General features: G+C 43.9%; 52 protein-coding genes and 2 pseudogenes (1 of these 54 running past the window's edge). 33 read left to right on the forward strand and 21 right to left on the reverse strand.

Annotated features, from left to right (window positions below; genetic code table 11):
- The 8 genes and pseudogenes from BM021_RS16560 to hslU form a co-directional block, all read left to right on the forward strand.
- Window positions 1-99: pseudogene (locus BM021_RS16560) on the forward strand (methane monooxygenase/ammonia monooxygenase subunit C); the annotation flags it as partial.
- A 157-nt stretch (window positions 100-256) separates the two neighbouring features.
- On the forward strand, window positions 257-694 hold the full coding sequence (locus BM021_RS04735) for a PGPGW domain-containing protein (protein ID WP_090719412.1): 438 nt from the start codon (window positions 257-259) through the stop codon (window positions 692-694).
- Window positions 695-1,159: 465 nt separating this feature from the next.
- Window positions 1,160-1,345, forward strand: coding sequence for an N-acetyltransferase (locus BM021_RS16000; protein ID WP_256207771.1), 186 nt, complete (start codon window positions 1,160-1,162; stop codon window positions 1,343-1,345).
- Window positions 1,342-2,190, forward strand: coding sequence for a diaminopimelate epimerase (dapF, locus tag BM021_RS04745; RefSeq protein ID WP_090719415.1), 849 nt, complete (start codon window positions 1,342-1,344; stop codon window positions 2,188-2,190). The genes BM021_RS16000 and dapF overlap by 4 nt, the downstream gene beginning before the upstream one ends.
- Window positions 2,187-2,897 carry a DUF484 family protein gene (locus tag BM021_RS04750; protein ID WP_371116123.1) on the forward strand — a complete coding sequence of 237 codons (711 nt, stop codon included), beginning with the start codon at window positions 2,187-2,189 and terminating at the stop codon, window positions 2,895-2,897. Before dapF ends, BM021_RS04750 begins: the two co-directional genes overlap by 4 nt.
- Window positions 2,881-3,774: a tyrosine recombinase XerC gene (gene xerC / locus BM021_RS04755; RefSeq protein ID WP_090719551.1), complete on the forward strand. Its 894-nt coding sequence runs from the start codon at window positions 2,881-2,883 to the stop codon at window positions 3,772-3,774. The genes BM021_RS04750 and xerC overlap by 17 nt, the downstream gene beginning before the upstream one ends.
- A gap of 76 nt (window positions 3,775-3,850) precedes the next feature.
- Window positions 3,851-4,372: an ATP-dependent protease subunit HslV gene (hslV, locus tag BM021_RS04760; RefSeq protein WP_090719420.1), complete on the forward strand. Its 522-nt coding sequence runs from the start codon at window positions 3,851-3,853 to the stop codon at window positions 4,370-4,372.
- Between the two features lie 120 nt (window positions 4,373-4,492).
- The gene (hslU, locus tag BM021_RS04765; RefSeq protein ID WP_090719422.1) at window positions 4,493-5,833 is read left to right on the forward strand and encodes an ATP-dependent protease ATPase subunit HslU; all 1,341 of its coding nucleotides are present in this window, start codon (window positions 4,493-4,495) and stop codon (window positions 5,831-5,833) included.
- A 241-nt stretch (window positions 5,834-6,074) separates the two neighbouring features.
- Here hslU and BM021_RS04770 read toward each other — a convergent pair whose 3' ends face one another.
- The 4 genes from BM021_RS04770 to flgA all read right to left on the reverse strand — a co-directional run bounded on the left by BM021_RS04770 (window position 6,075) and on the right by flgA (window position 8,239).
- Window positions 6,075-6,323, reverse strand: a complete 249-nt coding sequence (locus BM021_RS04770; RefSeq protein ID WP_090719424.1) for a hypothetical protein — start codon at window positions 6,321-6,323, stop codon at window positions 6,075-6,077.
- Between the two features lie 279 nt (window positions 6,324-6,602).
- A complete protein-coding gene (locus BM021_RS04775; RefSeq protein WP_090719426.1) occupies window positions 6,603-6,971 on the reverse strand; it encodes an Mth938-like domain-containing protein in 369 nt (122 codons plus the stop codon).
- Between the two features lie 129 nt (window positions 6,972-7,100).
- Window positions 7,101-7,364: an acyl carrier protein gene (locus tag BM021_RS04780; protein ID WP_090719427.1), complete on the reverse strand. Its 264-nt coding sequence runs from the start codon at window positions 7,362-7,364 to the stop codon at window positions 7,101-7,103.
- Between the two features lie 155 nt (window positions 7,365-7,519).
- Window positions 7,520-8,239, reverse strand: a complete 720-nt coding sequence (flgA, locus tag BM021_RS04785; protein ID WP_256207772.1) for a flagellar basal body P-ring formation chaperone FlgA — start codon at window positions 8,237-8,239, stop codon at window positions 7,520-7,522.
- Window positions 8,240-8,435: 196 nt separating this feature from the next.
- Between flgA and flgB the strand changes: the two genes are divergently transcribed.
- The 11 genes from flgB (at window position 8,436) to flgL (ending at window position 18,958) form a co-directional block, all read left to right on the forward strand.
- On the forward strand, window positions 8,436-8,846 hold the full coding sequence (gene flgB / locus BM021_RS04795; RefSeq protein WP_090719433.1) for a flagellar basal body rod protein FlgB: 411 nt from the start codon (window positions 8,436-8,438) through the stop codon (window positions 8,844-8,846).
- A 2-nt stretch (window positions 8,847-8,848) separates the two neighbouring features.
- Complete coding sequence (flgC, locus tag BM021_RS04800) at window positions 8,849-9,253, forward strand: flagellar basal body rod protein FlgC (protein WP_090719435.1); 405 nt, start codon at window positions 8,849-8,851, stop codon at window positions 9,251-9,253.
- Window positions 9,254-9,264: 11 nt separating this feature from the next.
- Window positions 9,265-9,927 (forward strand): flagellar hook assembly protein FlgD, encoded by a 663-nt coding sequence (locus BM021_RS04805; RefSeq protein WP_090719437.1) that lies wholly within the window; start codon window positions 9,265-9,267, stop codon window positions 9,925-9,927.
- 13 nt (window positions 9,928-9,940) lie between these two features.
- Window positions 9,941-11,203, forward strand: coding sequence for a flagellar hook protein FlgE (gene flgE, locus BM021_RS04810; RefSeq protein WP_090719439.1), 1,263 nt, complete (start codon window positions 9,941-9,943; stop codon window positions 11,201-11,203).
- 18 nt (window positions 11,204-11,221) lie between these two features.
- Window positions 11,222-11,968, forward strand: a complete 747-nt coding sequence (gene flgF, locus BM021_RS04815) for a flagellar basal-body rod protein FlgF (protein ID WP_090719441.1) — start codon at window positions 11,222-11,224, stop codon at window positions 11,966-11,968.
- Window positions 11,969-11,997: 29 nt separating this feature from the next.
- A complete protein-coding gene (gene flgG / locus BM021_RS04820; protein WP_090719443.1) occupies window positions 11,998-12,780 on the forward strand; it encodes a flagellar basal-body rod protein FlgG in 783 nt (260 codons plus the stop codon).
- Window positions 12,781-12,892: 112 nt separating this feature from the next.
- Window positions 12,893-13,525, forward strand: a complete 633-nt coding sequence (locus tag BM021_RS04825; protein WP_256207773.1) for a flagellar basal body L-ring protein FlgH — start codon at window positions 12,893-12,895, stop codon at window positions 13,523-13,525.
- 42 nt (window positions 13,526-13,567) lie between these two features.
- Window positions 13,568-14,680 carry a flagellar basal body P-ring protein FlgI gene (locus BM021_RS04830; protein ID WP_090719449.1) on the forward strand — a complete coding sequence of 371 codons (1,113 nt, stop codon included), beginning with the start codon at window positions 13,568-13,570 and terminating at the stop codon, window positions 14,678-14,680.
- Between the two features lie 30 nt (window positions 14,681-14,710).
- Window positions 14,711-15,721 carry a flagellar assembly peptidoglycan hydrolase FlgJ gene (gene flgJ / locus BM021_RS04835; RefSeq protein ID WP_090719451.1) on the forward strand — a complete coding sequence of 337 codons (1,011 nt, stop codon included), beginning with the start codon at window positions 14,711-14,713 and terminating at the stop codon, window positions 15,719-15,721.
- An 86-nt stretch (window positions 15,722-15,807) separates the two neighbouring features.
- Window positions 15,808-17,724, forward strand: a complete 1,917-nt coding sequence (gene flgK / locus BM021_RS04840) for a flagellar hook-associated protein FlgK (protein WP_090719453.1) — start codon at window positions 15,808-15,810, stop codon at window positions 17,722-17,724.
- Between the two features lie 22 nt (window positions 17,725-17,746).
- Complete coding sequence (flgL, locus tag BM021_RS04845; protein WP_256207774.1) at window positions 17,747-18,958, forward strand: flagellar hook-associated protein FlgL; 1,212 nt, start codon at window positions 17,747-17,749, stop codon at window positions 18,956-18,958.
- A 60-nt stretch (window positions 18,959-19,018) separates the two neighbouring features.
- On the opposite strand, the gene purD is transcribed toward flgL, so the two are convergent.
- The 5 genes from purD to BM021_RS04870 form a co-directional block, all read right to left on the reverse strand.
- Window positions 19,019-20,344, reverse strand: coding sequence for a phosphoribosylamine--glycine ligase (gene purD, locus BM021_RS04850; RefSeq protein WP_090719457.1), 1,326 nt, complete (start codon window positions 20,342-20,344; stop codon window positions 19,019-19,021).
- Window positions 20,345-20,361: 17 nt separating this feature from the next.
- Window positions 20,362-21,921, reverse strand: a complete 1,560-nt coding sequence (purH, locus tag BM021_RS04855) for a bifunctional phosphoribosylaminoimidazolecarboxamide formyltransferase/IMP cyclohydrolase (RefSeq protein WP_090719459.1) — start codon at window positions 21,919-21,921, stop codon at window positions 20,362-20,364.
- Window positions 21,918-22,160, reverse strand: a complete 243-nt coding sequence (locus BM021_RS04860; RefSeq protein ID WP_090719461.1) for a helix-turn-helix domain-containing protein — start codon at window positions 22,158-22,160, stop codon at window positions 21,918-21,920. Before BM021_RS04860 ends, purH begins: the two co-directional genes overlap by 4 nt.
- Window positions 22,138-23,172, reverse strand: coding sequence for a tRNA dihydrouridine synthase DusB (gene dusB / locus BM021_RS04865; RefSeq protein WP_090719463.1), 1,035 nt, complete (start codon window positions 23,170-23,172; stop codon window positions 22,138-22,140). The genes BM021_RS04860 and dusB overlap by 23 nt, the downstream gene beginning before the upstream one ends.
- Window positions 23,173-23,336: 164 nt before the next feature.
- A complete protein-coding gene (locus BM021_RS04870) occupies window positions 23,337-24,509 on the reverse strand; it encodes an FAD-dependent monooxygenase (protein ID WP_090719465.1) in 1,173 nt (390 codons plus the stop codon).
- 326 nt (window positions 24,510-24,835) lie between these two features.
- On the opposite strand from BM021_RS04870, the gene BM021_RS04875 reads away from it, so the two are divergent.
- Window positions 24,836-25,582 carry an ankyrin repeat domain-containing protein gene (locus BM021_RS04875; protein ID WP_090719467.1) on the forward strand — a complete coding sequence of 249 codons (747 nt, stop codon included), beginning with the start codon at window positions 24,836-24,838 and terminating at the stop codon, window positions 25,580-25,582.
- Between the two features lie 66 nt (window positions 25,583-25,648).
- Window positions 25,649-26,323: a tetratricopeptide repeat protein gene (locus BM021_RS04880; protein WP_090719469.1), complete on the forward strand. Its 675-nt coding sequence runs from the start codon at window positions 25,649-25,651 to the stop codon at window positions 26,321-26,323.
- A gap of 74 nt (window positions 26,324-26,397) precedes the next feature.
- Here the strand turns inward: BM021_RS04880 and BM021_RS04885 are convergent, their stop codons facing one another.
- Window positions 26,398-26,793, reverse strand: a complete 396-nt coding sequence (locus BM021_RS04885; protein WP_090719471.1) for a surface-adhesin E family protein — start codon at window positions 26,791-26,793, stop codon at window positions 26,398-26,400.
- 255 nt (window positions 26,794-27,048) lie between these two features.
- The gene (locus BM021_RS04890) at window positions 27,049-28,950 is read right to left on the reverse strand and encodes a potassium transporter Kup (protein ID WP_090719473.1); all 1,902 of its coding nucleotides are present in this window, start codon (window positions 28,948-28,950) and stop codon (window positions 27,049-27,051) included.
- A 547-nt stretch (window positions 28,951-29,497) separates the two neighbouring features.
- Here BM021_RS04890 and BM021_RS04895 point away from each other — a divergent pair.
- Window positions 29,498-30,091 (forward strand): annotated as a pseudogene (locus BM021_RS04895) (IS5 family transposase); the annotation flags it as partial.
- A gap of 114 nt (window positions 30,092-30,205) precedes the next feature.
- On the opposite strand, the gene BM021_RS04900 reads toward BM021_RS04895, so the two are convergent.
- Entirely contained in the window at window positions 30,206-31,747 is a 1,542-nt protein-coding gene (locus BM021_RS04900; RefSeq protein ID WP_371116130.1) for an NAD(P)H-hydrate dehydratase, read from the reverse strand.
- Between the two features lie 70 nt (window positions 31,748-31,817).
- Here BM021_RS04900 and purL point away from each other — a divergent pair, with 70 nt between their 5' ends.
- From purL to BM021_RS04930, 6 genes are all read left to right on the forward strand, one after another.
- Complete coding sequence (purL, locus tag BM021_RS04905; RefSeq protein WP_090719477.1) at window positions 31,818-35,834, forward strand: phosphoribosylformylglycinamidine synthase; 4,017 nt, start codon at window positions 31,818-31,820, stop codon at window positions 35,832-35,834.
- Window positions 35,835-35,869: 35 nt separating this feature from the next.
- Complete coding sequence (locus tag BM021_RS04910; RefSeq protein WP_090719479.1) at window positions 35,870-37,099, forward strand: ChaN family lipoprotein; 1,230 nt, start codon at window positions 35,870-35,872, stop codon at window positions 37,097-37,099.
- Window positions 37,100-37,225: 126 nt separating this feature from the next.
- Window positions 37,226-39,151, forward strand: coding sequence for a M1 family metallopeptidase (locus tag BM021_RS04915; RefSeq protein WP_256207775.1), 1,926 nt, complete (start codon window positions 37,226-37,228; stop codon window positions 39,149-39,151).
- A 342-nt stretch (window positions 39,152-39,493) separates the two neighbouring features.
- Window positions 39,494-40,114, forward strand: a complete 621-nt coding sequence (locus BM021_RS04920; RefSeq protein ID WP_090719483.1) for a PEP-CTERM sorting domain-containing protein — start codon at window positions 39,494-39,496, stop codon at window positions 40,112-40,114.
- Between the two features lie 217 nt (window positions 40,115-40,331).
- Window positions 40,332-41,633 carry a DUF2130 domain-containing protein gene (locus BM021_RS04925; RefSeq protein WP_090719485.1) on the forward strand — a complete coding sequence of 434 codons (1,302 nt, stop codon included), beginning with the start codon at window positions 40,332-40,334 and terminating at the stop codon, window positions 41,631-41,633.
- A gap of 253 nt (window positions 41,634-41,886) precedes the next feature.
- Entirely contained in the window at window positions 41,887-45,654 is a 3,768-nt protein-coding gene (locus tag BM021_RS04930) for an ATP-binding protein (RefSeq protein WP_090719487.1), read from the forward strand.
- Here BM021_RS04930 and BM021_RS04935 read toward each other — a convergent pair.
- Window positions 45,651-46,886, reverse strand: coding sequence for an EAL domain-containing response regulator (locus tag BM021_RS04935; protein ID WP_090719488.1), 1,236 nt, complete (start codon window positions 46,884-46,886; stop codon window positions 45,651-45,653). The genes BM021_RS04930 and BM021_RS04935 overlap by 4 nt on opposite strands.
- 166 nt (window positions 46,887-47,052) lie before the next feature.
- Window positions 47,053-47,685, reverse strand: a complete 633-nt coding sequence (locus BM021_RS04940; RefSeq protein ID WP_371116134.1) for a CDP-alcohol phosphatidyltransferase family protein — start codon at window positions 47,683-47,685, stop codon at window positions 47,053-47,055.
- A 104-nt stretch (window positions 47,686-47,789) separates the two neighbouring features.
- On the opposite strand from BM021_RS04940, the gene BM021_RS04945 reads away from it, so the two are divergent.
- Both BM021_RS04945 and BM021_RS04950 read left to right on the forward strand, forming a co-directional pair.
- Complete coding sequence (locus BM021_RS04945; protein WP_090719492.1) at window positions 47,790-48,545, forward strand: endonuclease/exonuclease/phosphatase family protein; 756 nt, start codon at window positions 47,790-47,792, stop codon at window positions 48,543-48,545.
- 95 nt (window positions 48,546-48,640) lie between these two features.
- Window positions 48,641-48,832 (forward strand): hypothetical protein, encoded by a 192-nt coding sequence (locus tag BM021_RS04950; RefSeq protein WP_090719495.1) that lies wholly within the window; start codon window positions 48,641-48,643, stop codon window positions 48,830-48,832.
- Window positions 48,833-48,871: 39 nt separating this feature from the next.
- On the opposite strand, the gene BM021_RS04955 is transcribed toward BM021_RS04950, so the two are convergent.
- Window positions 48,872-49,726: an Hsp33 family molecular chaperone HslO gene (locus tag BM021_RS04955; protein ID WP_090719497.1), complete on the reverse strand. Its 855-nt coding sequence runs from the start codon at window positions 49,724-49,726 to the stop codon at window positions 48,872-48,874.
- Window positions 49,727-49,939: 213 nt separating this feature from the next.
- Between BM021_RS04955 and BM021_RS04960 the strand changes: the two genes are divergently transcribed.
- Window positions 49,940-50,140 carry a DUF2905 domain-containing protein gene (locus tag BM021_RS04960; protein ID WP_090719499.1) on the forward strand — a complete coding sequence of 67 codons (201 nt, stop codon included), beginning with the start codon at window positions 49,940-49,942 and terminating at the stop codon, window positions 50,138-50,140.
- An 80-nt stretch (window positions 50,141-50,220) separates the two neighbouring features.
- Here BM021_RS04960 and BM021_RS04965 read toward each other — a convergent pair whose 3' ends face one another.
- Entirely contained in the window at window positions 50,221-50,778 is a 558-nt protein-coding gene (locus tag BM021_RS04965; RefSeq protein ID WP_256207776.1) for a DUF1614 domain-containing protein, read from the reverse strand.
- Between the two features lie 286 nt (window positions 50,779-51,064).
- Between BM021_RS04965 and BM021_RS04970 the strand changes: the two genes are divergently transcribed.
- Window positions 51,065-51,469, forward strand: a complete 405-nt coding sequence (locus tag BM021_RS04970) for a hypothetical protein (protein ID WP_090719503.1) — start codon at window positions 51,065-51,067, stop codon at window positions 51,467-51,469.
- Here BM021_RS04970 and BM021_RS04975 read toward each other — a convergent pair.
- From BM021_RS04975 to BM021_RS04985, 3 genes are all read right to left on the reverse strand, one after another.
- Window positions 51,466-51,768 (reverse strand): hypothetical protein, encoded by a 303-nt coding sequence (locus BM021_RS04975; protein ID WP_090719506.1) that lies wholly within the window; start codon window positions 51,766-51,768, stop codon window positions 51,466-51,468. The two genes, BM021_RS04970 and BM021_RS04975, sit on opposite strands and share 4 nt — an antisense overlap.
- Window positions 51,769-51,834: 66 nt before the next feature.
- On the reverse strand, window positions 51,835-53,553 hold the full coding sequence (gene ybaL, locus BM021_RS04980) for a cation:proton antiporter domain-containing protein (protein WP_090719509.1): 1,719 nt from the start codon (window positions 53,551-53,553) through the stop codon (window positions 51,835-51,837).
- Window positions 53,554-53,599: 46 nt separating this feature from the next.
- The gene (locus BM021_RS04985) at window positions 53,600-55,516 is read right to left on the reverse strand and encodes a hypothetical protein (RefSeq protein WP_090719511.1); all 1,917 of its coding nucleotides are present in this window, start codon (window positions 55,514-55,516) and stop codon (window positions 53,600-53,602) included.
- A gap of 175 nt (window positions 55,517-55,691) precedes the next feature.
- On the opposite strand from BM021_RS04985, the gene BM021_RS04990 reads away from it, so the two are divergent.
- On the forward strand, window positions 55,692-55,904 hold the full coding sequence (locus tag BM021_RS04990; RefSeq protein ID WP_256207777.1) for a DUF2798 domain-containing protein: 213 nt from the start codon (window positions 55,692-55,694) through the stop codon (window positions 55,902-55,904).
- Window position 55,905: 1 nt separating this feature from the next.
- Here BM021_RS04990 and BM021_RS04995 read toward each other — a convergent pair whose 3' ends face one another.
- Window positions 55,906-57,162, reverse strand: a complete 1,257-nt coding sequence (locus BM021_RS04995) for an ExeA family protein (RefSeq protein WP_090719515.1) — start codon at window positions 57,160-57,162, stop codon at window positions 55,906-55,908.
- On the reverse strand, window positions 57,162-57,671 hold the 3' portion of the coding sequence (locus BM021_RS05000; RefSeq protein ID WP_090719516.1) for an OmpA family protein. 231 nt of this gene lie beyond the right edge of the window; 510 of the gene's 741 nt are visible here — the last part of the coding sequence; the start codon falls outside the window, past its right edge; the stop codon is at window positions 57,162-57,164. Before BM021_RS05000 ends, BM021_RS04995 begins: the two co-directional genes overlap by 1 nt.

Raw genomic sequence — 57,671 nt, forward strand, 5'->3', positions numbered from 1 at the left:
GGGATAGCGGCACAAATTATCACCCGTTACTCCAACCTGACAGACGTGATCTGGAATAACCAAAGCAAAGAAATTCTCAACAACCGGATTGTTCCCTAAATCCAAGCTTTGATATCATAAGCATCATTTCTATTTTCTGTTGCCTGTTATCCTTAGCAGGCAACAGAATAGTTTTTCAATCTACTTGCTCATTATTTTCTATCAACAAATATTATCCGGTTAAGGTTTTGAGAACCACAATACCTAATGTTCCATCATGGAAGATATCCTTATAACCATTCAACAGTGGGTACCCGTTGATGTGTTTGTCGGTTTAACTGTAGCGTCTATCGTTGGTTTTATTGGTTCTCTTATTGCCATTCCCTGGATTCTGATTCGCTTACCGAGCGATTATTTTGATACACGAGTTCCACGCCACTGGATGAAAGATCATCATCCTGTATTACGTTTGGTCGGTCTGATCATTAAAAATGTGGTTGGCGTAGTTTTTTTTATGGCGGGCTTCTTAATGCTTTTTCTGCCAGGACAAGGTTTATTGACGATGCTGATCGGAATTTCGTTGATGGATTTTCCTAATAAGCGTAAGCTGGAAGCAAAAATTGTCGGGCAACATACCATATTTCATGCCATAAACACGATGCGCCACAAATTCAACAGGCTACCGCTAACCTTGGAACCAGATCCCAAAAAATAATTGAATTCATTATTGTGAATCTTTATGTGAATAATGTAGAAGCGGAAAGTCTTATTCTACAATAATAGAGAGATGAGTTATTCATGAAGAAGAGTATTTTTAATATACCTTATCTATGATTTTGCTGTGGGATATCAAGCAATATGATTGCCAGAGTATTACCTCTAACAAAGGTTGATGCACCAACTATTTCGACATTGGTCGAGCCGATTTGGCGTCGTCATTATCCCGATATTATTTCATCCGAGTAGATCGATTATATGCTGGAGCAGCACTATCAATCGGAGTTAATCGAAAGTCAAATAATAAATCCAGCCATTTGGTGGAGAAAATTGGTTGTGGATGGAATGATTATTGGTTTTTGCTGTTGTACGCGACAAATAAATCCGGCGAGCTTAAAATTGATAAACTTTACATTCATTGTGATCATCAGCGGAAAGGTTACGGGACCATGCTATTGGAATAATGCAAGAAAATAGCTTGCAGTCGTTGATTCTAACTGTAAATAAGCGTAATCAGACTGCAATTTCAGCTTATCAGCATTATGGATTTGAAATTACAGGTGATAATATTGTGGATATTGGCGGTGGCTTTATCATGAATGATTATTTGATGACCTTAACGAAATCAGATCATTGGAATCATCCATGAAACTGAAATTCACCAAAATGCAGGGCTTGGGTAATGACTTTGTCGTTCTGGATGGAATCAATCAGGCAGTAAATCTCGATCAACAACAAATTCGTTTAATCGCGGATCGCCATTTCGGTATTGGTTGCGATCAAATATTGCTGGTTGAAAAGGCAGTAGGTCAAGCTGATTTTCGCTATCGCATCTTTAATGCCAATGGCGGTGAAGTTGAACAATGTGGAAATGGTGCACGCTGTTTTGTTCGCTATGTGCATGACCATGGCCTGACCCGAAAAAACGAAATTCTCATCGAAACGCTCAGTGGCGTGATATCTCCGAAACTGGAGAGCAATGGAAATGTGACGGTCAACATGGGAAAACCCATCTTTGAACCGGATAAGATACCTTTTATTGCTGAAAGAAGGGCATTGACCTACCAGCTTGAAATACAGCATAAGCCAGTTAAAATAAGTGTCTTGTCGATGGGAAATCCCCATGCCGTGCGAGTTGTAGAGGATACTGAGAACGCGCCCGTAACTACGGAAGGTGCTTTGATAGAAGCGCACCCGCGTTTTCCCAAAAGAGTAAATGTTGGCTATATGCAGGTCCTTGACCGTAATTATATTCGGTTACGGGTTTTTGAGCGTGGCGCTGGCGAAACGCTGGCGTGTGGGACCGGCGCCTGTGCTGCAGTAGTGGCAGGTATCAATCTGGATTTACTGGACACCCAAGTAACAGTTAGTACACGCGGCGGCGAGCTGACGATAAGCTGGCAGGGACAGGAGGATAAATCTGTGTGGATGACAGGTCCGGCAGTTACCGTATTTGAAGGCGAGATAAATTTACAATTAATGCAGGAAGAATGATGAAATCGGAAGAGGTCGCACAGTATCTGCAGGAGCATCCACAGTTTTTTAATGAATACGCTGATTTACTGGCAGATATTCAAATTTCTCATCCGCAGAATGATAAGGTGATTTCAATCAATGAGCGACAAATTGCCTCTTTGAGAGAAAGAAATCGCGTGTTACAGGATAAATTGCTTGAACTGATCAGTTTCGGTGAAGAAAATGATGCTGTTGGCGAAAAAATGCACCGACTAGCCATTGCCCTTCTTTCTGTTTCTAATATCGAAGAGCTTTTTAATGCATTGTATTTCAGTTTAAAAGAAGATTTCACTGTTCCGCTCGTGGCAATGCGTTTGTGGAATAATTCCTGCCAAAGCAAATCTCATATTGAATTCGCTTCTACCAGTGGAGATGTCCACGTTATTGCCGAGAGTCTGCCGCAACCTTATTGCGGTCATCACGTCGCGGATGAAATCAGGCAATGGTTTGGTGAGGGTGCGGAATATCTCAATTCATTTGCCATGATCCCGCTGAATATCACACAAACAATTGGCCTGCTGGTTTTAGGCAGCCCTGATCCAGAGAGATTCTATCCTGAAATGGGGACATTGCATTTAAAACGGCTGGGCGAACTGGTTTGCACTACCATTGTCCGCTATGATCGAGCAGAAACTGTAAGCGGTGCGGCAATTCAAGGTCATGCCACCCATGAGCAGCAAACCTGAATCACTAGCTGCTGCATTTATTCATTATCTTACTTACGAACGACGTTTATCGCCGCTTACCAGCGAAAATTATGCACGCGACATTCGTGTTCTGCTTAAACATTTAAATAAATATGATCTGGAGCAGGCTCAATCACCGGATATTCGCCATGTGATCGCCCAACTCCATGGCAAAGGGCTTTCTGGCAGAAGCTTGTCTAGAATGTTATCGGCATGGCGTAGCTTTTACAATTACTTAATTCGTCATCATCATTACCCGCATAACCCTTGTAATGGAATGCGTGTTCCTAAATCACCCCAGAAATTACCCGGCATGCTTTCTCCGGACGAAGCAGTACAGTTATTATCATTCCCGATTGATAAAGTTATAACGGCCCGTGATAGTGCCATGTTTGAATTGTTTTATTCTTCGGGCTTAAGGCTAGCAGAACTGGCGAAACTAAAGCCTGCTGACATCAACTTTGCGGAGGGAACAATAAAGGTTTTAGGCAAAGGGGGAAAAATGCGCATTGTCCCGGTCGGCGATTATGCGATTCAGGCATTAACAGCCTGGCTTGAGCAGCGTTCATTAATCATCAAACCAAATGTAACCGCACTTTTCTTATCACAACATGGGGATGCGATCAGTACCCGTACCATCAGTTACCGCTTGAAAAGCAGAGCCAGACAGCAGGGCATCCATCAAAATGTACATCCGCATATTCTAAGGCATTCTTTTGCTTCTCATCTGTTGCAATCCAGCGGTGACTTGCGTGCTGTTCAGGAAATGCTGGGGCACGCTCATATCACTTCTACACAAGTCTATACTCATTTAGATTTTCAACATCTTGTCAAAGTTTATGATACAGCGCATCCAAGGGCGAAAAAAAGAAACTAAGCACGCGCTGAGTCTTATAATCTTGGCATATATTTATGCGTTATAATGTTATCTTATAATAAATTAAGCAAATTACATGACTACAATTGTTTCAGTAAGGCGTGGCCGCCAAGTTGCATTGGGGGGGGATGGCCAGGTAACACTCGGTGCTGTGGTAGCCAAATCTAGTGCCCGAAAAGTTCGTAGACTCTATCATGACAAAATCCTAGCCGGGTTTGCGGGTGGCACTGCAGATGCTTTTACACTGTTTGAGCGATTCGAAGGTAAACTGGAAGCACATCATGGGCATATTATGCGGGCAGCCGTTGAATTGGCGAAAGACTGGCGCACCGACAGGATCTTGCGCAGATTGGAAGCCATGCTAGTGGTTGCAAATGAAGATGCTACTCTGATTATTACCGGTGCTGGTGATGTGATCGAACCTGAATTGGGCCTTGCTGCTATTGGTAGCGGTGGCTCCTATGCTTTGGCAGCTGCCCGCGCATTATTGGAAAATACCGATTTGTCTCCTCAAGAAATTGTAAAAAAGGCACTTACCATTGCAGGCGATATCTGTATTTATACCAATCAGGATCACGTTATCGAAACTATTGACTAAATTATTTCTGTCAAGCATTAAGAATAAGACTGCTATGATTCTGATTTATATAAAGATCAGGTAGCTTATCTGATCGGTAATTTGGAAACCCTATTCAACTCTATCATAGAATTTAAAATCATGTCGCAAATGACTCCACAGGAAATTGTCCATGAGTTGGACAAACATATCATCGGTCAGGATTCAGCGAAACGTGCTGTAGCTATCGCACTGAGAAACCGCTGGCGCAGACAGCAAATTGCTGACCCATTGCGCCAGGAAATTACTCCCAAAAACATTCTGATGATTGGCCCGACAGGTGTCGGTAAAACTGAAATCGCGCGTCGTCTGGCAAGGCTCGCGAATGCGCCTTTCATAAAAATTGAGGCTACCAAATTCACTGAAGTTGGATATGTGGGGCGAGACGTCGATTCGATAATTCGTGATCTGGCTGAAACCGCTGTTAAAGAATTGCGAGAAAGAGAAACCCGAAAGAAACAACCCCTTGCAGAAGATCGCGCAGAAGACCGCATCTTAGACACCTTGTTGCCAACTGCGAGGGATTTTGACTTGCATCCAAACACCATGGAAGAGCACGATCGCGATAGCTCAACACGACAAAAGTTCCGCAAGAAATTACGCGAGGGCGAACTGGATGATAAGGAAATTGAAATAGAAGTAGCGGCACCGCGTGCTAATATGGAAATTTTTGCACCACCTGGAATGGAAGATCTGACATCCCAGATTCAGGGAATGTTTCAAAATATGACAGGGGAGAGAAAGAAAACTCGCAAGCTGACAATACGTGAGGCAAAAAAAATGCTTCTAGAAGAAGAAGCTGCTAAGATGGTCAATGATGAAGAATTGAAGCTGACAGCCATTCAGAACGTAGAGCAGAACGGTATTGTATTTCTGGATGAGATAGACAAAATCGCCAGTCGCACGAGCAATACTGGTGGGGATGTTTCACGTCAGGGCGTGCAACGGGATTTGCTTCCACTTGTTGAGGGCACAACCGTATCAACCAAATATGGCATGATTAAAACCGATCATATTCTGTTTGTTGCGAGTGGAGCATTTCATATGTCCAAGCCTTCTGACCTGATTCCTGAATTGCAAGGACGTTTCCCCATTCGTGTTGAACTGGCCAGTCTGAGTGTCAGTGACTTTGAACAAATTCTGACCAATACTGATGCTTGCTTAACCCGTCAATATGAAGCATTGCTAGCAACGGAAGGTATACAATTGCATTTTACCAGTGATGCCATCAAACGCTTGGCTGAAATCGCATACTCAGTAAATAGCAAAACTGAAAATATTGGTGCTAGACGCCTGCATACTGTCATGGAAAAGTTGTTGGAAGAAATCTCATACAATGCACCTAAACACAGCGGAGAAAGTATTGCTGTTGATGCCCAATATGTGGATGAGCGACTCAAGGATCTTTCGCAAAGTGAGGATCTGGCACGATATGTTTTATAATTTTTAGATAAAGCATTAAATTCTAACGTGCAGGATTAAATCTATATGGTCAAGCCGATAGTTGTAATGTATTTTTTACTCTACTTAGTAAAAACTAAATGAGCTAGCTCATTTAGTTTTTGGATTAAAATAAATAATCTCAATATCCTATCTAGCTTGACCTAAATATAGATTATTTTATGGTAATTAGTGCCTATTTTCAATAACTTTATCTTAACCAGCTAAGAATCTATATTAACTATTAATACGTTGCTCCCTTTGCTGGCCCACCTATTCTAGCATTCTTTATTTTTGCAGGGCAAGTAACCATCTCACCATCAATACGATCCTTGATTTTGTCGCCAGCTTTTTTACCCTCACATGCCATTTTATTCAGAATGTCTTGAGCAGATACTGGCGGTAGCGAAGATTCTAAATTTCCGCTTGCCCAAGTAACTGAAGAGCCGAATAAAAAAACTGAGGTGAATACTGCAATAAGAAACTTGTTCATTTTTAACTCCTAATTTATATTTATCAAGGAAGCCAGCTTTAATGTAACTAACTTTCCAAACATGAATTTATCATAATCATAAATATCATGGCCATTCTTTTTAAAATCTTGTGATTTAGCCTATAAACTATAGCATAATTCATGGTTGTTTAGGTGTATTTAAAAGAAACTTTAAAATATTCAAGGTCTTGTTATTTTAGAAACATAAAAAATCTATTACCTTGCAATTAATATGCTATCAAATATTACAATATATATTTGATAACTTCTATATTATGACTAGATTAATAAAGCAGCAGCAACTCGGCGTCCTTCTTCAACCAAAATATTGTAGGTACGGCAGCAGGCTTTTGTATCCATAATCTCAATCCCGATGCCCGATTTGACTAATCGGCTTAGCAAAGATCGATTTGGGAACTGATGCTTAGCACCTGTGCCTAAGATTATGATTTCAGGTGTATGTGATAATAGATTATCAAAATGCCGAGCTTCCAGTTGGGAAACTGACAATATTGGCCAATCTTCAATCAGATGATCAGGCAATACAATCAAGCTTTTTTCATAACGAACCTGATTGATCAGTATATATCCATCACCATAACCAGTAAAAATATACTGATTATTAAAATTCGCTAAATGTAATTTCAACAGTTCGCCTCACATTTTCTGACTTATTAACCATGATTGTGCGTGATTAGCCTAGATAGGATGTGTTTAACAAAACTATAAATTAGAGTTACTCATATAATGACTGGTTCCTGTGTGTTAAATTTTAAATCAGTGTTTATTGCTTTGAGCTACTTTTTTTTCAACAAAATTAACCAAAGTGCCAAGAGTTCGGAATGTTTGGGCACTGATCTCATCATCATGGATCGAAATTGAGAAATTTTTTTCGAGCGCCGAGATAATAGTGATTACTGCGATTGAATCAAGCTCAGGAATATTTCCTAATAAGAAGGTGTCCAGTGTCATGGAATCGAGCCGATCACCTAATCCCATTACATCGGATAAAATTTTCTTTATTTTAATGGCATAGTTCATTCTGGTCAGCGATAGAAAAGCTTCTGCTCTTTATAAGTATTGAGAAAGCTTGTAATTATAAATCGATTGAGGGTTTTAATTACTCTGTTTACAGGTTGAGCAACGACGGCACAGTTAATAACTGAATTGTTTCCGTCTTCTATGGCATAGGTTAGTTAAGGTTGTATTTCAACGATTGAGTTAATACGTGCAATGCCGCTAATGATTCGTCCCGATTTGTTGCGAACTTGAATAACTTTGCCCTCGGCTGCATCAGCCAAAGCTTGGCCTTCCGAACTGATACTGAATCCTCGCCCTTGAACGACAAGGTTAACTTTCTGGCCGCGTAAAATAACGTAGGGTGCGCGCAGCATTTGCGCGCGCAGCGGTTGTCCGGCAGTAAGATTGGTGGTGGCGACCTTACCGATTATCTGTGATGCCTGAGTGAATATGCCATCTGGCATATGTGTCAAATTAACATTCTGGGGGGCTATATCCTCATATGCGAGTATCTGTCCCGTTGAAACGGGGCGTGCGACATGTAACACGTCGGCCATCACATTGACTTCAGCCTGTATATAGATAGTCCAGCTTGCAAATTGACTATTACAACGAACGCCAATCGAAGTTTTTCCCCACAAACGGCTGCCCGTCGGTATAAAAGGCTCTAATTGAGGGCATTTTGGCAAACTTAGATGTTTATCGATCTTATCTATATTCACAATAACTTGTCCAGGTAATGTTGCTGTATTACTGTAAATAAAATTTTCCACTGCATTTTTAATCAGTGAAATTTCTTCGTATTGAAGGGTAGATTTAGATTGTGAGGATGCCTGCACAGGAAACGGAAAAAATATGGGTAGGCAGAGCATTAATGCTAAGCGACGTATCATCATTTATTCGATTATTGATTTTGCCGTTTTCGGCAATTATTGCCGCTATCTTAAACAAATACCCAGAAATTTATGCATAAGACAGCATCGATTTCATGCTTTTTTTCGTTATCTGGCCGGTTTATTAAAACATTTATCATAGTTGGCATATTAAGTGCTAATAGAAGAGTGAGAGATATATTTAGTTAGGATTCGTGCCATGATTAACAAACTTGACAAAGAACTCAATTTCCACCACCAAGCCTTAAGTCTACGAGCTGCGAGGCAAGAATTGCTTTCAAGTAACGTAGCTAATGCCGATACACCAAATTTTAAAGCGAAAGATATCGATTTTGCCAGCGTACTGCGCGAGAAGCTTGTGCCGACCGCAAATCTGAATAAGGTCAATTTAATTACAACATCTCCGCTGCATATAAACTCCGCCACGCCAGGGATTTTAGATGGCAGCCTATTATATCGTGTTCCTCTACAATCCAGCGCAGATGGTAACACAGTAGATATGGATACGGAGCGTACAAGATTTGCTGATAATTCAATTAAATATGATGCAAGCATTACATTTATTACCAATGAGTTTAAAAACTTAACCTTAGCTATGCAGGAGAGATAATCATGTCATTGTTTAATGTATTTGACATTGCAAGCTCAGCAATGTCGGCACAATCCCAACGCTTAAATGTAGTCGCTAGTAATCTCTCAAATGCTGACAGTGTGACCAGCTCAACGGGTGAACCCTATCGTGGACGTCAAGTGGTTTTCAGTACATTACAGGCAGCTGCTAATGGTGCAAGTGGTGTAAAGGTTGCTGCTGTTATTCACGATTCTTCACCGATGCGACAAGTGTTTGAACCAAAACATCCTCTCGCGGATAAAAATGGGTATGTGACGATGCCTAATGTTAATGTAGTCGATGAAATGGTCAATATGATGTCAGCGTCGCGTTCATATCAGAATAGTGTAGATATGATGAATACCACCAAATCGCTATTACAAAAAACACTGACGATCGGTCAATAAAGGAGTATGTGATGAGTTCAATCCAGCCGGCCAGTTCACAAACAGCCTCATCAGTAACAACAGGAATTACTACTAAAAAGAATGCTGAGAATCCCCAGGATCGCTTTCTAAAACTTTTAGTGACTCAGATGAAAAATCAAGATCCGCTTAAGCCGCTTGATAATGCAGAAGTGACGAGCCAATTGGCGCAAATCAGTACTGTATCCGGTATAGATAAATTGAATTCTACGCTGCAGCTTTTGACTTCTGATGTGGAGGACAGTCTTTCAGTGGAAGTAACCGGAATGATAGGGCGTAGCGCGTTTGTTCCAGGAGCAACGATCGAACTTGAAGGGAATTCTGCCGTGGTTGGGATTGAACTGGCGCAACCAGTGGATCAGCTTATGGTAACGATCATGGATAGCTCTGGTATTCCCGTTCGGCGTATAGAATTAGGTGCCCAACCAACAGGTATCAATACGATTGCATGGGATGGCAAAACAGATAGTGGCACGGATGCAGCTGATGGGAACTACACTTTTGCTGTAAGCGCAAAACAGGGAGGAAATGACATTAAAGTCAATACACTGTCATTGGGTGTAGTTAATAGTGTTTCACCGGGCGAGAATGGTGCACTTCTTGATATGGGTAAACTGGGCATTGTCAGTTTATCAGACATTAAACAGGTATTTTAAGCGGGAGATTATCATGGGCTTTCAACATGGTTTAAGTGGATTGAGCGCAGCTTCGACAAATCTGGATGTCATCGGAAATAATATTGCCAATGCAAATACCGCTGGATTTAAACAATCCCAGGCTCAGTTTACCGATATTTTTGCAAATTCCTTGGGTGGATCAGGTTCATCCCAGATAGGTATCGGTTCCAGAATATCTACGATTGCGCAATCATTTAACCAAGGAAATATCTCACCAACCAGCAATCCATTGGATATTGCGATCAATGGCCAAGGTTTTTTCCGTATGAATGAAGGGGGGGTAATCAGCTATAGCAGAAATGGTCAATTCCGCGTTGATGGGAATGGTTTTCTTACCGATGCAAATGGAACAAATCTCACGGGCTATATGGCAGATGTGAATGGTGACATTGTAGCTAGCCAGCCGACCAATCTGAAATTGACCACTACTGATCTGCCTCCGCAAATTACCTCGACTTTCGAATGGGGTTTTAATCTGGATTCTCGTAAAGCACAGCCTGCTGTAGCTGCTTTCGATGCGACGAATGCTAACAGCTATACCAATACCTCATCGGGAACGATTATCGATAGCTTGGGCAATTCGCATATTTTTTCCATTTACTTCCAGAAATCGGCCACAGCCAATACCTGGAATACTTATGCAACTGTTGATGGAGCAGTTGATGCTGCTGGTTTACCCATTGGAGTTACTTTGAATGGTGGTGCTTCAATGACTTTGACTTTTGATGGAACTGGCACATTAACTGCACCTGCAGCGCCTTTTAGTGTTTCAGTTGATTTAACAGCTATTGATCCGGCATTAGGCGCAATCTCCCCATTGAGTTTTGATTTGGATTTAACCAAGACTACCCAATTTGGTTCTGATTTTGGCGTTAATTCGATTTCACAAGATGGTTACACTTCTGGTCGGCTGGCTGGTTTTACAACAGCGGCCAATGGTGTAATTCAAGGAAATTATAGCAATGGTCAAACCAGGGAACTGGGGCAAATTGTTTTGGCTAACTTTGTGAATCCGCAGGGATTAAGTCCTATTGGAGATGGTCATTGGGTAGAAACGCCCAGTTCTGGTCAGCCCTTGGTTGGACCACCAAAAAGTGGAACGCTGGGTGCACTTCAACCTTCTGCAATTGAAGATGCCAATGTTGACTTGACTACTGAGCTGGTGAAAATGATTACTGCACAACGCATGTATCAGGCAAATGCCAAGTCCATTGAAACTCAGGATGCTGTATTACAAACATTGGTTAATCTTTAATTTCTTGATTGAGAGCGCATGGACCGACTCATCTATACCTCTATGACCGGAGCAAATCACACATTAAACCAGCAGGCGACGGCTGCACATAACCTTGCGAATGCTGGAACGACTGGCTATCGCGCCGAGAACAATGCATTCCGTGCGGTACCAATATTTGGTGATGGGCTACCCACACGGGCCTTTGTTGTCGATTCAACAACCCATGCAGATTTTACCCCAGGCTTGCTAGAAACCACCGGTAGAGATCTGGATGTAGCAATTAAGGGCCCTGGTTGGATTACGGTGCAGCTGGATAATGGCGAAGAGGCTTATACCCGCAATGGTAGTTTGCAAGTTAGCCCTAATGGTATTTTGCTTACACACAACGGCCTTAAAGTGAAAAGTGACAGAGGGGGCATTATTACAGTTCCGCCGGAAACCCGTATCACAATTGGTGCCGATGGCACCGTATCGTCTGTTCCCATTAACCCGCAACCCAATACAGTTGCTCTGGTGGGACGCATTAAACTGGTTAATCCACCAGAAAATAACCTTGTTAAGGGCACCGATGGTTTATTTCGTCTTAAGGATGGAGAGGAAGCACAGGTAGATATCAAGGTCAGACTTGTAGATGGGACATTGGAAGGCAGCAATGTGAATGTTGTGCATGAGATGGTCAGCATGATAGCGCTTGCCCGTCAATTTGATATGCAAATGAAAATGCTTGAAAGCGCACAGCGCAATGCTGAACAAGCGAGTGAAATCATGGTGCTGAGAGTTTAACCAGACAAAAATTTAAGAGGTCAATTGCAATGATACGTTCCTTATGGATTTCAAAAACCGGTCTTGATGCACAGCAAACCAAGATGGATGTGATCGCCAATAACTTAGCGAACGTCAGCACTAACGGATTTAAGCGTGCGCGCGCAGTCTTTGAAGATTTGCTGTATCAAACGATGCGCCAACCTGGTGCGCAATCTTCGCAGCAAACTCAATTACCTTCCGGCTTACAGCTAGGTACAGGCGTCAAGCCGGTGGCGACAGAAAGCATATTTACCCAGGGCGGATTGCAGCAGACGGATAATCAACGAGATGTCGCCATTCGGGGTGTGGGTTTTTTTCAGGTCTTATTACCTGATGGTACAATCGCTTACACACGTGATGGCGCATTTCAATCCGATCTCAATGGTCAGCTTGTAACATCCAGTGGATACGCAGTACAGCCAGCGATTACTGTGCCTCCGAACGCACTGAGCATCACCGTTGCACGTGATGGAACAGTATCTGCTACAGTGCCCGGATCTGTTGCGCCTATCCAAGTCGGCAATATTCAGTTAGCCAGTTTTATTAATCCTGCAGGATTACAGAAGATGGGTGAAAATCTGTATATGGAAACGGCATCCAGTGGCACACCGAATCAAAATGCGCCTGGTACCAATGGATTAGGGCTGCTGGAACAAAATTTTGTTGAGACTTCAAATGTAAATGTTGTTGAAGAATTGGTCAGCATGATTCAAACCCAGCGTGCTTACGAGATGAATTCCAAGTCAATTGAAGCTTCTGATCAAATGCTGCAAAGATTGGCTCAGCTATGATCTGGCCACAATCTGAGGTAATGTGATGGCAAGTATCAGCCTAATAAAACCAAATCAGGACTTGTGCATAATAGGTATATGGATACTTGTTTTAGTAGTATCAGGTTGTGCTATGACACCGTCAACAGTTACCTATCAACCCAATACAGTACGGCCACCTTATCATACCAAGGCAATAGCTCAACCGAATGGAGCAATCTTCCAGGCAATTAACAGTACAACGGGCGGAGTTCGCTATACGCCCTTATTTGAAGATCGGCGGGCACGCAGTGTAGGGGATACCATCATCGTGACCTTGAGAGAAAAAACCAACGCCAGCAAGAGCTCTGGAAGTAATGTTGATCGATCTGGAGGTATCGATTTTTCAGTACCTAATTTCTTGGGTGTTCCCTTAAGCCTGCTACAGAAAAATGCAACCATTGAAGCAAATTCTAATAACAGATTCGATGGAAGTGGTGCTAGTTCGAGTAAAAATGATTTTAATGGCACGATTACAGTGACAGTTATAGAGGCATTGCCCAACGGAAATCTGGTTGTGAGTGGAGAAAAACAAATAGGCATTAATCAGGGGCAAGAGTTTATAAGGCTTTCAGGTGTTGTGAATCCGATCCATATCATTGGAAATACAATTTCTTCCATTCAGATTGCGGATGCACGTATTGAATATCGGGCCAGTGGGTATATTGATGAAGCACAAACGATGGGTTGGTTGTCACGTTTTTTTCTCACAGTTTCACCTTTCTAGAAAGTTAAATACACGAAAGACTATCAGTCTAGAGATAACAAGATGGCGAAAATACAGAGCATCATCATTTATTTTTTTCTTCTGATTAGCTTCTTTCTGCCTGGCTTAAGCAGCGCTGATCGCATTAAAGATTTAGCATCCATTCAGGGAGTGCGTAACAATCAATTAGTAGGGTATGGATTGGTGGTGGGATTGGATGGCAGTGGTGATATGACTACCCAAACACCCTTTACCGTACAAAGTATCATTAATATGCTCGGTCAGCTGGGGGTTAATTTGCCCCCCGGTATTAATTTACAGTTACGTAATGTCGCCGCCGTAATGGTCACAGCTACATTACCTCCATTCACCAAACCTGGTCAGCAAATTGATGTCACCGTGTCTTCCCTAGGCAATGCGAAAAGTCTGCGTGGTGGAACCCTGTTGATGACTCCGCTTAAAGGCGCTGATAACCAGGTATATGCGATGGCTCAAGGAAATGTTTTAGTAGGGGGGATTGGCGCTGCTGCCGGGGGTAGCAGTGTGCAAATCAATCATCTCAATGTGGGACGCATCACAGGGGGTGGCTTGGTAGAGCGAGAGATTCTTACCGCAATTGGACAGGGCGATTATATTAATCTTGAACTCAATTCAACCGATTTTACGACGGTTCAGCGTATTGTTAGTGCAATTAATGGGATCTATCCTTCAGCGGCAACGGCTGTAGATGGTCGAATGATTCAGGTCAGGGCTCCTTCTGATAATAATCAGCGTGTGATGTTCATTTCTCAGATTGAGAGTATGGATGTAACCCCTGCAAAAGCGCCTGCCAAGGTGATTGTTAATTCACGCACGGGTTCAGTAGTGATGAATCAAGCGGTAACACTTGAAACCAGTGCTGTCGCACATGGTAATTTATCGATCATTATCAATACTGAGCCTGTCATCAGTCAGCCCGGCCCATTTGGGCAGCGGGGCGAAACAGTAGTTACGCAACGGTCTCAGGTTGAGATACGTACTGAAGAAGGGAATTTGATGCTACTACCCAATGGCGCAGATCTGGGTGAAGTAGTGAAGGCATTGACAGCGATTGGTGCGACAACGCAAGACCTGTTAGCCATATTGCAGGCTCTGAAAGCAGCCGGCTCATTGCGAGCAGACCTAGAGATTATTTAATTTTAATTATTCGGGATAGGGATAGAAAATATGATGATCTCGCCAGATACTTCAAGTAAGCTTGCAATCGATGCGAAGAGCATTGATGATCTGCATTTAATGGCCAAACAGAATCCAGATCAAGCTTTGCAAAAGGCAGCGCAGCAGTTTGAAGCCTTGTTTATGCAAATGTTACTTAAAAGTATGCGCGAGGCTACCCCTAAAGATGGATTATTCGATAGTCAACAAACCCAGTTTTTTACCCAGATGTATGATCAGCAATTGGCCCAACATGTATCAACGAAGGGGATTGGCATTGCAGACATGATGGTGCAGCAATTAAGTCGAGCTAATAATTCCATGGTACCCAGGACCTCTATGAGTCATACCGATGCCGTTCTATCTGCTATCCAATCCATTCATCCTTCATCGTTAGTTGTCAATGGACACCCAAATGACCGATCAGGACAGTTGTGGCCTAATTCTCAAACGTTGTCCAACACAGCTGTTTTACCCGAGAAAACGAATTTTCCCGCTGAGGAATCTGTCGCAAGTACTCATACCGAAGCGCATTTAAAAAAATTACCCAATCATACAGCGGATTTCATCGATAAACTTTTGCCACATGCAAAAGTGGTATCACAGTCAACCGGTATTCCTTCTCATTTCATGCTGGCGCAGGCTGCCCTGGAGAGCGGATGGGGTAAACATGAGATTCGTCGTGCAGATAACAGCCCCAGCTACAATTTATTTGGCATTAAAGCAGGCGCAAACTGGAAAGGAGAAGTTATCGAGATGGTAACTACCGAATACGTTCATGGTGTACCGCAGAAAATGGTCGAGAAATTCAGAGCGTATCACTCCTATGCGGAAGGATTTAATGATTATGCCAAACTGTTATTAGATAATCCGCGCTATGCAAAAGTCCTGAAATCTACTGATGCTGCAACATTTGCCAATGGTCTGCAACGTGCCGGATATGCGACTGATCCGTCGTATGCTGATAAGCTTATTCGAATACTCAACAGTGAGACCTTATTGCAAAGCCGAGAGTTAATTTAAATGCGAAAACTTTATTAATTCCTTTATCGATTTGCCGATATAACCTAACCACTTAAGTTTTTAAATACCAAGACTTAATTAAAAGCATGGGAAATAGTATCCTTGATATCGGAGTGACTGGCTTATTAACCGCACAAAACCAGCTACAGACGACAAGCCATAATATCAGCAATGCAGATACACCTGGTTTTAAACGCCAGCAGGTGGTTCTCAGCACGAATATTCCACAATCATCAGGTACCGGATTTGTTGGGCGTGGCGTTCAGTCGACAACAGTACAGCGCATATATAATCAATTTCTTGTGAGTCAGTCTTTACAAGTTCAAACCCAAAGCCAATCACTGGATAACTACTATGCACAAATAAAACAGTTGGATAACATGTTTGCTGAGGCCACTTCCGGTCTTTCTCCAACCCTGCAGAACTTCTTTAGTGCTATCCAAGATGTAACCATCCATCCTTCCGTCATTCCGTCACGCCAGGCTATGTTGAGTAATGCTGAGGCACTTGTGGCACGCTTCCAGAGCATGGATCAGCGTATGTCTCAAATTAGAGAGGGTATCAATACTCAAATTAGCAGCAGTATTGCTGAGATAAATTCTTTAGCCGATCAAGTAGCAGAACTCAATCATCAGATCCTGTTAGCTGAAGGTGCTGCTGCCGGACAACCTGCAAATGATATGCTGGATCAACGGGATGAGCTTATTAATCATTTAAGTAAATTAATTAATACCGATACAGTAAGACAAAGTGATGGTACTGTGAATGTATATGTCGGCAATGGTCAGGCATTGGTTGTAGGTACTCAAGCACTGTCATTACAAGCGACCACCTCTCCTGATAATCCTGATAATGTGGTAGTGGGCTTAATGAGCGGAGGGAATACTATCCAATTACCTGAAAATCAGATTACCGGAGGGGCTTTGGGAGGTATTCTGTCTTTTCGTAGCGTTACTTTGGATAGTGCACAAAATGCACTGGGAAGAATCGCAATAACGCTGGCACAAACTTTTAATGAGCAGCATCAATTGGGGTTGGATCTGAATGGAAATATGGGAGAAGAATTTTTCACGGTATCTCCACCCAAAGTAACTTCTGCATTAACTAACGATGCGGCTTCTAATATTACGGTAGGAATAAGTGATTTTGGTGTTTTGACAACCAGTAATTATCAATTTTCCTATGATGGCACAAACTATACACTCACAAGACTATCTGATAATAGTTCGATCAGTACATTGATAGTTCCATCCGGAGCAACACCCCTAACACTGGATGGGGTATCTGTGACGGGAGCAACTATTCTTTCCAATGAACGGTTTCTTATTCAGCCCGCTATTAATGGTGCGAAGAATATAGCGGTAAACATTACTGATGCTACCAAGATTGCCGCAGCAGGTCCTAATCGTACCGGTGCGGCATTATCGAATACCGGTACTGGAACAATCAGTGCTGGAACCGTAAATCCATTGCCTCTTGACCCTAATCTTCAGCAACCGCTCACCATCACATTTCATGCACCGTATGATGGGCAATATGATATGACGGGGATTGGTACCGGCTTGCCGGCTACTAATCAAGTTTATACAGCAGGAGCTGATATTAGTTTTAACGGTTATACCTTTCAAATCAATGGCAATCCAGCAGCAGGAGATATTTTTACTGTGACTCCCAATAATAACGGATCTGCTGATAATCGAAATGCGTTGTTACTGGGTGTGTTACAGACAACAAGCATCTTGGAGAATGGCTCAGCAACCTATCAGTCAGCTTACGGGCAGCTTGTCAGTCAAATTGGTAATAAAACGCGCGAACTGGAAGTCACTAGCAAAGCTCAGGCTAATTTACTTGCACAGACTGAGAAATCAATACAATCCGTATCGGGTGTCAATCTCGATGAAGAAGCCGCTAATTTATTACGCTTCCAACACGCTTTTCAGGCTTCCAGTAAAGTCATTGAAATCAGTAATACGTTGTTTGATTCAATTCTTCGAATTGGATGAAAATATTTAGATTAAGGATAGCATGATGCGTATTAGTAGCAATACAATCTATGAAGTAGGGACTCACTTAATGCTCCAACAACAAGAAGCGTTAATTAAGACACAGCAACAACTTTCCACCGGTAGGCGTATCCTGACACCTTCAGATGATCCAATTTCTGCTGCGCAAGTGTTAAACATCACACAATCAGCATCACTCAACCAGCAATATTCGATAAATCGTATCAGCGCAAATTCTGCTCTGGGACTGGAAGAAAATGTATTGAAGAATGTAACGTTACTACTTCAGGATGTGCATGAAGCAACAGTTCATGCTGGGAGTGCGACACTGACTGATGCTGACAGAAAGATTCTGGCTACAGAATTGCGCAGTCAATTAGAATCTCTGGTTGGTCTTGCCAATACTACGGATGAAAAAGGGCAATTTCTGTTTTCGGGATATCAGGCAAATACAAAACCCTTTGTTCAGGCTGGGTTAAATGTGCAATATATGGGAGATCAAGGACAGAGATTGAATCAAGTAGGTCCGTCACGCCAGCTTGCTGTCAGTGATACAGGCACAGATATTTTTGAGCGTATTAAAAATGGAAATGGGGTTTTTATAACAGCAGCTGATCCATTGAATACTGGTACAGGTATTATTGATGTGGGATCAGTTATTACGCCTACCAGCTTAACTGGTGATAATTATGAAATAAGCTTTACAGTGACTGCTGGTGTGACAATTTACGATATTGTTAATACCACAACAGGTTTGCCAGTTTCATTAGGTAATGCTTATGTCAATAACAATACGATCAGTTTTGACGGGATGCAGTTGAGTATTAAAGGCGATCCTGCGAATGGAGACAAATTTACGGTCTCTCCAAGCACTAATCAGAGTATTTTTGAAACAGTAGGTAATTTGATTACGGTACTTGAGACTCCTTCCAGTGGCCAGCCTGGAGGTACCCGACTTGCAAATATTATCAGTTCAACATTACAAAATATTGACAACAGCTTGGAGCATGTACTTGCGAAACAATCTTCTATTGGTGCTCGGCTTCAGGAAATCGATACCTTGGAAAATATTGGCAGCGATCAGAACATCCAGTTTGAGCAATCACTTTCACACCTGCAAGATGTCGATTTCGCGAAAGCAATTTCTGATTTGCAGCGGCAACAGTTATATTTGCAGGCAGCACAGCAATCCTATATCAAGATTTCTAGTTTGACCCTATTCGATTTCATCTGATTCTTAACAATCAGTGAACAATGATTATCTTAAAGTTTAGAAAATTAACTCTCAAAACGATCAGTCGGCCGAGCAGTTATTTATTTTTTTCTGGTAATTGATGCCCTGATATCCTATATCTCGGCGAATCTGATAATCGTTGAAGTGAATATTTTCGATGAGCTTATAAGCATTTTGTTGAGCAATTTTAATGCTGTCACCTAATGCTGTAATGCATAAAACACGTCCTCCGGCTGTTAAGATTCCCTTTCCATCTTCACCTCCCGCAACAGTTCCGGAATGAAAAATATGAAAATTATCAGTGTGTGCTTGCTCATTTATTAGTTGAGATAAGCCATGAATAACATCATTTTTTCTGGGATTCTCAGGATAACCTTGTGCTGCCATCACAACGCCCAGCGCAGCACGACGATCCCACTCTACATCAACTTTATTCAGCGTTCCATTCACAGCATGTTCAATTAATGTAAAAAGATCACTTTTTAATCGCAGCATGATCGGCTGAGTTTCAGGATCTCCCAATCGGCAGTTAAATTCTAAAACTTTTGCCTGATTTTCTTCAGTGATCATTAATCCTGCGTAGAGGAAACCGCTGTAATTGATCCCTTCTTGTCGCATGCCTGTGATGACTGGATAAATGATATCGCGCAGGATCTTTGCATGCAGACTCGGAGAAATAAAAGGTGTGGGTGAATAGGCGCCCATCCCACCGGTATTAGGTCCTGATTCACCATCATAAAGACGTTTATGATCTTGGCTGGTTGCTAGCGGTAAAATATGTTGACCATCCGTCATCACAATAAAGCTTACCTCGACTCCCTGTAGAAATTCTTCGATAATAATTTCACTTCCAGCGCTACCAAAATTTTTTTTGACAAGTATGGCATTCACAGCAGAATGCGCTTGTTCATTGGTTTGCGCAACCACCACGCCTTTCCCTGCAGCCAAACCATCCGCCTTAACCACTAGAGGGAGGGATGTTTGATCAATATATTGGTGCGCCAGTACAGGATCTGTGAAAGTTGCATAGGCAGCGGTAGGAATATGGTGCCGTTGCATAAATTCCTTGGCAAAGACTTTTGAAGTTTCAAGCTGTGCTGCTTTTTGCGTAGGTCCAAAGATGATCAGATTGGCTGCCTGGAATGCATCAACGATGCCATCAGCTAACGGCGTTTCCGGGCCGACTATCGTAATTGCGATCTGTTCTTTTTTTGCAAATTCGATCAATTCAGGAATCGATGTGATCGAAATATTTTCGAGTCCACGTTCTTGCGCGGTACCCGCGTTACCTGGCGCCACAAATACTTTATGAATTCGCGGTGATAAACTTAACTTCCATGCCAGCGCATGTTCTCTGCCTCCACTGCCAATGACGAGTAATTTCATAATATTGGAACGATCGCTTAGTGTCTGAAATGACGAATACCGGTAAATACCATTGAAACATTTTGCTCATCAGCAGCAGCAATGACTTCGTTGTCCCGGATACTGCCGCCGGGTTGAATGATTGCGGTTGCACCTGCCTGTATGACGATATCTAATCCATCCCTGAAAGGAAAAAACGCATCAGATGCAACCACTGATCCTGCCAATGAGAAGCCCGCCTGTTGTGCTTTTATAGATGCAATACGCGCACTATCAACACGGCTCATCTGGCCGGCACCAATGCCTAAGGTTTGCCCATTGTGGCAAAATACGATCGCGTTTGATTTAACAAATTTTGCTACTCGCCATGCAAACAATAAATCTTCCAATTGTTGTGGTGTGGGCTGTACTTTTGTGACTATTTTAAGATCTGAAGCTGTGATGTTTCGCATATCAGGCGTTTGTACAAGGATTCCCCCACCGATGCGTTTTAAATCATACTGATGATATCCATTCGCTAATGGCAGAACCAGTACGCGAATATTGTTTTTTTGCCCGAGCAATTGTTGTGCTTCTTGGGTGATTTCTGGTGCAATAATCACTTCAACAAACTGATTTAAGACAGCCCCGATGGTATCTTTATCTACAGTTCGGTTAAACGCAATAATGCCGCCAAAAGCAGAAGTTGGATCAGTCGCAAACGCAAGTTGATAAGCACGTAGCGGAGTTTCTGCGATGGCTACTCCGCAAGGATTGGCATGTTTAACAATCACGCAGGCCGGCTTATCAAAAGTTTTGACGCATTCCCAGGCTGCATCAGTATCCCCGATGTTATTGTAGGATAATTCCTTACCTTGCAACTGCTGATAATTTGCCAAGCTACCCGGCGAGATGATTTCATCCCGATAAAATGCAGCTTTCTGATGTGGGTTTTCTCCATAGCGTAAATGTTGTGCAATACTGAAATTCAGATTGAGGGTATCTGGAAAATCTTTATGATGAAAATCCGTATCCAGCGAAGTTAGGTAATTACTGATGGCGCTATCATAGGAGGCTGTATGGGTAAAAGCTTTTTGCGCCAATTTAAAACGGGTAGTTAGGCCGATAGATCCACCATTTGCTTCGAGCTCTTCATAGAGTAGCGGATAATCCTGAGGATCGGTGACAATGGTGACTTTCTGGTAGTTCTTGGCTGCTGCACGCACCATGGTGGGGCCACCAACGTCAATATTTTCAATAGCCTCATCCAAACTACAATCTTGTTTTGCAATAGTTTGCCGAAACGGATATAGATTGACGATTACTAACGCGATACTTGGAATACCTGCTTTCTCAAGCGCTTCCTGATGGTTCGATAAATCTCCACGCGCAAGTATGCCAGCATGAATTTTGGGATGTAGCGTTTTGACTCGACCGTCTAGCATCTCTGGAAACCCTGTATAATCGCTAACTTCAATTACTGCTACTCCGGCTTCATGCAATAATTTAGCAGTACCGCCGGTTGAAATGATGGTTATGCCATGTTGGGTCAATTTTTGTGCTAAATCAATTATTCCTGTCTTGTCTGAGACACTGATGAGCGCGTGCTTGATAGTCATTTAATTTGGTATTGCTTCATTTTTTGACGTAAAGTATTGCGATTAATTCCGAGTAGTTCAGAAGCTTGCGTCTGGTTTCCATGAGTATGTTGTAGTGCGATTTCAATCAGAGGTTTTTCCACGCTATTGATTACCATATTATAGATGTGGCCTGGTTTTTCTCCGTCTAGATCATTGAGATAATCAACGATAGCCTTGCGGATACAAGATGCAATCTCATTCTCCTTCATTGCATTCATAAACTGATGTTTCCTCTTTATTGATATAGCTCAATCTTTGACTTTCTTCAGCTAATTTCGAGAAAAAAATATTTGTTTCAGTTATTTGCTGATCACTAGTCTGTAATTGATTCATGGCATGACGAAAGCTGGCAGAGCCAACCAAGCCTTTGGTATACCAGGAAATATGCTTGCGCGCGATGCGAACACCCGAGTATTCGCCATAGAAATCATATAAATCATGTAGATGATTAACGAGCACTTGATGTATCTCAGTTACTTCAGGTGCTTCCAGGTGTTGGCCAGTAACAAGATAATGATTTATTTCGCGAAAAATCCATGGTCGCCCTTGTGCTGCACGTCCTATCATAATAGCATCCGCTTTTGTATAAGCAAGAATATGTTTTGCTTTTTCAGGTGTAGTAATATCCCCATTAGCAATGACAGGAATCTTGGCAGATGCCTTAACAGCAGCTATCGTGTCGTATTCCGCCTCGCCCGTATATGCGCAAGCACGTGTACGGCCATGAATGGCCAAGGCTTGGATGCCAGCGTTTTCTGCAATACGTGCGATGGATAAGGCATTTTTATGTTGTTTATCCCAACCTGTGCGAATCTTAAGGGTGACAGGAATATCGACGGCATTTACAACCGCATCAAGAATTTTTCCAACTAATTTTTCATCTTGTAGTAAAGCGGAGCCTGCCATTACATTGCATATTTTTTTTGCCGGGCAACCCATATTAATATCAATAACTTGAGCGCCCTTTTCAACATTGTAGCGTGCTGCAGCTGCAAGCATTTCAGGGTCGGCGCCAGCAATTTGGACAGAGATTGGAGAAACCTCACCTTCGTGATTAGCTCTTCGCTGAGTTTTTTTGGATCCCCAAAGTAAGGAATTGCTCGATACCATTTCAGAAACCGCCATGCCAGCTCCCATGAGCTTACACAATTGTCGAAATGGCCGATCGGTGACACCGGCCATGGGGGCAACAATGAGCTTGTTTTTTAAAATATGAGAACCGATTTGCATGTGGAAATACTTAAAAATTTATTAACATAATTACTTACCTTTTATGCTGAATTGTTTCAGGAAAAAGGGCGGCTCAAACAGCAATAAAAGTACGGTGAGATTTTATATTTGCTTGATGGCCAATTATAGCTTCTGTCAGATAGGATAGGGAGCTGTGATGTGAATTATCCTCTTGCTCCGAATATCATTCGGCGTGAAATAAATCGTTTTAGGGGTGGAGTACAGTCCAATATACTGAGCCCCAGTCCACAGGTTTGTTTTAGTATTTTGTTTTCATTAGAGAAGATTTTAACTAGAGAGTCTGTAAAGATTCTGCCGGCACTGCTGTCGATTTGTCTTCTTTGGCGATATCTTGACAACATCGCAGGCGTACCAATTTCACCTGCTGTAGTTTTTGTATTAACAATTTCTCCAGCTAATTCATAAGCATCTCTTAGCCCCAGATTAAACCCTTGTCCTGCCACTGGATGCAGTGTCTGAGCGGCATTACCGATTAAGGCAATTCTTTGTGCTGTAACTGGTGTTGCATATTTAAGTGCTAATGGAAATGCAGATCTTTTGCCTGCGCCAATGAATTTTCCCAGCCTATCCCCAAAGTGTTGATGCAATCGCATTAAAAATGCCTCATCATTCATTGCGATGATTTCTTTGGCGGTCTCTGGAGTTACAGTCCAGACTAAGGAAAAATCTTCCTGATTAGGGAGCAATGCTACCGGACCACTATTCGTAAAACGTTCATACGCGATACCGGTCTGTTTCTTCTCAGCCTTGACATTTGCAACGACTGCCCACTGCTGATAATCATGAGTTTGATAAGTAATATAAGGTACTTGCTTGGCAAGCTGGCCACCATCAGCAAGAACGAGCAGCTTGGCAGTTACCTTTTCCTCTCTGCCTTGGTAGTCGAAATATACAATACCTGAATTTTCCCTAGTATCCAGTCTGGTAACTGTTGCACCAGCAATATAATCGGCTTTGCTTTCATCGAGTTTTTGATGCATAGAACGAAAAAGATCATGATAATTAACTACAAATCCCAATGTGGAAACACCTGCATCGCGAGGCGTTAAAATAGTCTGACCGAAGCTGTTCCGATTAGAGATATGAATCGTGGTAATCGGAGTCTTTTGGGTGAGCGTGTTCCATATTCCTAAGCGATGCAATATTAGATGACTGCCATGTGATAATGCCAATGGGCGGGGATCTTCAACTTTTTCCGGCAGGCCTCGGGCTTCAAGTAATAAGCTAGAAATGCCTGTATCGTGCAAAGCAAGCGCTAGTGCCATGCCTACAGGACCACCTCCGATGATAACGATGTCGTAATGATCAGCAGTCATATGAATTTTTTAAACTTAATAGAGATTAAATTTCAGCTTCAAGGTTAAATTACAAGATGTACGCTTAACTGAGTAGTTTTCTCTAACCCATCCGAACTTGAACTGATTAGCTTGATTTCTCATGATCAAGGATAGCATAGTAATAATCATCATGAAATTAAGTAACTGGTCAGTTTGTAATGATGCACAGGGTAAAAAAATGGCATAATTACATAACCCTACCATTCTTATTTAATAGATACCGATGCGGTAGATTTATCTAGACAGCTATAGGTTGTCGATGACGAACTTAATTAATTGTTTGAAAGTACGATAGGATTTTTTGCATGGCGAGATTAAGAAATGAATTAATAAAGCTTATATTGCTTTTATTTGTAAGTTTTTCTACCAATGCCTGGTCAATAAAAATTGATAGTGAGCTGGTGGCTGCGGCAGATAAAGGGAATGCTCCGTTAGTAAAAAAAATACTGGATACTCAGTCCATTGGACAAGAAGAGTTAAATGCTGCTTTTCGGATAGCTGTCAAAAAAGGCAATGTTGCAATCGTCGAGCAATTTTTGCAAGCGGGGGTAGATGTAAATCTAAGGGCAGAAAATGGTTATACGCCATTAATGCACGCTGCACGTGATGGCCGTGATCAAATAGTAGAAATTTTACTGGCTGCTGATGCAGACGTTAACGCTGTTTCCGAAGAAAATGATACAGCTCTAATCTTGGCTTCTGAAAAAGATAGAAGAAAAGTTATCCCATTATTAGTGGCTGCCAATGCAGATGTCAATGCGAAAAGAAGTAATGGCATGACAGCATTGTTACTTGCCGCGCAGCAGGGCTATCAGCAGACTATCCAGCTTCTGGTCAAAGCAAAGGCCGATGTTAATTATCAGTTGGAAAATGGTGCAACAGCATTAATGCTGGCTGCTCAGCATGGTCATCTGGGCGCAGTTTATTCAATAATTGCAGCAAACGCCGATCTCAATCTTAAAGCAAGCAATGGAATGACGGCTATAATGCTTGCTAATCTTTATCGTCACAAAGAGGTTACTGAATTGCTGAGAAAATCTGGCGCCAAATAGCAAAGAGTATCAACTGCTATATTCTACTGAATTGTTCTAGTGAAACTAAAGTAAAGGAAATTATAAATGAATGCCTTAGCTGTTTTATTACTTACTACAGTAATTTTGTTACTGGCAGGTTGCGGTGAAAAATCACCAAGTGAGAAATCAGAAACCAGTGCTTCATCAGCAGTGATGGATGAAGTAACTAAACTGGGTGAAATTCCATCAATACTCAGTGAAGGTCTGACACCTGAAGAAAAAGCCGATCTCAAGGAACAGATTTTACCGCCAGGGGTAGACGATGTTGAAGCAGCCGAGAAAAAATTTAAGGTATTGGTAGAAGATGCGAAAGCAGGGAATCCTGCTGCTCAGAATGCCTTGGGTGTTATGTATTATACGGGTGAAGCCATTTCTAAGAGTTCATCTGGTCAGGTATTAAGCAATGATCCTGAATTGGCAGCAGGCTGGTTTTTTCGTGCAGCTGAGCAAGGTTATGCAGATGCTCAAGCTAATCTGGGATTAATGTATGCAAATGGTGAGGGTGTAGAAAAAGATATGGCGCAAGCCGTCGAATTATTCAGAAAAGCTGCAGAACAGGGGCACGTAAATGCCCAAAATAATTTGGGAGCAATGTATTTTACTGGTGAAGGGATAGAGAGAGACGAGAAAAAAGCGATTGAATGGTTTGAGAAAGCTGCGGCTCAAGGAAATGCAGATGCTCAAGCTAATCTGGATGCAATAAAAGCAGCTGGTAAATAATATATGCTTAAGTGATAAATAACAATTCCAAATGCTTTATCCCTTGAAGGATTTGTTCGATCAGATGAAGCATATTATTTACTGCTACAAGCCACCTCCCATTCAGTTTCATCAATACTGCCAGGCTGTATGGCTTCCCATTTCTGGGGTTGGCTATATGAGCGGACGAGCTCTCCGCCTTCCATATTCCAACTAAATAGCGAGAAGGCAAGCTTTCTCATTTGTTTCTCTTTGCAGTCGTACTCGCGCCGAATTTTCTCAGATAGAAATTCAACACCTGCCACCTTCTGCACGATTTCGTAATCAAATAAAGCCCACATTTTAACTCTATCTCCTACTTTCCGAATTGAGGCCAGGTCAGCATACGCTGTGAAACCACCTTTATTAGCACTTTCACCCACCTTGGTCCATTCAGCCAGCGTGCTAGTGCTTATGAAGGTCAATGTTAAAGCTAAGAAAAATTTTTTCATGATGTTTTTTGATTCTTGCCATGATGGCGGAATTGCCTGAATCCGAGCAAATCAAGGTTTATATTGGTTGAAATGTATTATTAATGAAGTCCAGTGTCTATCTATAATTGTTGAATTTTCACATTATTGCCGTGTAAACACAATTGGTGCAGCTTGATGGAATCTTGATTTCAGCTGAAAAGAAGTAAAACATTTACGTGGTTGCTGGGCATCGTCTGATATGCTGGAGGAATTGCTTTGGTAGCCACTCATGAGCTAGATTTCTATTCGCGTGCCCAACTCAAGGATGCGATTGGCCGGTAATTTAAAGTATTCAGCTGCATTACTGGCATTTCTAGCCATCGTAGCGAAAATTCGTTCTTGCCACTGTGTCATGCCCCCGCCAGGGGTTGATACAATAATCTCTCGGCTTAAGAAAAAGGATGTTTTTAGCAGCTCGAACTCAAGCCCATATTGCTTGCATGTTTCAAGCGCGGCAGGTAAATCAGGTTCATCTTTAAAGCCATACCGGACCGTTACTTGATAGCAATTTCCTATGAGTGATTTTATCGAAATCCGTTCTTCGTGTGAGACTCTGGGAGTTTCTAGATAATTCACAGTTAAAAATACTACACATTCATGTAAGACTTGATTATGGGCGAGATTATGCAATAGCGCATGAGGTACCCCGTTCGGATTAGATGTCAGAAAAACCGCCGTTCCAACTACCCGTGCCGGTGGTTTCTCTATGAGTGATTCTAGAAATGGTTCAAGAGGAATATCAACGGAGCGCAAGTGTTCCACCAAAATTTTACGTCCGTGATTCCAGGTAATCATTATAAAAAATATAATAGCGCCGATGACCAGGGGAAACCAGCCCCCTTGGAAGATTTTCAATATTGTGGCGGCAAAAAAGGTGGCATCAACTGTGAGGAAAAAACCAGTCACTAATATGCTTACAATTAAAGGATAGTTCCAAGTAAAACGAAGAACAAAAAAAGTCAGTAGTGTTTCAATCACCATCGTAGCGGTAACAGCTACGCCGTACGCTGATGCCAGATTGGATGAAGAACCAAACCCAGCGACAGCCATGATCACAGCTGCTAATAGAATCCAATTAACAAAAGGAATATATATCTGACCAATTTTTTGATCTGATGTATGTCTGATTTGCATGCGAGGCAAGAATCCGAGCTGAATAGCTTGGCGAGTTACCGAGAAAACGCCAGAAATTACCGCCTGTGATGCAATCACGGTGGCTGCTGTAGCCAGCACAACCATTGGATAAAGAGCCCATGATGGGAACAGCAGAAAAAAAGGATTGGAAATGGCTGACGGATTGGCGAGTAGAAGAGCTCCTTGTCCTAGGTAGTTCAGTATGAGTGCGGGAAGGACACATCCATACCAGGCGAGGCGAATCGGTTTTACGCCAAAATGGCCCATGTCGGCATACAGTGCCTCACCTCCCGTGACTGCCAGCACCACGGCTCCAAAAGTAATAAAAGCGATTAATCCGTTGTTCAGGCAAAAGCTAACAGCGAAGAATGGATTAAAAGCTTGCAGAATTTCAGGTGCCGCAGCAATATTGATCACACCGATGAACCCCAAGGTAACGAACCATAGCAGAGTTACCGGCCCGAACATTACTCCAACTTTACCAGTGCCGCGTTGCTGAATCAGGAAAAGTGAAATCAGGATAATTAATGTAATCGGTAATACGTAGGGCTGGAGCAGTGGCGTTGCGACTTCCAATCCTTCCACTGCACTTAACACGGATATGGCGGGAGTAATGACACCGTCTCCATAAAACAATGCGGCACCAAATGCCCCAATCATAAAAAGCATATTTCGCAATTGAGGGCGGTTAATGACCGAAGAGCTGGCAAGCGATAGCAGCGCCATAATGCCACCTTCACCATGATTATCGGCACGTAGAAACAGGGTTATATATTTGAGGGTTACTACAATCATAATCGCCCAAAAAATCAGGGAGACGACGCCAATGATATTATGATCAGTAATAGCAAGTCCGTGAGTAGGATCAAAAACAGTTTTCATGACGTATAACGGACTTGTGCCAATATCCCCATACACTACGCCCAATGCAGCCAAGCTTAGCACGCCGAGAGATTCCCTTCTGGGAGCAGTGCTTTTCAGATAATTATTTGTGCTGGTCATCGTATATGCCTATGCAAAGATAAATTATGAATCACCCCGGTTTGCCAGGGACTCATATCTTAGAAAGATAGAAATGAAAAAATAAACAAGATATTCACCTGAGATACGAAAACATGCAGTCCGACTGGTACATGAGCACTAAGGGAGGTATGAATCGCAGTGAGCAGCCCTGGAATCGAGCATCCAAGATAGTTTATACTGCTGAGACTCTGCGTAAATGGTGCGACAATCAGAGACTGACTCATTATTTGTTCACATTATAGCGATTTAATAGATGAGTTGTCAGGTAAAGCCAATACCATCTAAGAAGCTGTCTTGAAATAATTAAATGATTTATCAAATAGTTAACAATGTTCTTAACTATTCTGTTTTATGAATTCCATGTACCCAAGTGATTTATCTGACGAGGAATGGGCATTGGTTGCCCACCATTTTGAGCGCAAGGATCCTTGAGGGCAAAAGCCGACACACAGCAAGCGTATTATCGTTAATGCAATTCTCTACATTAACAAAACTGGTGCCCAATGGCGCATAGCCTACGGACTTTCCGTCGTGGAAAACTGTTTACGACCATTATTGGCGCTGGAACCAACGGAATATCTGGGAGAGCGCGTTGGACGAGATCAATGAAATCCATCGAAAAAAAGCGGCAAAGAGCCAACCCCCCGGTTTGGGGATCATAGACTCGCAAAGCGTTAAGACCGTGTCGTACAGTGATTGTCGTGGCTTCGATGGAGGCAGGAAAATCAAGGGCAGGAAGCGCCATATCGTGGTTGATACGCCAGGTCATCTAATCCAGGTCATTGTTCATGCTGCCAATACCCATGACACCAAGGCAGCTCATTTTGTATTGCATGCGGCAGTGGAAAAATTTCCGCGCATTAGCATCTTCTCCGGTGATGCAGGCTATCGAGGCACTGCTGTAGACTTTGTTGAGCAGGTGCCTGGCTTGAAAATGCATATCTCTGAACGTATTCAGGATACCTTTGCAGTTTTGCCCATTCGCTGGATTGTGGAGCGAACCTTTGCCTGGCTGGGAAACTTCAGACGACTGTCCAAGGATTATGAGATTCGGGCTCGTAGCGCTGAGAACATGGTGCGTATCGCCATGCTAAGGTTGACGGTGGCTAAATGTGTATGATCTTTTTTAAGACAGCTTCTAAAATTTCCACGATGAGCTCTAACAGAAAAAGCTTGATCAGACGAGCATTGCGCGTAAACGCAAGTGATCAATTTGAAACGGAAACTCTTATTCTTAATCTGATGAATTGATTTTCTGATAGATCCATTCATTCAGCAGTAAACGCGCAGCAACAATAATCTCGGATGCGGTCATTCCCAATGGGCCATGATTTTGTCGTAGCAGATGATCGGCAGCGGCGCCGTGCAGGTAAACCGCGAGCAGTAACGCACGATCAGGATTCAGGCCTTGCGCGATCAGTGCGCCGATCATTCCGGTTAATACATCGCCGGTTCCAGCAGTGCTGAGTCCGGGATTGCCACTGGTGTTCAGGTAGCGTTTCCCATCCGAGAGGCAACAGATACTGCCAGCACCCTTTAATACGACGTAACAATTGAATTGTTGCGAAATTTTGTAGGCTGCGCCCATACGATCGTTTTGTATGGTAGTGACATCCGTTTTTAAAAGACGAGCTGCTTCAGCAGGGTGAGGGGTTAAAATAGATGGCGCTTTGCGCTGATTGAGTATTTTTGATAAATGCGAGTCCAGGGCGATCAGATTTAAAGCATCGGCATCCAGTACCAATATTAAGTCGGTGTTGAGCGTACGATCCAGCCAGAGCAACGCTTCTGGTTCGCTACCTAAACCGGGGCCAATCACCAAGCAGTTTAACGGCTTGAGTTTGAATAATTCAGAAGGAGAACGCAGCATTAACTCGGGCTGTAGAAAATCGACAGTAGGTACCGTGTGTGCCAGTAAACCCAGATAAACGCGCCCTGTTCCAAGATGGAGTGCTGATCGACCCGTAAGCAGCGCAGCCCCTACCATGCCCGTCGAACCACCCAGTATGACAAGGCTACCGAATGTGCCTTTATGACTATTGGCAGGCCGAGGAGGAGGCAATATCGATCGCGCAAGCTTTTTATTAAGCAGCCAGCTTTGTGGCGCGGGCGGTGAAATTCCCTGAATATCAAGGTCGCGTAACAAAACAGTGCCGCAGCATTCAGGTCCATAATTTGTGAACAAACCGGGTTTCAAGCCAATAAAAGTTACGGTAATGGTGGCGCGTATCGCAGCACCATAGATGCTACCATCGTCGCTGCCCAGGCCGGATGGGATATCTAATGACACAATCGGTACATTCGACTGATTGACGGTATTGATCCATTTCAGGTATTTGCCTTCAATCGGGCGATTTCTGGATTGATCCAGGCCGATGCCAAACAAACCGTCAATGATGACATTCCAATTGAGGTTGTCTGGCATATCTGCAACAATTTCACCGCCAATAGTAAACCAGGCTTGTATCGCTTGCCTGGCATCAGGTGGAATACGGTTGGAGTCGCCGGTAAATACTACAGTGACAGTATTGCCCCATTCCTTTAGATAACGTGCTACAACAAATGCATCGCCACCATTGTTGCCCGGTCCGGCAAGTACCAATATGCGTTTGTTATAGCTTTTAAGTAATTCGTCGCGGGTTACTTGTGCAGCAGCCAGTCCTGCTTTTTCCATTAAATGAGGAGGATTCGGCTGTGCGGTCGCCTGACGCTCAAATTCTCGTATTTCAGCGGTAAAAAAAACCGGATCGGCAATCGTCATATGTTTCAGTATCACAATAGGATCAGCGATAAATATATCTTCTCGTGTAAAATTGCAATCTTTAAATAACTGCTTATTTTCCCTGATGCTTCAATTTTGTGGTGGACGTGCGCTTTCTCCGTTTCGTCTGGAAAAATTACTCAAAGAAATTAATACATTGAATCCGCACGTATCCGCGATGAATACCGAATACTGGCATTTTTGCTCGGTAACGCGAAATTTACAGAATGATGAATTGGCTGCGCTGAAGAAATTATTAAATGATGAAATGGCTCAGGAAAACACGCAGCATTCCGGCGAGTTTTTTTTAGTATTGCCCCGTCCGGGCACGATCTCGCCCTGGTCAACAAAGGCGACAGATATTGCGCACCACTGTGGGTTAACGGTTGTCGAGCGCATCGAGCGGGGCATCGCATTTTACATTCAATGCAATACACAGCTCTCGACTGACGATAAAACGCGTCTTGCCCCGTTGTTGTATGACCGGATGACTGAAGCCGTTTTTGCTTCGTTTGATGACGCAGCCAAATTATTTCAGCATTTTGAACCGAAGCCGCTCAATACTATTGATGTGATGAATGGCGGTATCGATGCGCTGTGGGAAGCGAATCAGTCCATGGGGTTGGCGTTATCGGAAGATGAAATTGAATATCTGCTGTATCATTTCGATCAAGCAGGGCGTAATCCTACCGATGTTGAATTGATGATGTTTGCCCAGGCCAATTCCGAGCACTGCCGTCACAAAATATTTAATGCAGACTGGATTGTGGATGGTAAACCGCAGGATAAATCTCTGTTTGCAATGATCCGTAATACGCATCAAGCGCACCCGCAAGGAACCCTAGTGGCTTATGCTGACAATGCTAGCATCATTGAAGGGGCGGAGATCGCGCGCTTTTATCCGGGCAATCAGCAGATCTATAGTTATGCTCAGGAACAAACACATGTGTTGATGAAAGTGGAAACGCATAATCATCCGACTGCCATTTCACCTTTCCCGGGTGCTGCAACTGGGGTCGGCGGAGAAATCCGCGATGAAGGCGCAACCGGCCGCGGTGCCAAACCCAAAGCCGGATTATGCGGCTTTTCGGTATCCAATCTGAACATTTCCGGTTATACGCAACCGTGGGAATACGATGGTGCAAACCCTGCGGATAATCAGTCAACCTATGGCAGACCAACACGTATCGCCTCAGCCTTGCAGATCATGCTGGAAGGGCCGATTGGCGGCGCTGCGTTTAATAATGAATTCGGGCGACCTAACCTGGCAGGTTATTTTCGTACTTATGAGGAACGTGTTGCCGGCGAGGTGCGCGGTTATCACAAGCCGATTATGCTGGCCGGAGGTATCGGGCAGATTTCCAACTTGCATGTGCGCAAGGAAAAATTCCCACCAGGCACCTTGCTGATCCAACTGGGCGGTCCGGGTATGCTGATTGGATTGGGCGGCGGCGCGGCTTCCAGCATGGACACCGGTACCAATGAGGAAGTACTGGATTTTGATTCGGTGCAACGGAGCAATCCGGAAATGCAACGGCGCGCGCAGGAAGTAATCGATCGTTGCTGGCAATTGCAGAGAACAGATAACGATAATCCGATTTTATTCATCCATGATGTCGGCGCCGGCGGCCTGTCCAATGCGTTTCCGGAATTGGTGCATGACTCGGGCAGAGGCGGGCGGTTTAATTTACGCGATATTCCTTCCGAAGAATCCAGTATGTCGCCGATGCAGATCTGGAGTAATGAAGCGCAGGAACGGTATGCCTTAGCGATCAAGCCGGAATCGCTGGCGCTGTTTCAAAGCATTTGTGAGCGCGAGCGCTGCCCATATGCTGTCGTCGGTGAGGCCACCGCTGATGAACAACTGGTGGTGATGGATCCGCAATCCGCTATCCCGCCTGTGGATATGCCGTTGCCGGTATTATTCGGCAAGCCGCCTAAAATGACGCGCACTGCCATGCGCAGCGACAGAATATTACCGGCTATCGATTTATCTAATATAGATTTGCTTGACGCCGCTTACAGGCTTTTGCGCTTACCCGCGGTGGCCGATAAAACCTTTCTGATTACGATTGGCGATCGCAGTGTTGGGGGGATGACAGTGCGCGATCAAATGGTCGGCCCATGGCAAGTTCCAGTGGCTGATGTGGCAGTGACCAGCATGGGGTATCAGACTTATCTGGGAGAAGCTTTTGCCATCGGTGAGCGTACACCGTTGGCACTGATTGATCCCGAAGCGGCGGCGCGAATGGCGGTTGGTGAAGCTATCACTAATATCGCTGCAGCCCAGATTGCTGAGATCGGGAAAATCAAGTTATCAGCCAATTGGATGGCAGCAGCTGGCCATCTGGGCGAAGATGCCGGGCTCTATGATGCGGTGCATACCATCGGCATGGAATTATGTCCGCAGCTAGGAATCAGCATACCGGTAGGAAAAGATTCGATGTCGATGAAGACATTCTGGGAAGAAATAGATCAACATACGCATGCCAAAATCCGCAAGGAAGTCACGGCGCCTTTATCTTTGATTATCTCCGCATTCTCCAGCGTGATCGATGTGCGCAAAACCTTGACACCTCAATTGCGCAGCGATTGTGGTGATACTGAATTAATCCTGATCGATCTGGGACAGGGGCAGAATCGCCTGGGAGGATCAGCGCTAGCGCAAGTGTATAAACAAGTGGGCAATGTCGCTCCCAACATTGACGGTGAAGCAGGTGCGGAGAAACTCAAAGCATTTTTTGCCGCCATCCAACGGCTCAATCAAGACAATAAACTATTGGCTTATCACGACCGTTCGGATGGCGGGCTGTTCGTTACCTTGTGTGAAATGGCTTTTGCCGGACATAATGGGCTAACGGTTAATCTGGATCAGTTATGTTTTGATGCGCATAGCAGCGATATCGACGGATCCGAATTACAACCCGAGAAATCTGGCAGTCGGTTTCTGGAGCGATTGTTTGCTGTGTTGTTCAATGAAGAATTGGGTGCCGTTGTGCAGATTAAGACCGCGCAGCATCATGAAGTCATGCAGGTGCTGACGCAAGCAGGGTTGCGCGATGCCAGTTTTGTCATCGGTCAATTGAATCAAGCCGATGAAATCCGCCTGATGCGCAATAATAAACCGCTGCTGGCTGAAAAACGGGTCGATTTGCAGCGCGCCTGGTCAGAAACCACCTATCAGATGCAAAAATTGCGCGACAACCCTGTTTGTGCGCAGCAGGAATATGACCGTATTCTCGATACCGCCGACTCCGGCCTTCAGGTTACATTGTGTTTTGATACTGATGACGATATTGCCGCACCGTATATCCAGACCGGTGTGCGTCCCCGCATGGCGATTCTACGCGAGCAGGGTGTCAACGGATATGTGGAAATGGCGGCGGCGTTCGACCGGGCAGGTTTTACGGCGATTGATGTGCATATGAGCGATATCATGACAGGCCGTATTTCATTGCAGGATTTCAAAGGATTTGTCGCGTGCGGCGGGTTTTCTTATGGTGATGTGCTCGGCGCCGGCGAAGGCTGGGCCAAGTCGATTTTATTCAACCCCCGGGCACGGGATGAATTTGAAGCTTTTTTTCAGCGCAGCGATACCTTTGCACTGGGCGTATGCAATGGCTGCCAGATGATGAGTAATTTGCACGAAATCATTCCCGGTGCGGAGTCTTGGCCGCGTTTCAGGCGCAATTTGTCAGAACAATTTGAGGCGCGTTTTGTCATGGTGGAAATACAACAAAGCCCATCGTTATTCTTTGATGGTATGGCCGGTAGCCGGATGCCGATCACAGTAGCCCATGGTGAAGGCAGGGTTGAATTTTCTTTCGGTCAACATGAAAATGCTGCTGCGCTGGTGACGATGCGTTTTGTCGACAATCACGGCCAGGTAACTGAAAAGTATCCTTATAATCCCAGCGGATCGCCCCAGGGAATCACTGGATTAACCACACCCGATGGGCGTTTTAATGTCTTGATGCCGCATCCGGAACGAGTATTCCGGATTACGCAGCATTCATGGTATCCCATTAAACCAGGGTCGGATATAGCGGAAGATGGCCCGTGGATACGCTTGTTCAGAAATGCACGCAAATGGATTGGATAACTCGTTAATTATTGACTTGTTAACAGGAAATCAACATGACAAATTTTAATACAACCCGACGCAACAGAATCTTGAGTTTGACCATATTGCTATTGAGCCTGTGTTGGAATAATGCCTGGGCTGAAATCAAGCCTGCGAAAAAACCAATACCCAGCAATTGCGTGGGGTTGGGGAGTTGGGTTATTCCAGGCTCTGGCCAGACCACGCAGCAGGATGTGATTACGCGTGCCGCGAAAGCATCGATTGTGCTGTTGGGTGAAACCCATGTCAATGCAGATCATCACCGTTGGCAACTGCAAACACTGATTGCTTTGCATACAGTGCGTCCTAATATGGTGATTGGGTTTGAAATGTTTCCGCGGCGAGTGCAAGCAGTGCTGGATCAATGGGTGGCTGGTGAGCTGAGCGAAAAAGAATTCCTGCAGGCTGCTGAGTGGGATCGGGTTTGGAGCACGGATGCTAATCTTTATTTGCCATTATTTCATTTTGCGCGCATGAATCATATCCCAATGCTTGCGTTGAATATTGAGCCTAGTTTGCGTCATCAGGTAGCTAAGAATGGTTTTTATGGTGTTCCGGTAGAAGAACGCGAAGGGTTGACGCGTCCTGCTGAGCCCAGTCAAGCCTATGTGGATTTCTTATTACCAATTTATAAACAGCATGATCGCAAAGACAAGAAAGAGGGAGAAATTACCCAGGATGATCCTGATTTCAGACGTTTTATAGCCGGGCAACAACTGTGGGATCGTGCAATGGCACAAATACTACAACAGGCGGTGGCAGGATCGGTTGGTGCGGAAAAACCGCTAATTGTCGGTGTGATGGGTACAGGCCATGTACTTCATGGTTTTGGTGTCACGCATCAATTGCAAGATTTAGGTATTAAGGATGTCGTGGCATTATTGCCATGGGACAGTGGCAAATCCTGCAAACACCTCGTCAAAGGTGTGGCAGATGCCGTATTCGGTGCTTTACCGTATACGGCTGCATCTGCACAGCCGCAATTTCAGCGCTTGGGAATTCGTTATGAAATAGCCCGAGGAGGTGCTCTTGTGCTGCAGGTCGAGAAAAACAGTATTGCTGAATCTACCCAGATTCAGGATGCCGATGTGATTCTTGAAATGGCCGGCGTGCCGATTAAAAACACCGAGGATGTGATCACCATCGTAAAACGTCAGGCGCCAGGTACTTGGTTGCCACTCAAGATCCGAAGGGATGACCAAGAGATGCAGATTGTTGCCAAGTTCCCGGCATTGCCGCATTAATGGGTATAACATGAACTTATGACTGGCCGCCTATTTATCAAAATTTATTTCCTTCTTTTATTAGCCTGTTTCATCACTCAGCCTGCTTTTGCTATCAATTTCAAGCATAATGAAATTGATTATGATATGACGGTCCGGATCGATCCGATTGCTCGTACTATCGAAGGTAAAAGCATCATTACAATTAACAGATCGAAGAAACTCACGCTGGTGTTAGGACAGGGTTATGAAGTAACACAGGCATTGTTCAATGGCTTTGCACTGGGCAGTGGTCGTGAGCATGCCGATCAACTTCACGCCTGGCACATTCCGCCGGATCTCAATCAACAGCACCAGCTCGAGATTCACTGGCGTGGCAAATTGGCGCAATTGAACACTTCACTGGATCATTCGCAAACTTTAGCTAGGCCTATCGCAGTTAGTGGTGAAGCCGGCACATTTCTACCCGATGCATCAGATTGGTATCCACGCATTATGAATGAATTGGCGCGTTATAAAGTCAAATTGGAATTGCCCGCCGGTCAGCGAGGTTTGGTAGCGGGTCGCCTGATCGAAGAAAGAGAATCGGCGCAAGGGTATCAAGCAATTTTCGAATTTCCTTTTGCAGCTGAAGGAATTGATTTAATGGCTGGACCCTATGTGGTTGAAACACAAACGCATCAAAGTATCAAGAGCCGACCGATTCAATTGCGCACTTATTTCCATCCGCAAATTAGCAATCTATCACGCGGTTATCTGGATGCCGTCAAACGATATCTGGCAATGTATGAGACCTGGATAGGCGAGTATCCGTATAGCGAATTCAGCATCGTATCCAGCCCCACGCCAACCGGTTTTGGTATGCCCACCTTGACTTATCTGGGCATCAACGTGCTGCAGTTGCCATTTATCCGCGATATTTCGTTGGGTCATGAAGTGCTGCATAACTGGTGGGGGAACGGTGTTTATCCAGATTATCGCCGCGGTAACTGGTCGGAAGGGCTGACCACTTTTATGGCCGATTATGCATATAAAGAACAGGAAAGCAGCGAAGCCGCGCACGAAATGCGCTTGGGCTGGTTGCGTGATTTTGCTGCATTGCAATTAGATCAGGATGCACCGCTTACGGCATTTACATCGCGTACCCATAGCGCATCGAAGATTGTCGGTTACAATAAAGCTGCGATGCTGTTCTTTATGCTGCGGGATTATCTGGGTGAAGCGATTTTTTATCGCGCTATCCAAGGGTTATGGAGTACACAACGCTTTAAAATTACCTCGTGGCAGCATCTGCAGAAAATATTTGAAATGGTCTCAGGACAAAATCTGCAACCTTTCTTTGCTCAATGGCTGGAACGTACTGGTGCACCATCCATCACTATTAGCGAAGCGAGAAGTAACCCGGCAGGATCAGGCTATGAGTTAAGTCTTACACTGAGACAATCTACACCGACCTATCAGCTGCGCGTGCCAATTGCTATCCAGAGTCAGGAAAGAACAGAAACCCACTGGTTCGATTTATACAAAGACCAGCAGACTTTCGTGCTGACATTATCGGATCAACCGTTGTCTGTCTCGCTTGATCCGGATTTGCGCTTATTTCGTCAACTCGCACTTGGTGAAGCGCCACCGATTCTGCGTGAGGTGATGGTCAACCCTGCTACAGAAACCATGGTATTGTCTGATAAAGACGAGGTCCGCAAGATCGCAGAGACTCTTGCTAGTAAATTGCAGCAGCGATCGCCAAAGATCATTGCAGCCGAGCAGCAGCCATTCGCAGTTCCCACCCTGATCATTGGCCTGCAGCCTGAAATCGATGCCTGGCTTGCCGCCAGAAACTTGCCATCCACTCCTGATGAAATTCGCGCTAAAGGCACAGCACAAGTCTGGACACTTGCACGCGCCAGCGGCGCTTCACTGGCTATCGTTTCCGCACAAAATGCCGCTTCGCTTGAAGCACTGATACGTCCGCTGCCGCATTATGGGCGACAGAGCTATATTGCATTCGATGATCGGCACGCGATAGAAAAGGGAATTTGGCCGATGCAGGTGCAACCAGTGAAAGTTGAATGATGAGTAGGGGACTGAGGTTAAATCTTCATCGGAATATTGATAAATTATTGGCTATCTGAGCAGATTAACCTTATTATTGAATCTATATTTCAATTACTCCAAATTTCTGGCTGCGGAACAGGTGCAGTTTTCTTGTCTTATATGGAATATGTGATGTTACATTAGTAACAGATTGGTTTAAGTGCCTATTTGCGGCTAGTGTCTAGGCTATTCTTTGCTGATAATAAGTCAATATAAGTCAATTTTTCTAAGCAAATACGACTGGTCTCTCACTGTAATAGATAATTGGCGCGCCATTAGAGTTAAAGTTTATTTTAACTATTTCCAAACATGGAGGGTTTTATGCAAATCAAGCAAATACTCATAAGTGTTGTAGCAGGATTGAGTTTACTGTTCGCTACTCAAGCTAGCTCCAGTGCAGTAATAATCAATACAACTTATGACTTAATAAGAGAGGGTCTCAATGCGACTGAACCGTTCAACAACGGTACAGCTACGATAGCCAATGGTGACCATGTGGAACTGAATGTTTCTTTTGCCAACAATGCCTCACTTACCATGGGTGATGGAAATGAAGTTTTTCGTGGGTGGCTATCAGCAGGAGATAACGATAGTAGTTTCACAATTAATAATGCCACTATTGAGTTTACCGGATTCTCCGGAACGGGTGGTGCATCATCTCTATATCATTTGGGCACCCAAAGCCATGGTCTTGCACATCTCGGGCCACAGTTGATCGATTTCTTGACGACTGACCAAAGTGTTACATTTACCGGATATAAAGTAACTTATGATGTTCAGAGTATCGCAAAAAGCCCGCACGACTACGGAGAGCTTTGGTTTTTTGCAAGCGGAAGAAATCTTAGCATAAGCCCAATTCCAGAGCCTAGTAGTGCTATCCTCCTGCTGGTCGGATTAATGGTTATCATTGCTTGCTGCTATCGCAATAACGGCAAAAGTTAGTTCGGAGCAGTTCGAGTTATCCGCCGTGTGTATCACCTGCAGTGGCAGTGGTTACCGTGGCAGGTTTTAGCTTGCTGTACGACATCATTTTTCTTGCTGTTGCAGGTTTTATGAGTACAACAAGCCATTTAATCAGTGAGATTATTTGATTTCGATTTTAATCCTTTGACTATCATTTACATCAATATGATTTTGTTTAGTATGGCAAGATGAATTTATGACAGAACCCACGATTATTTGCCCGAACTGCAAAACACAGATCAAGCTAACTGAATCATTGGCAGCACCGCTGATTGAATCTACTCGCAAGCAGTTTGAGCAACAACTGACACAGAAAGACAGTGAAATTATCCAGCGCGAGCAGGCTATACGCGAAAAAGAGAAACAACTGGCAGAAGAAAAGCGCAAATTTGAAGATCAGGTAGCTGTTCAAGTAGCAGAGCAATTAAAAGTTGAGCGTGTCCGTGTTGTTGCGGAGGAGTCCAGGAAAGCCAGGCAGGCTGGTGCTGTCGAATTAGAAAGCAAAGCGCGTGAGCTGGCAGAGCTACAAGAAGTGCTTAAAGCCCGTGATGAGAAATTGGCTGAGGCACAAAATGCACAAACTGAGCTTCTCAAGAAGCAGCGTGAGCTCGACGATGCTAGACGTGAACTGGAGCTTACGATAGAAAAGCGAGTACAGGCTGAATTGTCCGGAATTCGTACGCTTGCTCGAAAGGAAGCTGAAGACGAGCAGAAACTGAGGGTAATGGAGAAAGAACAACTCATTGCCGCAATGCAAAAGCAGATTGAGGATCTCAAACGCAGGGCCGAGCAGGGCTCCCAGCAATTGCAAGGTGAAGTACTGGAACTGGAACTTGAAAACCTGCTGCGTAGCAAATTTGCTTTTGATGCTATCGAACCTGTACCCAAGGGTGAATACGGTGGAGATGTATTGCACCGCGTTTTCGGCACGGGCGGCCAACCCGGCGGGACTATTTTATGGGAATTCAAACGTACCAAGCACTGGAGCGATGCCTGGCTGGTAAAACTTCGTGATGACCAGCGGACCGCAAAAGCCGAAATCGCCGTAATCGTAAGCCATGTATTGCCGAAAAGTATTGATACTTTCGAAATGATTGATGGCGTCTGGGTAACTCATCCGCGTGCCGCTTTACCCGTTGCCATGATTTTGCGTCAGTCATTGCTGGAAATTGCTTTGGCACGCCAGTCATCTGAAGGTCAACAGACTAAAACTGAAATGATTTATCAGTATCTTACCGGTCCACGTTTCCGACAGCGCGTGGAAGCCATTGTTGAAGCTTTTTCTACGATGAAAGAAGATCTCGATAGAGAAAAGAAAGCCATTATGAAGCAATGGGCCAAGCGTGAGGAGCAGATTGATCGCGTGATGGGCGCGACGGTTGGCATGTATGGGGATCTACAAGGGATTGCAGGGAAATCGTTGCAGGAAATTGAAGGGCTCGATCTATCACTATTGGAATCAGATGGGAGTGCAACAAAAGCGCTGCCTAATTCTTAATTAATCAGTTAAAGCATAGAACACTGCAATACTGCGAAAGGAAGTCTGGTGCATTTGCATGATCATTCTTCATAATTTATTCCAATGGCTTATCTTTTCGCCCTAGAAGCAAGTGCTTAACCCTATAAAAACTAAACTACCTTCCTGCCATGGTATGATGTTCTTAATGAGTTAATCTGATACTGGTAGGAAAGGTGATCTTTTTAAAAAGTAATCCATCAAGTTTTGCTGCAGTTACTGTAAGGAGAAATTGATGAAATTTACTTCGCTCACACAGCGTTTCGCTGTTTGGTTTACATTAGTTTCTTTGCTGCCAATATTAGTCATTGGTAATAGCCTGCTGCACACCTTTGAAAAAGAAATTAAAAAGTCAGCTATCCGCAATGTCTCCGCGATCGCAGATAAAAAGGTCGAGCAAATCGAAAGCTACCTGAAGGAACGCTTACTTGACGCAAGTTTGTTACGTGATGCCCAAACAACCTATGATGCCATCGTTGAATTTACCAGAATCTTTGAAGAAAGTGGCGTCGATTCTGATGAGTATCGTCAACTGGATGCCACCTACCGCGCGAATTTTCGCCGCTTCGTGGAGGAAGCAAAATATTACGATTTGTTTCTGATTTCTTTGAAAGGCGATATCGTATACTCAGACGCGCATGAGTCTGATTTTGCAACGAATTTGTTTACAGGCCCCTATCGTGACACGGGGCTGGGCAAAGTTGCCCGCTATGTGTTAAAGCATTCAGAAAGCAGTATTTCAGACTTCGAATTTTACGAACCATCCAATGATGCCATCGCTGCATTCGTGGGAGCACCCATTATCATCAATGGAGAAATAAAAGGTGTACTAGGGTTACAGATATACAGTGAACGTGTAAATGCCGTCATATCCAATAATGTGGGATTGACGGATAGTGGCGAAACGGTTGTGGCGCGCTTTGAAGATAGTCAGACTGCATTGGTAATGGCGCCACTAAAGTTTGATCCTGGAGCTGCCTTAAAGCGCCGAATTCCTCTTAATGTGCCACCCTCTTCCGAAGCCATGCAAGGTGCACTCAATGGTGAATCTGGAGGAGGGTTGACCTTAGATTATCGAGGTAAGGAAGTGGTTGCGGCATGGCGCTACCTGCCACTTATGAAATGGGGCATTGTAGTACACATTGATGTGGATGAAGCATTTGCCTCTGTGAACAAGGTACATTTTGTCGGCTTAGTGCTTCTGGCTCTGACATTACTGACTGCCCTATTGGGAGCCGTGCTGTTTAACCGCCGTGTTGTGAATCCCTTAAAAAATCTAAATCAAAGTGCCTTGGAAATCTGTGCAGGCAATTTACACCAACGTGTTGCGATTGAGGGCTGGGATGAGATGAGACAATTGGCAAACACATACAATACGATGGTGGAGCGATTGAATGCCAGCAATCAGGAGCGTGACAAGGCAGAAGACAATCTGCTGCAGCTTAATCAGGAACTGGAACATCGCGTGACCGAGCGAACTGCTGATTTGCAGCGTGCGAATGTATCTTTGGCCATTAAGGAAGAAGAAATGCGCTCTGTTGTTGAGCACATGGTGGATTGCGTCGTTACAACGGATGAAAAAGGCACGATTCTCTCGGCCAATCCTGTGATGGAAAAGCTATTCGGTTATGGTCATGACGAGGTGATTGGGCAGAATGTGTCGATCCTCATGCCCGAGCCAGATCGCAGCAAGCATCAAGGTTATATGGAAAATTATTGCCATACCGGGCATGGTCAAGAGTATATCGGTCGTCCCTACTTATCTGGCTCACATGGTATTGGTCTTGGTCGAGAAGTTGTAGGTATTAACAGGAGCGGTGAACGTATCGAATTGTATTTGGCAGTCAGTGAGTATTTTGTCGGAGAAAAGCGCCACTTCACAGGAGTGATGCGTGATATTCGTGAGCATGTGCGCATCATGAAGGATTTAAAGCAGGCCAGAATTGAGGCTGAACAGGCAAACAAAGCCAAATCTGCATTTCTTGCTGCCATGAGTCATGAAATCCGCACGCCAATGAACGGCGTGATTGGGATGGTCGATGTGCTAAGGCAAACCAGTCTCAGCGGTTATCAAATGGAAATGGCCAATTTAATACGGGACTCAGCGTACGCTTTGCTGGCTATTATTGAAGATATTCTTGATTTTTCTAAAATTGAAGCAGGCAAACTGGAAATAGAAAAAATTCCTATGCGCCTGACCAGTGTGGTAGAAAATGCCTGTGGCATGCTGGCGCACCTGGCACTCAGTAAAGGAGTGGAGCTGACCCTGTTCATTGATCCTGCAATCCCGGAAAATGTGTTGGGAGATCCATTGCGTTTACGTCAAGTGCTTGTCAATATCATTAATAACGCGATCAAGTTTTCAAGTAGACCGGAAAAAACAGGCAAGGTATCGGTGCGGGTATTATTGACTGAATCTAAGCCTGATCAGGTTGTCGTCACATTTCAGGTCACTGATAATGGTATCGGAATGAGTAAAGAAACCCAGGAAAAGCTTTTTAAATCCTTTTCACAAGGTGACGCCTCAACCACAAGACGTTTTGGAGGAACCGGGCTCGGATTGGCTATTTCTCATCATCTGGCTGAATTGATGGATGCAGAAATAGCAGTACAAAGTGAGCTCCAGCAGGGTTCCACGTTTATTATCCAGATGCCATTTAAACCTTTACCGGCTACTCCCGTCACAGGTAGTAAGATGGATGATCTCACCGGTCTACACTGCCTAATATTAGGCAACGGAGATGGTATGAGCAATGACCTGGCTATTTATCTGAGCAGTGCTGGAGCGACTGTCGAACAGGCACCTGATTTGGGCTCAGTTCGCCAGCTTATTCAGAGTCTGGTTCCTGGCTTATGGGTGGTGGTGATAGATGCCGGACAACAAGAAGCACCTTCCATTGAGGAACTACGTGCTGCATTTGCAGAACGCTCTACGGTATTAAAGAGCGCAGTCAAAGCTGGATCTGCTGCTTTGCGGTCTGATGTAGAACCCCACTTTATCATCATCAAACGAGGTCGCCGTCGGCAAGCACGTATTGAAGATATCGATATTGTCACACTGGATGGGGATGTCATGTATCGCCAATCCTTGCTTCGGGCAATTGCCATTGCTGCTGGAAGAGTCGGTACAAGTGAGGAGAAAATGCCATCTACTGAGGCACTTAAATCAAGGCCTGTGCCTGTTTCACGTGAAGAAGGCTTGCGGCAAGGTAAGCTGATATTGGTAGCCGAAGATAACGATATTAACCAAAAAGTAATCAGGCAGCAACTTGACTTACTCGGTTATGCTGCAGATATCGCCAGTGACGGAAGTGAAGCGCTAAAACGTTGGCAGAGCGGAGATTACGCTTTACTACTGTCAGATTTGCATATGCCTGAAATGGATGGTTTTGAGTTGACCAAGAATATCCGCACTCAAGAAACTGACCAGAAACATATTCCCATTGTTGCACTTACTGCGAATGCAATGAAAGGCGAAAAGGATCACTGTTTGAGCGTTGGTATGGATGACTATCTAAGTAAGCCAGCGCAACTTGAAGACTTACGACTAATTTTAGAAAAGCATCTATCAGGCAGTAAGAGTAAGCTCGTTGCAGAAACCGAACCACCTGTTCAACCTTCCATATTCACTTCTGAAGCGGAATCAATGCTGATTCCGGTTGATATCCATGTGCTTGAGAAATTAGTAGGAGATGATCCGGAAACCATTAAAGAAATGTTACAGGATTATCGCGCTAGTCTAGAAAAACATATTTTAGAGTTACGGGCTGCTTATCAAGCGCAGCAGTTTGCAACAGTTGGTTCAATTGCGCATAAACTTAAATCCTCATCACGTTCAGTAGGTGCACTTACGTTAGGTGAGTTGTGTGCAAAAATTGAACAGGCAGGTAAGAGGAATGACAAGCAAGCAGTGGCGGAATTATTGCTAAGTTTTGATGCAGAAGTTATTAAAGTTGAAACATATCTAGGGTCCCTGTACGAAAAGAATAGAAAGGGCGATTAAGATTGTGCAGAGCTAGTGATTAATCCATTGTGCACCCGATCTTCCCAACCTTTCATCCAATTTGAAAAATCGGCAGCCTGCAGTGGCCTGGAAATAAAATTACCCTGCGCTAGATCGCATCCGGTTTGACGTAAGAATTCCCAATCCTTCTGATCTTCAACGCCTTCTGCAACAGTTTCCATACCTAATTGTTTTGCCATGGACAAACTGGCGTCATAAATAGCCCGCAGAGTGTCATCCATCCACGCGCGGTGAACAAAACCCTGATCGATCTTGAGTTCATCAAAAGGAATATCCCGTAATTGGGCCAACGATGAATGTCCGGTGCCAAAATCATCAATCGATAAATGAAACCTTTTGAGACGCAGTCGAGTCAGAATTTCAAGTGGAATTCGTGCATCAGCGCTCATTAATTGACTCTCGGTTACTTCTAGCACAATTTTTTGGGGTGGCAGATCGGCATCAGTCGCCAACTTGACCACGAGATCCTGAAAATCCAACGATGTCAGGTTATCCATTGAGACATTAATGGCTACGCGCAGAGTCAGTCCGCTTTGGTGCCATAGTTTGGCTTGCGTAAATGCATTCGTTAGCACAGAGGTGGTCAGTTCATTAATGAGATGACTTTCTTCGGCAATACTGATAAACCGGTCTGGAAATACCAAACCATCGACTGGATGATGCCAGCGTACCAGTGTTTCTACACCTATCACTTCACCCGTTGCTACGGATACCTTCGGCTGATAATAGTTCACAAGTTCGTAGTTGGAAATGGCAGACCTTAATTCTTCGGCGCTGTAAATTTTTTTATTGGGTTGTGGCTGGCTTTCTAAAGAATGAGGCTTCCACATATTCATTATTTCGGTCAACTTATCGGGATTAACAGGTTTATGCAAATAGCCAAGCATCGGTATTTTATGTGCATGAACCAATTTCTCAGCAGTTCTTAACATACGTTCATTCTCACCACTGACTAAAATAAGATCGCCATGATATTGCCGGTCGACCAGATAACGCACAAATTCAATGCCATCCATATCCGGCATATTGAGATCGAGCAGAATCAAATCGGGGCAGGTAGCAGTATTATCGATCATTTTGAGTGCATCGCGACCATTGTCACAGGAACTTACAGAAGTATAGCCTTGCTTAACTAGCATCCGAGTCAGGAGCTTGAGCATAAAGGTGTCGTCATCGAGGATCAGGATTTTAATATCGGATGCACTGTGCATGGCTTGTTTTTTTCTTTAAATGATAAGATGGGGAGAGTCAACGATGATTTTCCGCTTTTAAGACACATGATCATACACTGTGTTTCAATATGATGATAATAATTAGATAATTCAGCTAATTTAATAGCACATGTCATTATTGATGACTGTTTCTATCGAACATCCATCAATTAATTTCGGCATTTTGATTTTTTCCTAAAGCCTCCTTAGTTGGAGTTTTCTCCTGCCTGTATTTTAATGCCTGCCATACTGTTCTGATATCCACAAGCTCATGCTGAATTAACAATGTAATAGCAATCTCCTCAGTGGCCGCATACAGACAAAATAAGGCCGCTATTCGGAACGGCCAGTCAAGTAGGCCAGTAAAAAGTAAAATATAGCTGATAATAGTGACTGCTACCGCGAGCTTTACACTCCATGTGTGATAGCTACTAACGGTATGAAATTTGATAAAACTGATCAATACTGGCAATGTAAAGCTTAATACAATAATAGTGAAAGAAAGCTTTTCTCGTAGTATGATGTCCGGCCATAATATCCATGCACAAATGGCCATGGTTGAATAAATGATGAAATCACCCCAGCTGTCAAGGCGGGAACCCACCTCGGTTATCTGGTTCAATGCTCTGGCAAGAAAGCCATCCAGTACATCCGTAAATACTGCCAATAGTAATACGCCAATGAACCAGTAGGGTTGTTGAGTAAAGGCAAAGTAAAACAGCGCTGGTGCCATTAATATTCGCATCAGGCTAATCAAGTTAGGCAAATTAATTAGTTGGTCTTTAGCATGGCTCATCATAATAATGCATGGCTAAAATTCAATTATTACTGTGTAATCGAAATAGGTAACAAGAAATTCACTACAATTATGACTTGTAAAGAGCGCGAAAATTCTAAAACCTTATGTCTGGCACATCAATAAAAGTTCTGACTTATAATATTCACAAGGGATTTAGCGCGACCAATTTGCGTTTCATTCTGCATGAGATCAAGAATTCACTACGCCATATTGATGCTCATATTGTTTTTTTGCAAGAAGTGCATGGCGAACGTAACATATCCAAAAGCCATTTTGACAATTGGCCTAGCAATCGGCAATTTGAATTTCTTGCTGATCAAGTTTGGCATCATCATGCTTATGGAAAGAATGCGATTTATAAATCGGGGCATCACGGCAATGCTATCCTGAGCAAATATCCGTTTGTCGAATGGGAGAATATCAATGTCTCCATGCTACGATCAGCCAGTCGTAGCCTGTTGCATGGCGCAATTCAGATTCCTGGAACCGATCAGAAAATTCATGTTATTTGCGTCCACCTTGGCTTATTTGGACTGGAAAGAGAGCAGCAACTCTCAACGCTGGCTAAACGCATCAGATCCCATGTGCCATCCGATGAACCACTAATTATTGCGGGTGATTTTAATGATTGGCGTGGCCGCGCTGAATATTACTTGCATCATGATTTAGGTGTTAAGGAAGTTTTTAAAAATACTCATGGTTCTTATGCACGTACTTTTCCTGCCTGGTTACCTGTATTATCAATGGATCGTATTTATTTCCGCGGCCTCGCGGTTGTTAATTGCATGCATTTACATGGCGCACCTTGGCGCCGATTATCGGATCATATACCGTTGTTTGCTGAATTCAGGTTGATTTAGCTTTCTATCAAACATCAGTAAGCACTGTTTTCCCACACACAAATCAATAAATCAAAGGTATTGGGACTTCAAGTTCATAAGCGGTAGAGAAATAAATGATAAATGGCTCACCAAATTCAGTATGCTGCACCGCTCAGCCGCAGTTAGTTAAAGAAATTCTTGAACTGATGGAAGCCAGTGGAATTCAGGCAAGACTTGATGAGCAGTGCGGCTTTGATCATGGCTGTGGCTGCAGAGAAAGGGGTTTTAATCACAAAGCTGATGCGGAACTGAGTTCATCCAATTGAATTTATGCAGTAATGGATATGCTTTATATGTAATACAATTTAGTGAATTGTCGGTCCGGCTTCGCGGAATATGGCATCAATCATTAATGCATCCAAGCGGTATTCACGATTACAAATATCATCATTGATAATCACCTCACCAAATTCCTTCAGGATTGAATCTACTTCTTTACGACCCAGTAAGCGCAGCATGGTATAAATTTTTGCCGGATCTTCATTGCAGCCATAGTGGACGGTTTGTGCGTCAAAAATACGGATAGTTTCTTCAAAAAACAGGCGGGTTAATATTTCTTCAGCAGCGAGATGAAATAAGGCTTGATCATTAACCGTCGCGGCTAGCGCTTCAGCACGTACCCAGCCATCCGGATCCTGTTGGTCGGCGGTTGGCAATTTTTGTAACAGCAAACCGAAGATAGTCTGATTTGTAGTAGCAAGAAAAAGGCGCGACGGCAATTGTTCAGATTGTTTGAAATAATGCTCAAAAATTTCAGTGATATTATTGCCATCCAGTGGAACGATGCTTTGGTAAGATTCGCGCATGGAGGGCATATCCAATGTCAATAATAATTGGCCATAGCCAAGTAATTCGGGTACCGGTTGCGGTTCAATTTGCTGTACACATTTCGCCATGCCTCGTATGTGCATACTTTCGTTACAGTCGATAACCAGCATGGAAACCGGGCCACTGCCATTCAATTGAATGGTTAAACGGCCGGTCTGTTTCAGATTATCACTCAAGAGGAGTGTGGTTGCACTCATTTCTCCTACTAACTGAATGACAGGTTGCGGATAATTGCGACCTGATAGCATTTCTTGCCATACGGAATCAAGATGTACCACGGCGCCACGTATGTCCAGATTTTCTAAAAGAAAGCGCTGTACGTAGTTACTCATTTATAAGACCTCAGATAAATTGATCAATTGATATATTGTATTATAGACGATTGTTCTACAATGCTATTCATACTCGGGCATCATCGGCATCAATAATGTTGCTATATAATTGCATAAATGCCTGTAGTACAGGCATGAGTTGAATGTGAATAATCCCTTTGCTAGTATGTGTTGATGTAGAGCAATAAAAGAGATGTTCTAAGCTGAAAGATTATGCAACAACTACTGATTACTCTGGGAATTATATTATTATTGTTAGGTATCGCGTGGCCTTGGATTTCACAATTACCATTGGGTCGATTGCCAGGTGATATTCACATTGAGCGTGAAAACTTCAGTTTCCATTTTCCCTTGATGACTGGCTTGTTAATTTCCATCGTGATTTCACTTATATTATGGTGGACACGTAAATAAAGCCTGTGATGATTACCATAGATAATTTCATTGTTTCATTCCTTTGATTGATTATCTTCTTGCGGTCGGTAATTTCATGATCATGCGAGCAACGCAGCAACAATGCCTGTGATGAAAATACCATCAAAAGTGCCTGCACCGCCAATAGATGCATAAGGTGCCCCAAGTTTGGAGATATCTTTCAGATGCAGTAGATCAGCGCCGATCAATACACCCAGTGTGCCGCTAATATACGCAAGAGGCGCGCTTTGTTCCGGACTGATTAACAGGCCAACCAGTGCCGCACTGAGGGGAGCGACCAGTATCGGCATGCCAATGCCAAGTCCCTGAATCGGGCGGCTGAAAAGGTAGCTGATCAAACTGATGGTAGCGATGCCCAGCAATGTGGAAAATAAACTAAGCGTACTGTTAGAAAACAAATAAATTGACAGCATGGTCGGTATCAAGCAACCACCGAGGTTGATTGAAACCAGAGTTTCTCTGTGAAACCGCTGCACTGGAATTCTGAGTAATCCCCAGTACACGGGTTGTGTGAATTTCTGCATCGGTAGATTGCTCTTGAGGCGCGCCACTGGCAAATTAATAGCGCTGCCCAGCAAAGAAAGAAATAGTACCGTCAGACCAAATGTTGGTGACAAGCCCAGCTTCGTAAAAGCAAATGACAGTAGCTCCAGCTGGATAAGCATTAACAAGATGCTTAGTAGAAAAACGAAAAATATCAGATGGTAGGGAGAAAAATAATTTTTCATTGAAATATATTAATCAGATATTCTTCTTAATGTGTATTCGATCGTAGCCTTAAATGGTTCGAGTACAGGTATTAGGTGAAAGTTTATTTCTACGCATATCTTTAATACATGTGAAATTATTTCTTGCATTCGTGTAATATTGGATATGCTTCTTAACCCATCTTTGACTAATGCTATGGAAATTACTTGTTATCGAGATCCTGAAATTAGCCGAGAGGTGCGTCACTTGCCGGCAAATACTTATAATTTGGCGATTACTTTATTGGCGCGTTGTGCTACCAAGCATCTGTTCGTTCCTATTCGCAGTATGCAATATATGGCAATTGTGGATAGCGAAGAATTTGTTTTTATTGACGGGGAAAGGAGGTGCTGGATTGATATTGCGTGGCAAAATTTTAATCCGCAAGCCCGTGATGCTTTGGATCAACCAGTTGCCTATCAAGCTATTTATTACCGTGAAGACATGTCCGCGATCATGGCACGCCTGCAAAGCGAATTTCCAGCGGCACTGCAAATATTAAATAGTAAAAACAGGCTGGATGGCCCGGCACGGATAATCAACTTTCCGGCAAAAAACTAATCATCATCGTTCAACTCAGTATCCCAGCCTTTTTCCTTGGCATTAGCAATCGCCTGCATATATAACTGTGTATGCCGATCGCGCAATTCATCCGGTAAGCGGCTGGGCAGGTGGGCATACGGCTCCCAGGCTACATAGACTTTTTCATATAACACTTGCATCTGTGCACTGCTCCAGCCTGCGCAGGTTTCTGTTTCAGGCAGAATACCAAACACCCAGGCATCACGCACGATGCGGCCAAGATGCGTGAGCCCTTCATTGTCATCCTGATCAATTCCAACATAAAATTGTTCTGTCATTGTACTAATCCATCCCATAAAAGTTTGTATATTATAAAGTAAGCAGTTTTAGTCTTAAAATCCAGATCAGCTTTTTTGATGGCCAGGTTCTGATTTTGCATTGAAGCGATCCAGTATGTGATGAGTCATATTTTTGGCAAGCTCTTCTTCACCAAAGAATACTGTACCCATCTTGTCTTTGCGTAATAAGTTTGTTTCATCCTCACTGCGAGTGCGTAACACAATTTCAATATCTGGGTTTAATGTACGAGCGGTATCGATCATCTGGCGTACATTCAGTGGGTCGGGCGTTGCAATGACCAGCATGTCTGCATCCGTGATATGCGCCTGTATCAGTACCGAGGGCTCTGTAGCATCACCGGACACTGCATTGATGCCTTGTTTACGCAGATCTTGTACCAGCTCACGGTTTTGTTCCGCTACGATGTAGGGAATATCTTTTTCGCTCAAAGCCCTGGCGATGCGCTGACCTACATGACCATAACCAACGAGAACAACCTGTTCTTCGAGAAACTTGCGTTCTGTACTCATGGGTAGCTCAGCAAATGGATCATCACGATTTTCGTATTGGCGTGCCAACGCAGAGTATTTCAGTATCCAATTGCGGAAAGGCACAACGGCCGCAAATGCAATTGGATTGAATGCGATAGAGATCAAAGCGCCGGCAAGTACCAAACTCATACCTTCAGCAGGCATTAATCCAAGTGATAAACCTAGCCCTGCCAGAATAAAAGAAAATTCACCAATCTGTCCCAGGCTGGCGGACACTGTCAGTACAGTATTGAGCGGATAGCGCAGCATCAGAGCCAACAACATGGCGGCCAACGATTTTCCTACGATGATGATGGCTACCACACTTAAAACCCGCATGGGTTCTTTGACGAGTACAGCGGGATCAAACAGCATACCGACGGAAACAAAAAACAGCACAGCAAAAGCATCACGCAGTGGCAGGGATTCTTCGGCGGCACGATGACTGAATTTGGATTCGCGCATTACCATGCCGGCAAAGAAGGCGCCCAGTGCGAAAGACACATTGAACAGCGCTGCGGCACCATACGCAATGCAGATAGCAACGGCAACGACAGCCAACGTGAACAATTCGCGTGAGCCAGTTCGGGCGACTTGCCACAACAACCAGGGCAATACACGACGGCCAACAATGAGCATCAAGGCGATAAAGGCTGAAACCAACAACAAAGTGATTCCTATCGTGCGCCATAATGAATCCGCTTCAGTTTCAGTCCCATTTGATCCCCCCAGCATGGTTGCAAACGAAGGTAATAGCACCAGAATCAGAACTGTCACCAGATCCTCAACAATCAGCCAGCCGACGGCAATTCGGCCGGTCATGGTTTCCAGAAGGCCTCGCGACTCGAGCGCCTTCAGCAGTACTACGGTACTGGCGCAGGATAATGACAGACCCAGCACCAATCCAGCACCGAAACTCCAACCCCACCAGTTAGCCAGAATCATGCCTAGAATGGTTGCAGCGGCCATTTGTAAAATAGCACCGGGTACAGCGATACGTTTGACAGAGAGCAGGTCATCCAGCGAAAAATGCAATCCGACCCCAAACATCAGCAGCATGACACCGATTTCTGACAATTGAGAAGCAATTTCGACATCTGCAACAAACCCGGGTGTTGAAGGGCTGATAGCGATTCCGGCCAGCAGATAACCCACCAGTGCAGGAGTTTTAAGCCGTTCTGCAATAAAGCCGAAAATCAAAGCCAAGCCAAAACCGGCTGCAATCGTAGTAATCAGTGCAACGTTGTGTTCCATTCAAATTCCAAGTTTATTATATTTGCTGACTCGTTGATCTGCTTGCTTAAGCATGCCTAATAGATTTAGGGGGCATTTCAACTTCCATATTGTCTGTCGGTATATCCGATGTGGCAGGGCTATTGAAGAATTTCTCAAACTCAATGCGCTCTTCTTCAATCGCTTCCAGAATCTGACGCTTAAATTCTTCTCGTGAAAAGGCTTCCTCAAGCATCAGAAGAAGCTTTTCAACGGTTAATCCGATAGTAATGCCGCCAATCATACCACCGATGGCCGCTCCAATTGCGGTGCCAATGCCGGGAATGAATGATCCCAGCGCCATCCCTGTGGCAGCGCCAGCTGCAGCTCCACCCACCGCGCTGAATGCTTTGCCGGCAGTTACTTTCAATAAGGCTTGCGCGCCAAGCTTGATAATCCCTTTACCAGCAACTTTGGCCGTGATCTTACCAGCAATTGCTCCGGTGATTGCGCCTGCGGTACCCAAGCCGCCAGAGATCAACATGCGATTCTCCAGATTTATGATGACACTGTGCGCAGGAGGCTCCTTAAGCGTATTCAACGAAGTATGTCTGATAATTTCCAATTGCGAGTTATCGGCAGGTTCAATACGATTTTCTCTTAATATTTGCTCGACCCTTTGTAGGTGCTCGGTGCGTAATTGCTGGTTATTTTGCAATACGTTTTCAATGGATTGTTGCACAGGGCCGAATGCATTGCCTTGCATCAGATAATTTTGCAATTTTTCAGCCATCCAGCTTTCCAGCATACCTGTGGCGAGTGCTACAATACGTTCATATTCTCCCGGCAGACTGTAATACCAGTCTAAATAGTCATCCACATTCTCAGCCATTTGCTTGAAACCAGCGGCAGCAGTTTCGCGCAATTTATCCAGCGAAGCTTCCAGCTTACCAAGACTATCAAGGTAAGCCTGTTCAATTTGCTCAGTCGTTCCGGGTTTATAGTAATTGTCCCCGATCATTTCCACCGTTTCGATTACGGTTTGTCGAGATTCGTGAATTTCCTTCACGATTTCCGGATTAGAGCGTAGCCAGGCATCGACGTATACAGTCGAAGGTACATAAATGAAGAGAACGAAGAAAGTAACTAATGCTGACGTAATCGCCCAAGCCGATGGCGAAACAGCAGGTGGCTGATCGCTATCTTGAACCGGACCTAGTACACGGCGGTATTCGGATAGTGGTACCATAAAACTGGAAATCCCAAGCGCCACATTATAAAAAAACAGCAAACTGCCGAGAGAAAAAGTACCCAGATAAAGCAGAGCATTGAATGAATGAAGATTATCTAGCGCAAAACGTTTCAGTCCTTCAATAAAGCCTAATAACTGATTGGTTTCAAGAATTAAAATACTATGAGTGGTACTACTCAGTTTCTGGCTTTCTACCGTGACGGCTTCTGTCAAAGAAGCGTATCGACGGTTTGTATCGGTGTGGTTGGCAAATACGACAATAAGCACTGTCATTACGAGCGCGGTTACCCAGCGCGACCAGGTTAAGGATTTATGCACGGCGATATAGGGCTTGTATTCGCGGGTTGCAACGGAGAAAAAAATAGCATAAATGACGGCAAATATCGGGATGACGGCGAAGAAGATCGTCCATTCCCGTTTTTCAGCTGCGCCCAAATAGAATAGCAGTAAAAATGCAAAAATAATCGACCACAGCAACCACCAGATATACGCCAGGACTCGGCGCGTAAAAAACCAGTGCAAAATACCTAGTCTTTTGAACTGAATGGAAAGATAAATCCTTTGGATTGTCACAGCATAAATTGCTGCAAAGTAAATAGGCAATCCAAACAGGAATGTCACCAATAAAGCAAACCCTAGTTGCTGATCAGGAATCAGTCGCCCAAAAAAGTAAGCAAACGCCAGCCAGCTTGCAGAGAATGTTAGATAGCCGAGAATTCTTGTTACACTGAAGGTTTTAAGCACTGAAAACACAACAATGATTCCTGTATGATCAATAGACTACAAAGTTTCAAGTCAAGCCAAATAATTTTACATATTTTTTACACGGATTCACTTACGATAATAGTGCAAAATTGCAACATCAAATTTGAAATATAGAGTTGGTATGAAGCAGAAAATATTAACGCATTGTATCTATTGCTTAATAATGTCAGCCACTATGACGGGTTGTGTATCTGCGACAGTAACCGTAGTGAACCTTGGCTTCTCTGATGCTTTTATCAAAGAATGGCTTTATGCATGGAGTATTGCCTTTCCAATTGGTTTTGTTGTTTTACTCGTGCTGTCGCCACTATTTAGACGTCTGGTAGATTCAATAACCCATCGATTACAAGAACCGGTTTTTCGCAAAGAAAAATGATCTAAAAGCTGAATAAATCCATCATGCAACCGATAAACCCGACAGAGTCGGTTTGATGGCAGAAGAATAAGAGGCTCATTACGAACATTACCAAGGACATAGACAAGAGCATGGCAGGTATTTGTAAGCTCTTCTGGTTATATTTTGCTCTAATTACGTTAGCGATATCTTCATAGGAAGAATCAGTGGCATCTACGTTTATTCCAGGATTGAGGGAAGCCTCGTCAACCTTTACATTGACTGCTGGTCGCGTTTTTCTGCCCATAGGGGAGGAGAACGGTTCCTTAATTGAAGCGGGTGTTTCAAATAGTGGTGCTTCAGATGCAGCAGTTTCAGCTGGAGGTGCTTCGGGTGTTTGCGGAACAGTCTGATCTGCAGTTACCTGTATTTCCTGGCTTTTTCTTTCCTTACTCTTCAATGAAATAATGTAATGAAAGACGTCTGTTCTCAATCCTAGCCGTTGGGTAGCTTCATAGACATGATGTGCGTCTACAACAGGCTTATTGCGTTCAAAGGCAACACTAAATGATCTGTCACACAATGAATTAATAGTGCGCGGCGTTCCACCAGTATGGAATGCAATGGAAATTGCTTCCCACCCTGTGTCTGATATGAGATCCGGTGTACCGCCAGCTATCTTAAGACGATGCGAGATATAATTACGAACTGCCTCAACATTCATCCTTCCTAGTGTTTCGAGTGCAGCGATCCGTTGTTTAAAGGGTTCCATCGCAGGTCTGTTAATTTTTTCCATCAATTCTTCCTGACCGAGGAGCAGTAGCTGGATGAGTTTAACTGATCCTTCCTCAAGGTTGTTTAACAAACGAATGCCATTGAGAACATCATCCGACATTAGATGTGATTCATCAATAATGACTAAGCATTTTTCTCCTTCAGAATTAATCTTCAGAAGAGCATTCCGGATGTCACGCATCACAAAGGTTTTTTCAGATGATGGCGGCTGTAATCCGAGTTCCTGTGCAAGATACAAGTAGAGATCACCACTGCTTGCGGGTGGCTCAGCCATCCATATCAGTTTGATATCTTCAGGAAAGTCGGCTTTTATCATCTGGCTGAGAGTTGTTTTGCCAGAACCGATCGGACCCGTTACTACGATTAAACCCCGACCGCTTTGTAAGGATCCGGATATCTGCTTACGTATACGCGCATGATCGCCACTGTTATAAAAAAATAGCGGATCTGGGACGTTTTCGAACGGAAGTTTGTTGAGGTTAAAGTGCTGCGTGTATATGTGCATTAATTTTCCCCTTCTCTAAACGTCAGCTTTACTTCGACTCTACGGTTTCTTGCTCTGCCTTCTTCTGTGCTGTTGGTATCTATCGGGCGCGTGTCGCCATAACCGTTGACAGATATCCGATCACGCGGTATTCCTTTGGAAATCAGTAAATTTGCGATGGTTTTTGCTCTGCGTAATGACAAATCTCTGTTATCGCTGTGCAGCTTACCAGTCGGTATATTGTCAGTATGTCCTTCTATCAAGATATGACTGTTTGGAAATACAGATATTTCATTAACCAATTTCTCAATCTTGGAAGCAGCAGCTTCATTGATGGCATCATGGCCGGGGCGAAATGTCCGGCCGCTAAAGACTGTCAGAGTGCGGGGAGGGTGATTCTCAATATCTGGGGTTTTAATGGTTTCGGTTTTGACGCTTTCGGCTTTAATGTTTTCAATAGTTTTTTCTGTCGTTCTGAGCTTATCTTCAAGCTGTGCGATGGTTGCTTTCAGGTCGGTAACAAGGGCATT

This window comes from Nitrosomonas sp. Nm166, assembly GCF_900112825.1.
Taxonomy (GTDB): Bacteria; Pseudomonadota; Gammaproteobacteria; order Burkholderiales; family Nitrosomonadaceae; genus Nitrosomonas.

Coding starts and splice junctions, on each gene's coding strand:
- BM021_RS04735 (WP_090719412.1), top strand. CDS start 257: ATGGAAGATATCCTTATAACCATTCAACAGTGGGTACCCGTTGATGTG.
- BM021_RS16000 (WP_256207771.1), top strand. CDS start 1,160: ATGCAAGAAAATAGCTTGCAGTCGTTGATTCTAACTGTAAATAAGCGT.
- dapF (WP_090719415.1), top strand. CDS start 1,342: ATGAAACTGAAATTCACCAAAATGCAGGGCTTGGGTAATGACTTTGTC.
- BM021_RS04750 (WP_371116123.1), top strand. CDS start 2,187: ATGATGAAATCGGAAGAGGTCGCACAGTATCTGCAGGAGCATCCACAG.
- xerC (WP_090719551.1), top strand. CDS start 2,881: ATGAGCAGCAAACCTGAATCACTAGCTGCTGCATTTATTCATTATCTT.
- hslV (WP_090719420.1), top strand. CDS start 3,851: ATGACTACAATTGTTTCAGTAAGGCGTGGCCGCCAAGTTGCATTGGGG.
- hslU (WP_090719422.1), top strand. CDS start 4,493: ATGTCGCAAATGACTCCACAGGAAATTGTCCATGAGTTGGACAAACAT.
- BM021_RS04770 (WP_090719424.1), bottom strand. CDS start 6,323: ATGAACAAGTTTCTTATTGCAGTATTCACCTCAGTTTTTTTATTCGGC.
- BM021_RS04780 (WP_090719427.1), bottom strand. CDS start 7,364: ATGAACTATGCCATTAAAATAAAGAAAATTTTATCCGATGTAATGGGA.
- flgA (WP_256207772.1), bottom strand. CDS start 8,239: ATGATGATACGTCGCTTAGCATTAATGCTCTGCCTACCCATATTTTTT.
- flgB (WP_090719433.1), top strand. CDS start 8,436: ATGATTAACAAACTTGACAAAGAACTCAATTTCCACCACCAAGCCTTA.
- flgC (WP_090719435.1), top strand. CDS start 8,849: ATGTCATTGTTTAATGTATTTGACATTGCAAGCTCAGCAATGTCGGCA.
- BM021_RS04805 (WP_090719437.1), top strand. CDS start 9,265: ATGAGTTCAATCCAGCCGGCCAGTTCACAAACAGCCTCATCAGTAACA.
- flgE (WP_090719439.1), top strand. CDS start 9,941: ATGGGCTTTCAACATGGTTTAAGTGGATTGAGCGCAGCTTCGACAAAT.
- flgF (WP_090719441.1), top strand. CDS start 11,222: ATGGACCGACTCATCTATACCTCTATGACCGGAGCAAATCACACATTA.
- flgG (WP_090719443.1), top strand. CDS start 11,998: ATGATACGTTCCTTATGGATTTCAAAAACCGGTCTTGATGCACAGCAA.
- BM021_RS04825 (WP_256207773.1), top strand. CDS start 12,893: ATGACACCGTCAACAGTTACCTATCAACCCAATACAGTACGGCCACCT.
- BM021_RS04830 (WP_090719449.1), top strand. CDS start 13,568: ATGGCGAAAATACAGAGCATCATCATTTATTTTTTTCTTCTGATTAGC.
- flgJ (WP_090719451.1), top strand. CDS start 14,711: ATGATGATCTCGCCAGATACTTCAAGTAAGCTTGCAATCGATGCGAAG.
- flgK (WP_090719453.1), top strand. CDS start 15,808: ATGGGAAATAGTATCCTTGATATCGGAGTGACTGGCTTATTAACCGCA.
- flgL (WP_256207774.1), top strand. CDS start 17,747: ATGATGCGTATTAGTAGCAATACAATCTATGAAGTAGGGACTCACTTA.
- purD (WP_090719457.1), bottom strand. CDS start 20,344: ATGAAATTACTCGTCATTGGCAGTGGAGGCAGAGAACATGCGCTGGCA.
- purH (WP_090719459.1), bottom strand. CDS start 21,921: ATGACTATCAAGCACGCGCTCATCAGTGTCTCAGACAAGACAGGAATA.
- BM021_RS04860 (WP_090719461.1), bottom strand. CDS start 22,160: ATGAATGCAATGAAGGAGAATGAGATTGCATCTTGTATCCGCAAGGCT.
- dusB (WP_090719463.1), bottom strand. CDS start 23,172: ATGCAAATCGGTTCTCATATTTTAAAAAACAAGCTCATTGTTGCCCCC.
- BM021_RS04870 (WP_090719465.1), bottom strand. CDS start 24,509: ATGACTGCTGATCATTACGACATCGTTATCATCGGAGGTGGTCCTGTA.
- BM021_RS04875 (WP_090719467.1), top strand. CDS start 24,836: ATGGCGAGATTAAGAAATGAATTAATAAAGCTTATATTGCTTTTATTT.
- BM021_RS04880 (WP_090719469.1), top strand. CDS start 25,649: ATGAATGCCTTAGCTGTTTTATTACTTACTACAGTAATTTTGTTACTG.
- BM021_RS04885 (WP_090719471.1), bottom strand. CDS start 26,793: ATGAAAAAATTTTTCTTAGCTTTAACATTGACCTTCATAAGCACTAGC.
- BM021_RS04890 (WP_090719473.1), bottom strand. CDS start 28,950: ATGACCAGCACAAATAATTATCTGAAAAGCACTGCTCCCAGAAGGGAA.
- purL (WP_090719477.1), top strand. CDS start 31,818: ATGCTTCAATTTTGTGGTGGACGTGCGCTTTCTCCGTTTCGTCTGGAA.
- BM021_RS04910 (WP_090719479.1), top strand. CDS start 35,870: ATGACAAATTTTAATACAACCCGACGCAACAGAATCTTGAGTTTGACC.
- BM021_RS04915 (WP_256207775.1), top strand. CDS start 37,226: ATGACGGTCCGGATCGATCCGATTGCTCGTACTATCGAAGGTAAAAGC.
- BM021_RS04920 (WP_090719483.1), top strand. CDS start 39,494: ATGCAAATCAAGCAAATACTCATAAGTGTTGTAGCAGGATTGAGTTTA.
- BM021_RS04925 (WP_090719485.1), top strand. CDS start 40,332: ATGACAGAACCCACGATTATTTGCCCGAACTGCAAAACACAGATCAAG.
- BM021_RS04930 (WP_090719487.1), top strand. CDS start 41,887: ATGAAATTTACTTCGCTCACACAGCGTTTCGCTGTTTGGTTTACATTA.
- BM021_RS04935 (WP_090719488.1), bottom strand. CDS start 46,886: ATGCACAGTGCATCCGATATTAAAATCCTGATCCTCGATGACGACACC.
- BM021_RS04940 (WP_371116134.1), bottom strand. CDS start 47,685: ATGATGAGCCATGCTAAAGACCAACTAATTAATTTGCCTAACTTGATT.
- BM021_RS04945 (WP_090719492.1), top strand. CDS start 47,790: ATGTCTGGCACATCAATAAAAGTTCTGACTTATAATATTCACAAGGGA.
- BM021_RS04950 (WP_090719495.1), top strand. CDS start 48,641: ATGATAAATGGCTCACCAAATTCAGTATGCTGCACCGCTCAGCCGCAG.
- BM021_RS04955 (WP_090719497.1), bottom strand. CDS start 49,726: ATGAGTAACTACGTACAGCGCTTTCTTTTAGAAAATCTGGACATACGT.
- BM021_RS04960 (WP_090719499.1), top strand. CDS start 49,940: ATGCAACAACTACTGATTACTCTGGGAATTATATTATTATTGTTAGGT.
- BM021_RS04970 (WP_090719503.1), top strand. CDS start 51,065: ATGGAAATTACTTGTTATCGAGATCCTGAAATTAGCCGAGAGGTGCGT.
- BM021_RS04975 (WP_090719506.1), bottom strand. CDS start 51,768: ATGACAGAACAATTTTATGTTGGAATTGATCAGGATGACAATGAAGGG.
- ybaL (WP_090719509.1), bottom strand. CDS start 53,553: ATGGAACACAACGTTGCACTGATTACTACGATTGCAGCCGGTTTTGGC.
- BM021_RS04990 (WP_256207777.1), top strand. CDS start 55,692: ATGTCAGCCACTATGACGGGTTGTGTATCTGCGACAGTAACCGTAGTG.
- BM021_RS04995 (WP_090719515.1), bottom strand. CDS start 57,162: ATGCACATATACACGCAGCACTTTAACCTCAACAAACTTCCGTTCGAA.